This window comes from Nostoc sp. NMS2 (assembly GCF_017115105.1).
In the GTDB taxonomy this organism is placed as follows: Bacteria; Cyanobacteriota; Cyanobacteriia; order Cyanobacteriales; family Nostocaceae; genus Nostoc.
In genome coordinates this window covers 57,672-115,342 of record NZ_JABXKH010000049.1, presented here as the reverse complement: position 1 = coordinate 115,342, position 57,671 = coordinate 57,672, and the positions used below count along the sequence as shown (strand labels likewise).

Sequence of the window (57,671 nt, the reverse complement as noted above, 5' to 3'; positions counted from 1 at the left end):
GTGCAAAAGATATTGCATCATTTTGGCAGAATTTACGAGATGGTGTAGAATCTATCTCCTGGCTAACGGATGAAGAATTACTAAATTCTGGCGTTTCTCTAGATTTACTGAATAATCCTAATTATGTAAAAGCTAGCGGTGTTCTATCAGACATTGAATTGTTTGATGCAAATTTCTTTGCTTATAGTGCCAAAGAAGCTGAGTTAATAGATCCACAACAACGTCTATTTTTAGAATTGGCTTGGGAAGCTGTAGAAAAAGCTGGTTATGACCCACAAAGTTACAATGGTTTAATAGGGGTTTATGGTGGTGTAGGAATGAGTAGGTATTTGCTCAACAACCTCTACCCTAATCATCAGTTATTGGCAACGATTGACCCTGTTCAATTAGGAATTTCCAACGATAAAGATTTTTTACCGACAAGAGTTGCATATAAACTCAACTTGACTGGCCCCGCAGTAAATGTGCAAACAGCCTGTTCTACTTCTTTGGTTGCTGTTCATGTAGCTTGTCAAAGTCTCTTAAATGGTGAGTGCGACATGGCTTTAGCGGGTGGTGTTACTCTCAACATTCCTCAAAAAATAGGTTATTTGCATCAAGAGGGCATGATTCTTTCTCCTGATGGACACTGCCGTGCTTTTGATGCCAAAGCACAAGGAACAATTACTGGTAGCGGTGCAGGGATTGTGGTATTGAAAAGATTAAAGGATGCGATAAGCGATCGCGACCACATCCATGCAATCATTAAAGGCTCGGCCATCAATAACGATGGTGCAATGAAAGTGGGCTACACTGCTCCTAGCGTTAGCGGTCAAGCAGCAGTAATTGGTGAAGCTCAAGCAATAGCTGGTGTAGATGCTGAGACAATTTCCTATATTGAAGCTCATGGTACAGCTACGCCTTTAGGAGATCCAATCGAAATTGCAGCTTTAACTCAAGCTTTTAATCAAACTACCGATAAAAAAGGTTTCTGCGCTATTGGTTCGTTAAAAACCAACTTTGGACATTTGGATACAGCAGCAGGTGTTGCAGGTTTGATTAAAACTGTATTAGCACTGCAAAATAAAATGTTGCCTCCTAGTTTGCACTTCGAGACACCTAGTCCCAAAATTGATTTTGCCAACAGTCCTTTTTACGTCAATACAACCCTGACTGAATGGAAAACAGATAACACCCCTCGCCGTGCTGGAGTTAGTTCTTTTGGTATGGGGGGTACTAATGCTCATGTCATTTTAGAAGAAGCACCAACTCAATTCAAAATTCAAAATTCAAAATTCAAAAGTGAATATTTTTTGTTGTGTCTGTCGGCTAAAACGGCAAGTGCGCTTGAAAAAACTACAAATAATTTAATCACGCATTTAAAAGAGCATCCAGAAGTTAACTTAGGCGATGTAGCTTATACCCTCAATAGTGGTCGCCGGGGTTTTAATTATCGACGGATGTTAATTTGTCACGACTTAGAAGATGCTGTAGAGCCAAAACAAGTTTTTACTAACTATACAGAGATTACAGAACGGTCTGTTGTCTTTATGTTTCCCGGTCAAGGTTCCCAGTATGTCAATATGGCGCGGGAAATTTACGAAACCGAAACAGTATTTAAAGAACAAGTTGATTATTGCTCAGAAGTTCTTAAACCTCTATTAGGGCTAGATTTACGTCATATTCTTTACCCCAGCGAAGAAAATATTGATGAGGTATCAAAGCAACTTCAACAGACAGAAATTGCCCAACCTGCTATTTTTGTCATTGAATACGCCCTAGCTAAATTATGGCAGTCTTATGGAGTGCAGCCACAAGCTGCGATCGGTCATAGTATTGGCGAGTATGTTGCAGCAACTTTAGCAGAAGTTTTTTCTCTAGAAGATGCCTTATCTCTGGTAGCAGCACGCGGAAAAATGATGCAGCAACTGCCCACTGGAGCAATGCTTTCAATTCCCCTGCCCGCAGACAAAATAAAATCCTTATTAGGGCAAGAACTCTCTCTTGCCGCAATTAATCAACCCTTGCAGTGTGTGGTTTCCGGTTGCATAGTAGCAGTAGATGCACTACAAAATCAGCTTGCTGCTCAAGGGATTGAATGCCAACCTTTGCATACTTCCCATGCCTTCCATTCGCAAATGATGGAACCAATCTTAGAAGCATTTGCAGAACGAGTCAAAAAAGTTACTCTAAATCCCCCAAAACTTCCTTATATCTCCAACCTGACTGGTACTTGGATTACAGTTACACAAGCCACAAATCCTGACTACTACACTCAACATCTGCGTTCTCCAGTGCTGTTTGCCCAAGGTGTAGAGAAATTATTAGCAACACCTGAGCAAGTTTTATTAGAAGTAGGGCCAGGACATACACTAACTAAATTAGTCAAAAGACATCCAGGCAAAGCAGCCGCACAAATAGTCTTGACTTCAGTCCGTCATCCCCAAGAAAAGCAATCAGATTTGGGTATTTTATTCACCACATTTGGTCAACTCTGGTTAGCTGGGGTGAAGGTAGATTGGTTTGGATTCTATAGCCAGGAGGAATATTACCGCCTTCCCTTACCGACTTATCCTTTTGAGCGCGAACGTTATTGGATTGACCCCCCACAAAAAGCAGCTTGGGGGCAGTTGCAAACCTTACCCACAACATCACAATTGTGGACATCGCTCATACAAGCAGGTCAAAAACAAGCAAGTGTAAGAAATGCAGAACTCAACGAGTTAACATATCAAGAAGACAGACAATGGTTGGATCGTTTATGTACAGCCTACATAAACTCGGTATTCCAGCAATTAGGGGCTTTTAGCAATGCCAAAGAAAAGTATTCTTTAGAGAATTTGTTAGCCCAATGCCATATTTCTTCTCGTTATCAGCAATTGTTGTCTAGATGGTTGCAAATATTAGTAGAACAAGGACAATTACAGCAAAACGAGGAACTATTCACCGGGCTAGTGCCATCTTCACAAGATTATATTAATGAACATTTAGAAGAAGTAAGAGCCAGGTTCGCTGCTTCATCTTTAGTAGATTTAGATTTAGTGCAACGCTGTGGTGAAAATTTAGCTACTATTGTTGTCGGGGAACAAGAACCTTTAGAGATTTTCAATGAACTGGTTTACCAAAAAGAAAACAAAGGTTCATATTCTGAATCTCCCTTAATTAATCACTACAACTCTATCTTGCGCTCAAGCTTGGAACAGGTGGTCAAATCATTGCCATCATCCATTAACCTGAGAATTTTAGAAATCGGCGCAGGTACTGGTGTGTCTACGCAAGCATTATTACCTGTGCTGCCGCCCAAACAAACCAACTACACTTTTACTGATATTGGTAGCGGCTTCCTGACTCAAGCCCAACAGAAGTTTAGTGACTATCCATTTGTTGAATATCGATTACTAGACATAGATAAGTCGCCAACTGAGCAAGGGTTTGAGAAGTATAGCTTTGATGTAATCATAGCCTCTAATGTGTTGCACGCAACTCAGAACATAGATCAAACACTCCACCATGTGCGCTCTTTATTAGCTCCTGGCGGCTTCCTCTTAGTATGGGAAATAACTCAGCCAAAAATAGACTTTGATATTAGTTGGGGTCTGTTGTTGAAACCTTTAGATGATAAAAGGCGCAACCCAGGTCAGCCTTTTATTATCAAAGACCAGTGGTTTGAAGCCCTACGCGCTCAAGATTTTGTTCAAGTTGCTGCATTTCCTGAAACTGAAGCATTTGAGCATCAGATTATTATGGCTCAAGCTTCTGCATCAACTGCATTTAGCAGAAAATCTGGGCAAAAAGAAACTGACCAAAAATCAGAGATTTCATTACAAAGAAAGCCGGATATTTTTCAGCCAGAAAAATTATCTGCACTCCATTCAAGACCTAATTTACCCAATTCTTATGTAGCCCCTCGTGATGAAAGTGAGCAAAAAATTGCCAATATCTGGCAAGAATTATTAGGAATTAAACAGGTAGGAATTGATGATAACTTTTTTGATTTAGGAGGAGATTCTTTAATCGCTGTTCAAGTTCTATCCCGACTCCGAAATACTTTTTATATCCGATTAACTGTAGCAAGTTTGTTTGAGTCTCCCACAATAGCTGAAATAGTATCAAAGCTAGAAATCCAAGTAGAATCAGATACAAGCTTAGATGCAATTGAGAGAGAAGAAATTGCAATTTGAGTAACAAATATTTTCAATTCCGTAGGTGAAAGCCTTGCCGCAGGCTATTACGAATTAGGTGAAGATTTAAAGGTAATAATTATATGAATATCGAACAATTGGTAGTTGATCTTACTAAACAGGGTGTAAAGTTGTGGGTTGAAGGTGAGCAGTTGCGGGCTAATGCTCCAAAGGGAGTATTGACGCTAGAAACTCGTGACTTATTAGCTAAAAATAAAGCAGAACTTATCTTATTGCTGCACGATAAAAATGCGGACACCGATACAGATTTACCCCTGATCAAAGCCGAGCGTCCTCAGAACTTACCTCTATCTTTTGCCCAAGAACGACTCTGGTTATTAAACCAGTTGGAACCAGATAACCCCTTCTACAATGAACAAACAGGTCTAAAACTTCACGGTAAGTTGAACGTCGTGGCGCTAGAGCAAAGCCTCAACAAAATTATCTCTCGCCACGAAGCTTTACGTACCAACTTCCGCACCATCAACGAGCAGCCAGTCCAGGTAATTGCTGACAGGTTAACCTTAAGTGTGCCAATTGTAGACCTAACAGAACTACCTGAAACTGAAAGAGCGATCGCTTGCCAACAATTAGCTGCGACAGAAGCGACTCGGCCCTTTGACCTTGCTAGTTCACCTTTAATCCGAGCTTCTGTGGTTAAATTCACAGAGGTAGAACACGCTTTGGTACTAACAATACACCACATCGTCTTTGATGGTTGGTCAATGGGCGTGTTGATGCGCGAGTTAGCAACCATTTACTCAGCCCTCTGCAATAACTTATCGCCAAAGCTACCTGAGCTACCAATTCAGTATGCCGACTTTGCTATTTGGCAACGGCAATGGTTGCAAGCAGAAGTACTCCAAAGGCAGCTTGATTACTGGAAGCAACTACTCAAAAACGCTCCTACCTTACTAGAACTACCCACAGACAGACCAAGACCAGCCATTCAAACTTTCCGGGGCGCAATTCAATATAGAGAATTTTCAAATGAACTGAGTGAAGCACTTGCCAATTTCAGTCGGCAAGAGGGAGCTACTCTATTCATGACGCTGTTCTCTGCTTATGTTACCTTGCTTTATCGCTATACTGGCTCCGATGACATTGTAGTGGGTACGCCCCTTGCTAACCGCGATCGCTTGGAACTTGAAGGATTAATTGGCTTTTTTGTCAACACTTTAGTGCTACGTACCGATTTGTCAGGCAACCCCAGTTTTCAGCAGTTGCTAAGTCGAGTCCGGCAACTGACGCTCTTAGCTTACACTCATCCAGACCTCCCCTTTGAGGAGTTGGTAAAAGCATTACAGCCACAACGAGACCTCAGCCATACACCACTGTTTCAGGTAATGTTTGTCCTCGAAAATGCATCCATATCTGAGCTAGAACTGCCTGGGCTAACTGTCAGTCCATTAGCGACAGAAAAAACAACTGCCAAGTTTGATTTGACTTTATTCATTAAAAACACTCCCTCCGGGCTGGTAGCTATATGGCAATACAACACAGACTTGTTTGACCCTAGCACCATAGAGCGGATGGCGGGTCATTTTGTGACCTTGCTAGAAGGTATTATTGCCAACCCACAGCAGCAAATTTCCCAATTCCCCCTGCTGAGACAAGTTGAGCAAAGACAGTTACTAGTTGATTGGAACAATACTCAGGTAGATTATCCCCGTGATAAATCTATCCATCAGTTGTTTGAAGAGCAGGTTGGGCGTACACCCGATGCAGTGGCGGTGGAGTTTGGCAATAAACAACTGACTTACCACCAATTAAACTGCCGCGCTAACCAGTTGGCACACTACCTCAAGTCTTTGGGTGTAAAAGCCGATGTGTTAGTTGGGTTATGTGTTGAGCGTTCCTTAGAAATGGTCGTGGGACTATTAGGGATTCTTAAGGCAGGTGGGGCATACCTGCCACTTGATCCAAACTATCCTCAAGAGCGTTTGGCTTTCATGTTAGAAGATGCTCAAGTTTCAGTATTGTTGACCCAGCAGTCACTTATTGACAGACTACCTGAGCATCAAGCAAAACTTGTCTACTTAGATAACGCGATGTGCAACTTATTCTTAGAACCCCTCTCCAAACCTCTCCCCCACAGGGAGAGAGGCTTTGATTCTTGCTCCCCTTCCCTACAAGGGAAGGGGTTGGGGGTTAGGTTTGAGAGAAAGTTGCACACGGCGTTAGATACTGACGCTCAAATGATTTCCCAGTCGGGTCAGGAAAATCTTATCTCTGGCGTGCAAGCCAATAACTTAGCTTATATAATTTATACCTCCGGTTCTACAGGTAAACCTAAAGGTGTACCCATGAATCAGCTTGCCCTTTGCAATCTGATTTTATGGAACTTGGAAAATATGAAAATTTCTCGTGGAGCAAAAACGCTGCAATTTGCTCCCATCAGCTTTGATGTCTCCTTCCAAGAAATATTCACTACCTGGTGTTCTGGAGGTACATTGCTCTTAATTACAGAGGAATTGCGTCGTGATGCAGTGGCTTTATTAGGTTTTCTTGAAGAAAAAGCTGTTGAAAGACTGTTTGTTCCCTTTGTTGCCTTGCAGCAACTAGCTGAAGTCGCTGTTGATAGTGAATTAGTTACTAGTCATCTACGGGAAATCATCACTGCTGGCGAACAGTTGCAGATTACTTCCGCTATTTCCCAATGGTTCAGCAAACTCACTGATTGTACCTTGCACAACCATTATGGGCCATCAGAAAGCCATTTAGCCGCCAGTTTTACCCTGACTAATTCAGTGGAGACATGGCCGCTACTGCCTCCCATTGGGCAACCAATTGCCAATACACAGATATATATCTTAGATAAATATTTACAGCCAGTACCTATCGGTGTGCCTGGAGAATTACACATTGGTGGCGTTGGATTAACAAAAAGCTACTTCAACCGTCCCGAATTGACACAAGAAAAATTTATCTCTAATCCGTTTAACAATTCAAAATTATATAAGACGGGAGATTTAGCACGTTATTTACCGGATGGCAATATTGAGTACTTGGGACGTATTGACAATCAAGTCAAAATCCGGGGTTTCCGCATTGAATTGGGCGAGGTTGAAGCAGTCTTAAGCCAACATAGTGATGTGCAGGCATCTTGTGTTATCGCCCGCGAAGATACCCCTGGTGATAAACGTCTAGTCGCTTATGTGGTAGCACATCAGGACTCTACACCCACAATCAGGGAACTCCGGCAATTCTTTAAAGCAAAGCTGCCAGAGTATATGATACCCAATACTTTTGTGATGTTGGAGTCATTGCCACTAACTCCTAGCGGTAAAGTAGACCGTCGGGCTTTACCCGCGCCAGATTTACACAGCGAAATCACAGATAAATATGTAGCCCCACGGACTCCGATTGAAGAACTGTTAGCACAAATGTGGGCGCAAGTGCTGAAAGTAGAACCAGTGGGGATTTATGATAACTTCTTTGAACTAGGAGGACACTCGCTACTAGCAACGCAACTGGTTTCACGCATCCGCAACATTTTCAAAGTGGAACTACCATTGCGTGAGTTGTTTGCTAAAGCAACACTAGCCGAATTAGCACTCTTGATTGAGCAGTTACAGAAACAAGTACTTCGACTCCCTTCGACTGCGCTCAGGGCAAGTCGCTCAGTACAAGACTTAGAACTGTCTGCACCACTCATTCTACCAAGAGCTAAGAATACAAACTTACCACTATCTTATGCTCAACAGCGTTTGTGGTTTTTAGACCAGTTTGAGCCGAACAGCCCCTCATACAACATTCCTGTGGCTTTACGTCTAGTAGGAACTCTTAATGTTGCAGCCTTAGAGCAAAGTTTACAAGACATTATTCATCGCCACGAAGCGTTACGTACCAATTTCGTCACCGTTAATGAACAACCAACACAAATCATTCAAACACAAACGAATTGGACAGTTTCAGTTGTTGATTTGACGCATTTATCCAAACTTGTACTGAGTGAAGTCGAAGTAACCGAACAAGAAAGTGCTTTACAGCAATTAGCACAACAACTAGCTATTCAACCGTTTGACCTGGTAGATGAAGCATTAATCAGAGCGACATTATTAGTACTTTCGGAGACAGAACACGCTTTATTAGTGTGTATGCACCACATTGTCTCTGACGGCTGGTCAATGGGTGTGTTTGTTCAAGAACTAGTAGCACTGTACAATGCTTATTCTCAAGGTCAGCAGTCACCGTTAGCCCCACTGCCGATTCAGTATGCAGATTTTGCAATTTGGCAAAGAGACTGGTTGCAAGGAGAAGTACTGCAAAGCCAATTGAATTACTGGCAACAACAACTAAAAGATGCACCAGCTTTATTGTCCCTGCCCATAGATAGACCAAGACCTGCTGTGCAGACTTTCGCTGGGGCGTATCAACAGTTTGCACTCTCAGTTGAGTTAACCCAGAGATTGGCAAAATTGAGCCAGGAGCAAGGAGTCACGTTGTTCATGACGCTGTTGGCAGCTTATGATACGCTACTTTACCGCTACACAGGACAAGAAGATATCTTGGTGGGTTCGCCAATTGCAAACCGCGATCGCTTGGAAATCGAAGGGTTAATTGGCTTTTTTGTCAATAATTTAGTCATGCGTACCAACTTGGCAGGCAATCCGAGCTTTAGTGAATTACTCACTCGCGTTCGAGAAGTAGCTTTAGGAGCTTACGCTCATCAGGAATTGCCTTTTGAAATGCTCGTAGAAGCATTGCAGCCAGAACGTGACCTCAGCCATACACCACTGTTCCAGGTAATGTTTGTTTTGCAAAATACGCCCATGTCTGCATTAAAACTGACTGGGTTAACTGTTACCCCATTGATCACAGAAGGCGCAACGACAAAATTTGATCTTACCTTGGCAATGCAGAACACGGCCACTGGACTGGTGGGTTTTTGGGAGTATAACACCGACTTGTTTGATGCCAGCACGATCGCACGGATGACTAGTCATTTTGTGACATTGCTGGAAGGTATTATTACTAACCCGCAGCAGCAAATCTCACAATTGCCCCTGCTGACAGCAGTTGAACAAAGACAGTTACTTATTGATTGGAACAACACTCAAGTAGACTATTCTTCTGATAAGTGTATCCATCAGTTGTTTGATGAGCAAGTTCAGCGCACCCCGGATGCTGTAGCAGTTGTGTTTGAAGATCAACAACTGACTTACCAACAGTTGAATTGTCGCGCTAACCAGTTGGCACATTACTTGCAGTCTTTGGGTGTAAAACCAGATGTGCTGGTGGGGTTGTGTGTAGAGCGATCGCTCTCAATGGTGGTGGGACTACTGGGTATTCTCAAGGCGGGTGGGGCTTATGTACCACTTGATCCAGATTATCCTCAAGAACGCTTGAGCTTTATGCTTGAAGATGCTCAAGTGAGAGTGCTGCTGACACAACAACAAATCCTGGAAAAGTTACCTCAACATCAAGCGCAGATTGTATGTTTAGATACTGACTGGCAATTTATTTCTAAGTCTTGTCAGGATAATGCGTTAGCGCAGTTTACTGTAGGTATCGCCGATGTGCAAGCAACTAACTTGGCTTATGTGATTTATACCTCTGGTTCTACAGGTAGACCCAAAGGGGTGATGATCCCACATGGCGCGATCGCTAACCACTGCTGTATTATTCAACAAGTTTATGGACTTGGAAAGAGCGATCGCGTACTCCAGTTTGCCTCAATCAACTTTGATGCCTCATTAGAACAGATATTTCCTACACTAATAGTTGGCGCTACCTTGGTACTCCGAGGCTCAGATGTCTGGACTCCGACAAACTTCCAAAAAATAATTTCAGATTTTGGGCTTACTGTCGTTAATCTCCCAACAGCTTATTGGCAACAATTGGCTCAAGAGTGGGCCAAAACACAAGTGCTAAATACCAATAGCCAACTGAGACTTGTGCTTGTTGGTGGAGATGTAATGTTACCCGAATATGTTGCGATTTGGCAACGAAGCCCAATGTCTTCTGTTCGTCTGGTCAACGCTTATGGCCCCACAGAGACGACCATCACCGCAAGCCTGTTTGAAATTCTTCCCCAGTTGAGTGAAGACATCAATCTGAAAAAAATTCCTATTGGTCGTCCTCTGCCTAACAGAACTGTATATATTCTAGACAGGTATTTACAACCTGTTCCCATTGGTGTCCCAGGAGAATTGTACATTGGTGGTGTGTGCTTGGCAAAAGGCTACCTCAACCGCCCAGAACTCACCCAAGAAAAATTTATCCCAAATCCCTTTTCTGATGCCAAATCCGAACGCCTTTACAAAACAGGAGACTTGGCACGTTATCTGAGTGATGGTAATATCCAATACCTTGGCCGCATCGATAACCAAGTGAAAATTCGTGGTTTCCGCATCGAACTCGGAGAAATCGAAGCAGCCCTCAATACCCACCCCCAAATCCAACAAGCCGTAGCTATTGTAACAGAGGATATTCCAGGTAACACTTGTACTGAGCGGCTTGCCCTGAGCGCAGTCGAAAGGAGTCGAAGTAAACGCTTAGTTGCTTATGTAGTCAAGAGTGATGAATCGCTCACCACCAACCAACTGCGTCAATTCCTCAAGCAACAGCTACCAGAATACATGATTCCCAGTGGCTTTGTCACCTTAGACAACCTACCTTTAACACCCAACGGCAAACTAGACCGCAAAGCACTACCAACACCTGATGGGGAAATTAGCCGGGAACATGAGTACGTAGCACCACGTACAGCCATAGAACAAATCTTAACCAACATCTGGCAACAACTGCTGCTCAAAGAAAAAGTCAGCATCCACGACAACTTCTTTGAAATTGGTGGCGACTCCATCCTGAGTATTCAAATAGTTTCTCGTGCCAAAAACTCAGGATTACAAATTACTCCCAAACAAATATTCCAAAACCAAACCATCGCCGAACTTGCCAGGGTTGCCAATACAACAGTGAGTGTTGAATGTAAACAAGGTATAGTGACTGGAGTAGCACCCCTCATACCAATTCAACACTGGTTCTTTGAGCAAAAAAAGCAAGAGTCACACCACTATAACCAATCAGTTTTATTGCAGATTCCAAACCATCTGCAAAGTGAATTAATTGAAATAGCCTTGAAAAAATTACTAGAGCATCACGATGCTTTGCGTTTAAAATTCACATCCGTTGCGGCTGAACACAAACAAATAAACCAAGGGTTAGATGATAGCGTACCATTTGCCGTAGTTGATTTATCATCTACGCCCAGGCATGAACAACCACTAGCTCTAGAAAAAATTGCCGCAGAGTATCAAGCAAGTTTAAACTTGTCAACAGGGCCGATAATACAAGTGGTGATGTTTAACTTGGGTAATGAAAATGATGCCAGGTTACTAATTATTATTCATCACTTAGCAGTAGATGGTGTAAGTTGGCGAATTTTATTATCAGACCTACAAAAAATTTATCAACAACTAATTACTCAGAAACCTCCAAAGCTAAGTGCAAAAACAACAGCATTTATTGATTGGGCGGAGAAATTAAACAATTATGCCCAATCAGAAATTATCAAACTTGAATTAGACTATTGGCTGAACCAATCTTGGTCTAAAAGCACACCACTACCATTAGATTATGCTGACATTCAACAAGAAAATACAGTAGGTAGTGCTGCTTCTATATCAGTTAAATTAAGTCAAGAAGAAACCCAGACTCTCCTGTTGTCAGTAAACGAAGCTTACAACACCCAAATTAACGATATATTGCTAAGTGCATTAGTAGTTTCAATAGCAGAATGGACAGGAAATTCAACCGTACTAATTGACTTAGAGGGACATGGCAGAGAAGAACTATTTGCAGATGTAGACTTATCACGGACGGTAGGTTGGTTTACCAGTTTGTTTCCCGTATTATTGCAACTATCTTCATTAAACCAACCAGGAGAAATAATCAAATCAATCAAAGAACAATTACGAGCGATTCCTAATCGTGGGATTGGCTACGGTATATTGCGTTACTTGTGTAAAAATCCGATTATTAATGAACAAATAAAAACAATTCCGGCTTCAGAAATTAGTTTTAACTACCTGGGACAATTTGACCAAGTACAATCAGAAACTGGTTGGAAATTTGCGCCTGAATCTGCTGGAGCTAGCCAAAGTTTAAAGCAAAGTCGTGACCATCTATTGGATATTAATGCTCTAGTAGTGGAAGGTGAATTACAAATTGATTGGACTTACAATAGTCATGTTCATACTTGTGCCACAGTGGAGAAATTAGCACAGAGCTATATTCAAGCAATTAGGTCAATAATAAAACATTGTCAGTTAGCAGAGAATAGAGGATATACACCAAGTGATTTTCCAGATGCACAATTAAATCAATTACAACTGGATGAGTTATTAACTCGGTTCCAAACTAAAAATATTGAGTCAATTTATCCACTTTCTCCTTCACAACAGGGAATGCTTTTCGAGACTCTATCTGCTTTTGAGTCAGGAATATATATTGAGCAGTGCGTTTTCAACTTCCAAGAAGGACTAAACGTCTTAGCCTTTGAAAGAGCTTGGCAGCGTGTCGTCGATCGCCACTCAATCCTCAGAACAGCCTTTATTTGGGAAGATCAAGATGAGCCACTTCAAGTTGTAGTGAAGGAAGTGGAAATTTTTCTGAAGCAGCAAGATTGGCGGGGACGTTCTCTGTCTCAGCAACAAGAAAAATTAGAAACCTATCTCAGTGCAGATCGACTCCGTGGTTTCAACATGACTGAACCACCCCTAATGCGTTTGGCGATTTTCCAAGTAGGCTCGAATGCCTATCAATTCGTCTGGACTTCCCATCACATTCTTACAGATGGCTGGTGTGTGCCTCTCATACTCAAGGAGGTTTTCGCATTCTATGAGGCATTCAGCAGAGGTGAAGATTTATCACTGGAACCCAGTTATCTCTACAGAAATTATATCGTCTGGCTAAAACAGCAGGATTTGTTACAGGCAGAGGTATTCTGGCGGAGCAAACTTCAAGGTTTCAAAAGTCCAACCCCATTAGGAATAGAAGCTGAACCTGTTAATCTTTCTACCCAGGAAGAGCGCTATGGTGAACAAAAAACCCGCTTGCCAGCTTCGGCAACAGCAGCTTTACAGTCTTTGGTGCGGCAACATCACTTGACCTTAAATATTCTAGTTCAAGGCGTTTGGGCTTTGCTCTTGAGTCGCTATAGCGGTCTGGAAGATGTGGTATTCGGTGCGACTGTCTCTGGTCGTCCCTCAGAATTGGTCGGGGCTGAATCTATGTTAGGTCTATTCATTAATACCTTACCGATGCGGCTTTTGGTTTCTCCCCAAGCATCACTTTGGTCTTGGCTTAAAGATATCCACGATCAAAGCTTCACGCAACGAGATTATGAATACTGCTCTGAAGGACAAATTCATGAATGGAGTGAAGTACCAGGTTCATTACCCCTTTACGAGAGTCTTCTGGTTTTCCAAAACTATCCAGTCGATTCATCAGTAAAACAGTCTGCGAACCATGACGTGAATCAACTTCAGACTCGTTCTATAGGGGCGCAAACGAAATACGCCCTCACGATTCTAGTTAGCCCAAGTTCAGAGCTTGAGTTTCGCATCATCTACAACCGTTACCGTTATGACAATTCGGCGATAACGCTGATTTTGGAACATTTTCAGGCTTTATTGAACAGCATTGTTGACCTTCCAGAGCAGCACCTGGGAACACTAATTGAAAGAATTGCGGCAGATCAAATTCCCCAAGTTAGACTACCTCAGCAACTTGTTCAAAAGAAACTGCAACAGGACTTTGAAGCACCTCGAAATGTCTGTGAATTTAAACTTGTACAAATTTGGGAAGACATTCTGGACATTCATCCTATCAGCATCAGAGATAACTTCTTTGAAGTTGGGGGCCATTCCCTTATAGCTCTCCGTCTCGTGTTCCAGATTCAAAAACATTTCCAGATAAATTTGTCTTTAGCTATTTTGTTCCAATATCCCACTATCGAGCAACTAGCACATTTTCTGGATTCTTCAACAGATTCTTTACCTTGGTCTGCCCTAGTTCCTATCAAAATTAATGGCAATCAATCACCTCTGTTCTGTGTTCATCCTGGTGGGGGAAATGTCCTTTGCTATCACCATCTTGCCTATTATTTGAGTTCAGAACGACCATTATATGGACTACAATGTATTGGTTTAAATCCCGAAAATCAACCTCATACTAGTATTGAAGAAATGGCAACTCACTATATTCAAGAGTTGCAAACTGTTCAACCTTATGGCCCTTATTTTCTCTCTGGCTGGTCTTTTGGTGGCTTGGTAGCTTTTGAGATGGCTCAACAGCTTTCTCGTCAAGGTGAACAAATAGCTCTATTAGCTCTAATAGATACTACTCCTCCTTGTCTAAGTTATAAAGAATCAGTAGACTATGCTTTTCTATTAGTAGAGTTATTCAAAGATCGTTTAAAACTCTGTTTAGAGGAACTGCGGCAATTAGAACCAGAGGAGCAGATAATTTATGTCGGGGAACAAGCTAAACAGAAAAACATAGTTATAAGAGGTTTTGACTTCGATTTAGCTCCTCATCTTCTGAAAATTTTCCAGATCAACGCTCAAGCAATACAACATTACAAACCTCAGTATTACTCAGGCTCAATTGTTCTATTTAAAGCCAGTGAGACTGATGCCAACTTTGAATATCACTGGAATGAACTAGTGGAAGATATAGAAACTTTTGTAGTTCCTGGTAATCATCACAACATAGTGACACCACCTCATGTCCAGACCCTAGTTCAAAAACTCCAAAAATTTCTTGAATAAGTAGAAACCAATCAATAGACCAATACGGTTCAGTTAAGGCTTTATTCTTTGTCAAATGATTTTTTTTTAACGAACCACGTACTCCTACGGAGAAGCAAGCTACGCGCAGCGTCTCGCAGAGAAGGACGCGAAGAACGCGAAGAAAAGAAAGAAAGAAATGCTTAACTGAACTGTGTTGATTTATAGACAATTGGTAAAAAACTTGTAGAGGGGCTAAATTTTCATCTCTACGTTGTTAGGAAACACCCTGAATTGGGATAAAACTTCCATTTGAATATAAGGAACTGTACTATGACTGCTACTTCTAACCAGATTAAATCTAAGGTATGGGAAAACAAACAAGAGTATCCCTTAACTATAGAATCTTTAAGAATGCTCTTGGAAAACCGAATTCCTTTAATTCGGCTGAAAGAATTTGCTACACCCCAAGAGTGTGAGATGTTAATTGCTCAAGCTCAATTGTTCAATTTTGACTCCTATCAAGATGTGCATCCCAAGATTGAGCGAATTGGCATCACTGTGTTTGAATATAACCGCATTAGTAAAGCAGCTTATTTTCAAGCAGTAGAACGCGCAACTAAATTAAGAGACTCCATTATGAGAGCTTCTTTCAATCCATTAGAACGCTTAATGGTGAAAATCCAAGAGTGTACTGGCGCAACTGTGCGAATTGCTTCGGAACCATTCTATGGTAGTTATTATGCAGGACTGATTAGAAAAATAGAGCAGGGGACTCAACTTCATATTGATTATGCCCCGCTAGAACAATCTGGATGGGAAGTTGGTACAGTTATTTATCAACTTTCCTGGAATTTGTACTTGAAGTTTTCTCTCAGTAATCATGGCAAAACAAGTATTTACGATCGCCAGTGGCAACCAGGAAATGACCAATATAAACTCGATTCCTACGGATATAGTGATACTGTAATTGCAGATGCAGACATGATGACTTTCCAACCTTATGTGGGGGATGTATTCATTTTCAATACACGCAACTATCACACTGTTGAGCCGATGGATGGACAACGTATGACTTTCACTTCCGCAATTGGATTACTGCCTAACGGTGAAATTATTTTGTGGTCTTGAAGCTGAGAAGTAGAAAGCAATCTGGTAAATATAGTGAGGAAGTAATTTATGCCCTTGGCCGCTGTGATGACTGCACCTAACTACCCGGTTGAAGTGCAACAATTACCAGACCCGATTTTAGAAAAGGGTGGAATCATTCTTGAAACCTTATATTCTGAGGTTTGCGGAACTGATGTACATTTACTACATGGGCGTTTAGACGGAGTACCGTATCCAATTATCCCTGGACATTTCTCAGTCGGTCGTGTGGTGGAAACAGGTGGACAAGTTAGTGATGTCAATGGTAAATTAATTCAGCCTGGAGCGATCGCTACCTTTCTCGATGTCCACGAAACCTGTTACAACTGCTGGTATTGTCTAGTAGCGAAAGCATCCACTCGCTGTCCACAACGCAAGGTTTATGGTGTCACCTACTCAGCTAAAGATGGATTGCTGGGTGGTTGGTCTGAACTGATTTACCTTAAACCAGGGGTTAAAGTCCTAACCTTACCCGAAGAAGTCTCACCAAAGCAATTCATTGCTGGGGGGTGTGCTTTACCAACTGCACTACACGCTATCGACCGAGCGCAGATTCAAATTGGTGATGTTGTCGTGGTGCAGGGTTGTGGGCCTGTGGGTTTGAGTGTGGCAATTCTAGCTTTGCTCTCAGGTGCAGGCAAAGTAATCGTCATCGATAAATTTGAGAGCCGATTACTAGTTGCCAAATCCTTTGGTGTAGATGAAACCCTTGTAATTAATGATGATCCACGACAACATATTGAGCGGGTTTTGGAATTGACAAACGGACATGGTGCTGATGTCACTATTGAAGCCACTGGTATTCCCATTGCTGTTAAAGAAGGTTTGAATATGACAAGAAATGGAGGTCGTTATGTTATCGTCGGGCATTATACCAATACGGGCGAGATTCTCATCAATCCCCACTTGGAAATTAATCTAAAACATATTGATATTCGCGGAACTTGGGGAATCGATTTCAGCCATTTTTACAGAATGATTAAATTACTAAAACGCCATAGCGATTCCAGTAAAAATATTGCGTGGGAAAGCTTAATTAGTCGTTCATACACATTACAAGAAATTAATCAAGCCCTAGCAGATGTAGAAAAAGGCTCTGTATTAAAAGCTGTAATTCAACCTAATCTATAGTACTACTAAATCATTCGTGAAAATTTCTGTTGATTCTGATCTCTGTGGTTCGATTAAAAAATAATTTTCACAACTTAGATAAGATTTCTATATAGCGGTTCCCAGTTGAGTGAGGTACAAAAACCCAACCCCCTCCCCGCTCTTCGATAGGGGGCTATGAAGTACCTCATTTGATTAGGAAAATCTATATTTTGATGCCAATATATCAGACTTAGATAATAGGAAAAAAATATGCTCGGAGATTTAAAAATTGCCTTTATCGGCGGTGGGACAATGGGCGAAATGATAATTACTAGATTGTTATCAACGAAAATTGTTCCAGAACCCGATCTGATTATAGTTAGCGATCCAGTTGCTGCACGATGCCTTCATTTAGAAAAGGAATATGGAGTACGTACTACAACCTGCAATCTAGAAGCTGTAGAAGGTGCATCCATCGTTATATTAGCCGTGAAGCCGCAGGTTTTGACCTCTGTGATGGCTATGCTCAAGGATAAAATTTCACCTGATGTTTTAGTAATGAGTATTGTCAGTGGAGTGAGTATTTCATCTCTGTGTCAAGGGTTGAATCATCCTGCTGTTGTCCGTACAATGCCGAATATTGCAGTACAAGTTGGTCATGGGACTACGGTGTGGAGCGCATCATCAGGTGTGACAGAGATACAGCGATCGCATATCCAAATCATTTTACAAGCATTAGGTAAGGAATTTGCTACCCAAAACGAACACTACCTTGATATGGCAACGGCGTTGAGTAGTGCGGGGACTGGATTTGTGTTTCTATATATCGAAGCGATGATTGATGCTGGGGTTCAGATGGGTTTAACTCGCACACAAGCTCAAGAACTAACATTGCATGCGATCGCTGGTAGTGTAGAACTTATGTTTCAAACTCATGAACATCCAGCAGTCTTACGCAACAAGGTAACAAGTCCTGGAGGAGTGACGGCCGCTGGTCTTTACGAGTTAGAAAAAGGTGGTATGCGAACTGTCATTTCTAATGCAGTGCTTGCTGCATTGAACCACACTCAACAGTTAGGTAATTTCAGTTGAAAAATTAGTGGTGAGTGGAATTCTTTATTCGGTAATTATTACTGATAATCCAACACTAAAAAATATTAAATCTAATTCTCAAAAATTTTAATTTATCTCTAAAATATGGCAACCCAAGTTGTTCAAGCTAAACCCTCAACAAATGCTTTTTCAGACTTTATTAAATTTTGGCAAGATATAAGAGCGATCGCCGGCCCTTACTGGTATCCAACCTCGCCAGGAGAAAGAGCCTTTTCAGACGTTATTCGCGCCTGGGGAATGCTTATTCTCCTAATATTGCTAATATTCGCCCTTGTCGCTGCAACTACTTATAATAGTTTCATTCATCGCTATTTAATCGATGTCATCATTCAAGAAAAAGATTATTCAAAATTTACTTATACTATATCAATTTATGCTGTTGGACTTGTCTTAATAACGCTTTTAGTAGGATTTACCAAATTTATTAGAAAACAAATTTCTATTGATTGGTATCAATGGCTCGATAATCATACTTTAAATAAATATTTGCACAATCGTGCTTATTATAAAATCAATTTTAAAGCTGATATTGATAACCCAGATCAACGTTTATCTCAAGAAATTGAACCGATAACCAGTAGTGCCCTCAGTTTTTCAGCTACTTTACTAGAAAAAGCACTAGAAATGGTAACTTTTTTAATAGTTGTCTGGTCAATTTCCCAACAGATAGCTCTTGCTCTGCTCATCTATACAATTATAGGTAACTTTATTGCTGTTTACTTAAATCAAGAATTAATTAAGATTAATCAAGCAGAACTCGAGTCTAAAGCTGATTATAGTTATTGTCTAACTCATGTCCGCAATCACGCTGAGTCAATAGCTTTTTTTCAAGGAGAAAAACAAGAACTGAATATAATTCAACGCAGATTTAGTATCCTGATAAAAAATATTAAAGAAAAGATTAATTGGGAGAAAAATCAGGCAATTTTTAACAGAGGATATCGGGCTACTATCGAATTTCTCACGCTCTTAGTACTCGCACCTTTATTTATTAGAGGTGATATTGATTTCGGAGAAATTGGACAAGCCACTACAGCTTGCTATTTCTTTGCTGGTGCTTTGGAAGAATTAATAGCTGAATTTGGCGTTTCTGGGCGATTTTCTAGTTACGTTCAGCGTTTATCTGATTTTTCAGATGCTTTAGAAGCAGTGGCAAAAGAACCTGAAAACGTCGGTACTATTAAAACCATAGAAGAGAATTATTTTGCTTTTGAAAACGTCACTTTACAAACGCCAAACTATGAACAGGTAATCGTCGAAAACTTGTCACTAGCTGTTCAGCCAGGAGAAGGTTTATTGATTGTTGGGCCAAGTGGTAGGGGTAAAAGTTCTATGTTGAGAGCCATCGCTGGTTTGTGGAATGCCGGAACTGGTCGTTTGGTGCGTCCTCCCCTAAAAGAAGTCTTATTCTTACCCCAACGTCCTTATATAATTCTGGGAACTTTGCGCGAACAGTTGCTTTATCCTAAAACTAATCGTCAATTGACCGACGCAGAACTCAAAGAAGTTTTGCAACAAGTTAACCTGCAAAACTTGCTAAGTCGAGTTGAAAGTTTTGATACTGAAGTTCCTTGGGAAAATATATTGTCCTTGGGAGAACAACAACGCCTAGCTTTCGCACGCCTGTTAGTGACTAATCCCAGGTTCACTATATTAGATGAAGCAACAAGTGCCTTAGATTTGAAGAATGAAGGAAATTTATATCAACAGTTACAAGAGACGAAAACAACGTTTATTAGTGTTGGACATCGAGAAAGCCTATTTAATTATCATCAATGGGTTCTAGAACTTTCACAAGATTCTAGTTGGCAACTTTTGACTGTGCAGGAATATCGAAATCAACAAATAATAAATTTTCAAAGCACCCCTAATAATGAGTCGCAAAATCAATCACAAATATTGACGAAAACAATCACAAGTGAAGGGCTTTCTCATAAGGAAATAAGTGAATTAACAAACTATTCCACTAGCACTATCAGAGGTAAGGCAAGCAAAGGAGATTCTATCACTACTAGGGACGGCTTGATGTACCGCTATGACAAGAACCCAAGTGTGTTGAAATGGCTGAGGGTTTAGCGGTTAAACAATCTGTTTAGTCTGCTGAATTATCGTCTGTGAAAGAATAGTTTTATATTTTGATTTGTAAAAATCCCGCTCGCTCAGATCCCCGACTTTTTAAAAAGTCGGGGATCTTGTTGTTCACGAATGAATGACTTATAGCCGTTCTCGTTTACGTGAGGTACACCTGTAGGGGGTAGGGCATACCCATTAGTAAGGTGCGTTACGCGAAACGCTAACGCACCCTACGTATCTTTTCAAAAATCAAATAGTAGTCCTATATGTATGAAATAAGTTAACAGCAAGGAAAACAGGCAAGAGTAGGAGCAGGTTTAAAAATATTTATTATTAATTACTAATGATGATCTCGGTGAACCCACCCCTACTTGTTCAATAATCAAATAGAATTGCTATAGTTTGATATTGATTACTTACCATTGATAATTATTAAATATTTTTTTCTTAACTGCCCGCTTAACTTTCTTAACTTTCTTAACTTTCTTAAACGCCTGAGAATAATTACTTCTTAACTGTCTTAACTGACCTTGAAAATATATTTAATTAGTGATATATATTTAGTTGAAAAAACAATTTTCTTTAAGGAAAACTCTATGCCTACAAACACAGTCAAAACAGTGGATGTCAAAGCAATACCATTTTTTGCGCGTTTCTTGGAAGAGCAAGCTATTGAAGGAACAGATGTTCCTTGGACTTACAAGTTTCCTTCAGATTTGGAAGACAAATAATTTAGTCTTCTACATCTGAAAGTACCTTTGGGATCGGGAAGATACCTTGTAATTGGCTTCATCATAATTAAGTGAGTAGTAATTATCAAACAACTGAAAACTACTCTTAACAACGCGATCGCTTTCATATTACCTTATCCATAACATGGAGGTGATTGCTTTTTCTATCTCACTAAATTCATCAAAACTTTGGGGTTATAGAAAGCAATTTGTTTGCTATTCCTTAATAGCTACCTCCTAAAATTATCAAAGAAAATATATTTTATGCACCTGTCTCGTGATGTTGTTTTATTAATCACCCACAGTGGTGATTTCTTCACAATAGATAGAGTGGCAGAAGCCTTATCAAAAAAAGGGGTGCAACCATTTCGTCTAGATACTGATAAATTTCCTCTAGAAGTGCAATTAACAGCACATTTTGATAAGTCTAAAAGCTACCACACTATAGAATGTAACAACCACTCTATCAGCACAGAGCAGGTGCAAGCTGTATGGATGCGCCGTATTTGGGAACCACAACTAAGTCAAGAATTAGCGCCCAAGTTCCGAGAAGCTTGTGTTAGAGAATCACAAGCAACTTTAGATGGTTTTTGGGACAGCCTCAAGGGAGCTACGTGGGTAGATAATTTAGAGCGGATAGATTATGCAAGTAACAAGCTGCGTCAACTACGGATTGCGTCTGAAGTAGGTTTTGTTATTCCGCAGACTCTTATCACCAACAAAGCAGAAGCAGCACGAGAGTTTTTCTGGCAAGTCAAGGGCAAAATGGTGAGCAAGCTTTTAACTCCTCTCTCCCGCAGTATGGAAGCTAACTCCTCGTTTTTTCTGTACACCAGCATCGTCAAAGAAGAAGACTTACAAGATGCCGAGTTACTGCGCTATTGCCCAATGGTTTTTCAAGAGCAAATTCCGAAGCAACAAGAATTACGGGTGGTGTATGTGAATGGTAATGTATTTGTGGGGGCGCTAAATGCAGATGTGTATGCAGCAGCCAAAGTTGATTGGCGTAAACCAGGTGTTGAGGTTGGCGCATGGCAACACCACCAGCTTCCTGATGAAGTAGCTTGCCGTCTCAAAGCCTTTATGGGGAAATTTGGATTGTTGTTTGGAGCCTTAGATTTCATCGTCACACCATCAGGCGAATACGTCTTTTTGGAAATCAACCCTGTGGGGGAGTGGGGAATGCTGGAAAAGGATTTAGACTTACCAATTGCAAATGCGATCGCAGATGCTCTTGTACCAATTCGTAATTCGTAATTCGTAATTCGTAATTAAGAAAGTCAATTACTGTAGGGTATCTTAGGCGCAACTAAATTATGACCGTATTAATAGTCACGTTTAGTAAAGACAACGAAAGCATTCCTCTAGTCATCAGAGAAATTGAGGCTAGAGGAGAAAAAGCATTTCGGTTTGACACAGACAGATATCCCACCGAAGTCAAGCTAGATATTTACTCTGGCGTTACTGAACGGGTAATTATTACTGATGGCGAACAAAAGCTAGATTTGAGTGAGGTTTCCTCAGTTTGGTATCGGCGAATGCGCTACGGACAAAAAATCCCCGACTCAATGGACAAGCAATATAGAGATGCGTCAATTAACGAGTGTCGCGCCACAGTCAGAGGTATGATTGCCAGCCTTCAGGGATTCCACTTTGATAAAATGTCCAATGTGGATCGGGCTAATAATAAGCAACTACAATTGCAAGTTGCACGAGAAGTTGGTCTTGTAACTCCACGCACTCTGACTTCAAACAATCCAGAAGCAGTCAAGCAATTTGCTCAAGAGTGTAAGCAAGGTATAGTTACCAAGATGCTTTCTTCCTTTGCTATTTATGATGATCGGGGGCGAGAAAACGTTGTGTTTACCACTCCAGTTACAAATGATGATCTGGAGAATATGGAAGGACTGGGTTTTTGTCCGATGACCTTTCAAGAAAATGTGCCCAAAGTAGTGGAGTTGCGGACAACTATTGTCGGACACCGCGTATTTACTGCCGCAGTAGATTCCCAAAGCTTGTCAGGATCTACTTACGACTGGCGCAAAGAGGGGAGAGCCTTAGTTAAAAATTGGCAACCCTACGACTTGCCAGAAGATATTGAGAAAAAACTGCTCAAACTGATGGCTTATTTTGGCTTAAACTATGGAGCAATTGATATTATTGTTACCCCCGATGGTCACCATGTATTCCTCGAAGTTAACCCAGTCGGGGAATTTTTTTGGATGGAGATATATGCACCACACTACCCGATTTCGCAGGCGATCGCAGAAGTATTACTGACTAATAAAAATTAGGAGATTGAGCCTTGTGTATTTTTATTGTCTTCTATCCTATAGGTACTCAATTGAAAAACACGTTTATATAGTGCTTCTGGGTTGAGTGCAATACAAACCTAACCCCCAGCCCCTTCCCTTGTAGGGAAGGGGAGTAAGATTCAAAGTCTCTCTCCTTTTAGGAGAGAGGAATGGAAGTGAGGTCAGACTGTATTGTTTCCATTCGAGAACCGCTATAGTAGCGTCCTGTAAAGAAAAGTAGCCGATGCTGCGTCTATCCTCTACCACTTTGAAAGTTGTTATAGCGGTTCTCAGTTGAGTGCAATACAGACCTAACCCCCAGCCCCTTCCCTTGTAGGGAAGGGGAGTAAGATTCAAAGCCTCTCTCCTCTTAGGAGAGAGGTTTGGAGAGAGGTCAAACTGTATTGCATCCAAACGAGAACCGCTATAGTGAGATTTTTCTATTAACTTTATTGATATTAAAATTCTTATTTAAAATTACGAATTAAATGATATTTGGAGATTAAATCCTTGTGATAAACCTAGTAAATACACAAATAGTTTTAACATTTGATGGGGTAAATGATTATATAGATTTTGGCAGAAACGATATTGGCGGCGTTTTTGCTCAAGGGAGTTCAGCTTTTACGGTTTCAGGATGGGTAAATCCACATGAACTAACAAATAAAGCCACTAGTTACGGGACGCGCAATGTATTTTTTGCCCGTTCTTCAGAGAGATATAGCGATAATTTTGAATTCGGCATCAGTGAAACAGGAAGCCTAGATGTCTACATTGATGAAAGTGTTAGCAAAAATATCAAAACCTTCGGGCAAGGAGAATTAACTATAGGACAATGGCACTTTTTTGCTATTGTTTTTAATAGTGGTCAACTAACCGTATATCTTGACGATCGTGAATACAACGATTCTCTTAGAGGTTCATCTTTAAACAAAGCCACAAGTTCTATAACTCTGGGAGCAACGTTACATAAACAGGTCTATTTCAAAGGACAATTAGCAAACATTACCCTTTGGAATTATCCCTGTACTCCAGCACAAATCCAGACTCATCGTTGTGGGCTAATAGTCGGGAATGAAGCAGGATTAGTGGCTTACTGGAAATTAGACGATGGGCAAGGTACAACTGTCAAAAACCAAACTGGAAAGTCCTATCAAGGAAATTTTCGTGGTAATCCTATTTGGACTTTAGCAGAAATCCCATTTGCAACACAATCATCAAATTCAGTTCCATTTGCAGAAGAATCATCCAATCAAGAAGATATTCAAGAAGAGATCCAAATTGAGACAGCAGTTATTCCCGAAGAAAATATCTCACCACTAACCACAAGTTTATTAGCAGCAACGGTATCGTTAGTAAGCGACGACGAAGACCAAGCAAAGGAAATTCAACAGACAGAAACAAAGAGCGAAGAATCCGAGATTATTCCAACTGCGATCGCTCTCCAGCCATATAGCGAAGAAACCAAAACAGATCAAACTGAAGATCCTGTCAATATCCAACAAGCACAAATATTAATTCAGGAGGAATCGCCAGAAACCATGAATACAAAAGCCCGTCCCAAATATAAAATACTTTCCATTGATGGAGGCGGTATTCGGGGCATTATTCCTGCATTACTCCTAGCAGAAATTGAAAGGCGGACACAAAAGCCCATATTCAGTTTGTTTGATTTAATTACTGGCACTTCTAGCGGCGGAATTTTAGCACTTGGACTAACTAAACCACGATTAAGTTCCGATGTATCCGATAACTCACCACTAGCTGAATACACTGCTGAGGATCTCCTACAGCTATTTATTGAGTATGGGGTAGAAATATTTTATGAGCCGTTGTTTGAAAGACTACTTGGCCCATTAGAGGATATATTTCTCCAGCCAAAATATCCTTCCGAAAGTAAAGAAGAAATTTTAAGGCAATATTTTGGTAACGCTCCTTTAGAAAATAATCTCAAAGAAGTTTTTGTTACGAGTTACGATATAGAGCAGCGAATTCCGATATTTTTTACAAACAAACTAGAAAAACAGCAAATAGAATCTAAGAATTTTCAGAAGTTATGTGGTGGTTTTTCGCTCCTAGATGCAGCATTGGCAACTAGTGCCACTCCGACTTATTTTGCTCCTCATCGGATTGTAAACCCCCACAATAGCGGCATCGCCTATACTTTAATCGATGGTGGAGTATTTGCTAATAATCCAGCCCATTTAGCTATTTTAGAAGCACAAATTAGTAGTAAACGAAAAGCACAAAAAGTCCTCAATACAGAAGATATTTTAGTAGTTTCTTTAGGTACTGGTTCGCTGACGAGTGTCTACCCTTATAAAGAAGTCAAAAATTGGGGACTCTTGCAATGGGGAAGACCACTTTTAAATATTGTGTTTGACGGTGGTAGTGAAGTGGTAGCTGGAGAATTAGAACAGTTGTTTGAACCTAGCGATAAAGAAGCTAAAAGTTTTTATTATCGCTTTCAAACATTGTTAGATAGTGAACTAGAAGAAATAGATAATACCAAACTTCAAAATACTCGTCAGCTACAAGCTATAGCCCATCGATTAATATCTCAAAAAAGTCAACAAATCGATGAGCTGTGTAGTCTTTTGTTGGGCTAAATCAGATTTCTTGTATCTTGCACCAGCTAACTGGTGCAAGATGTAAGATTTTTAATTTCTTCACAAAAGAAATTAGTAATGACTCTCTTAGTCATGTTTTCACCTTATAAGGATTGTAGGTAAGTACAATGGATGAACTCGTCAAAAAAATTTCTGGTTTAGGACTTCCTGGCATACTTTTCGTGATTGCAACGGCTGCATCAGGGGGTAGTGTCGCCGCCGTTGTCGCTATGCTTTCATCGTTGGGCGGGCCTTTAGGCCTCTTAGGAGGTTTAGGACTACTTGGACTGGTAGGTGTTCTAGGGGAATATATAGCGGGATTTGGAATTGAAAACGTTCTCAAGCTCATTTATACAGAACGTAGCAAAACTGAATCTATCAGATTTCTTCTCAAAGAAATTCAAGAATTGCCCATTACAGATGAGTTAAAACTCAAACTGAAACATTATATTAGCCCAGTAGTCGTTACTGAGCCTGACCAAGGCCCTTTTCCGAGAACAGTCGAAATTGTTGATGAGGAACCGGAACCATTGATTTAGTGCATTTGATTTGATCCCCCCTAGCCTGCGCCAGTCGCTACCCTGCGAGAACGCTTACAGCGTAGCTTGCTTCCCCGTAGGGAAGTCGGGAAACCCACTCACAGCGCTGGCTCCTCTTAAAAAGGCTACGGTGTACACACAAGTCGAAAAAAGCTTGATTTCCCATTGTTCTCTCGTTCCCATGCTCCGCATGGGAATGGCCTCTGAGTCTCTGACTTTTCACGGCATCTGGAAAACCTCACTTCTATTTCAATACGGTTCAGTTAAGGGTAAAAACTAAAAGTTGTGTAGGTTGGGTTGAGGAACGAAACCCAACATTATTAACCATTTGTTGGGTTTCGCTATTGCTCAACCCAACCTACTATTTTTCTTAACTTCTATTTCTCTCTCCTAAAAGGAGAGAGACTTTGAATTTTCCCCCTTCCCGCCACGGGTTGGGGGTTAGGGGGTTAGGTTTTCGGTGGACTTTTCCACATAACGTGAAAAGTCAGCTGAGTCTAACTTAATTCTCAAAGGCCATTTCAAAATTCCTAGTGTAATTAGTAACGGCTACATTTTTAGAATATGCAAACTCCATCTGTGCGTGAGCAAAATACAACAAATCCTTTTTCAGCCTTGATTCAATTTTGGGAGGATGTGAAACTAGTTGCCGGGCCTTATTGGTATCCAACAAAAGCAGAAGGAAGAGCATTTTCAGATGTGATTCGTTCATGGGGAATGCTCATTCTCTTAGTATTATTAATAGTCGGGATTGTCGGTGCAAATGCTGCAAATAGCTACTGGAATCGCTATGTAATTGATATCGTTATTGAAGAGAGAAATCTTGATAAATATAATAGTACTTTATGGCTGTCCAGTCTTATTATTGTCGGGTTAGTCTTGTTAGTAACTCTTTTGAGATATGTCAGAAAAAAAATAATTCTTGACTGGTACAAATGGCTAAATTTTCATGTTTTAGAAAAATATTTAAGCAATCAAGCTTATTATAAAATCAATTTTAACTCTGATATAGATAATCCAGATCAGCGCTTATCCCAAGAAATAGAACCCATTACTAGTATTGGTTTGAGATTCTCATCTTCTTTGCTAGAAAAATCTTTAGAAATGGGAAGTGCTTTGATAATTCTCTGGACAGTTTCTTCACAAATCGCAATTTATTTAGTTATTTATACAATTATAGGTAATTTCATAGCTATTTACTTAAATCAAGTAATAAATAAAGTTAACCAAGAAGAACTTGCATTTAAAGCAGATTTTGCTTATTGCTTAACTCATGTTCGTAATCACGCTGAATCCATCGCTTTTTTTCAGGGAGAAGATGAAGAATTAAATATAATTCAGCGCCGATTTAATAATGTTTTAAAAACTGCTGAACGCAGGCTGAGTTTAGAGAGAGGACAAGACGCTTTTGGCAGAGCATATCAGTCTGCCATTGGCGTATTTTCGATGTTCATTCTTACACCTTTATTTCTTCAGGATCAAATTGATTATGGAGAAATTAACCAAGTTAGTTTTGCTTGCTTTATGTTTTCTAATGCTCTGGGAGAACTAATAGCTGAGTTTGGGATTTCAGGGCGATTTTCTGGCTATGTCAAGCGTTTAGCAGAGTTTTCAGATGCGCTACAGGCTGCTAGTAAACAACCAGAGAATGTCAGTACTATTCAAATTGTAGAAGAAGAACGTTTAGCTTTTGAGAATGTCACTTTACAAACGCCAAATTATGAACAGGTGATTGTTGAAAATTTGTCAGTTGCTGTTCAGGCTGGCGAAGGGTTATTGATTGTTGGCCCTAGTGGTAGGGGTAAAAGTTCTTTGTTGAGAGCGATCGCTGGTTTGTGGAATGCGGGAACCGGTCGTTTGGTGCGTCCTCCCCTAAAAGAAGTATTATTCTTACCCCAACGGCCTTATATCATTTTAGGGACTTTGCGCGAACAGTTGCTTTATCCTCAAACAGACAGGAAAATGAGCGATCGCGAACTTGAACACATTTTGCAACAAGTTAACCTGCAACACTTACTTACTCGCGTAGATGGCTTTGATACAGAAGTTCCTTGGGAAAATATATTATCGTTGGGAGAACAACAACGCCTCGCTTTTGCACGGCTATTAATTACACATCCCAGTTTCACTATCTTAGATGAAGCAACGAGTGCTTTAGATTTAAATAACGAAGGTAATTTATATAAACAATTACAATCAACGAAAACAACTTTTATCAGCGTTGGTCATAGAGAAAGCTTATTTAATTATCATCAATGGGTGTTAGAACTTTCACAAGAATCTAGTTGGCAACTTGTTTCTATCCAAGATTATCAATTGCAAAAAGGAATTGCTGTTAACCCATCACAAAAGGAGCAAATTACGATAGATATTTACCCTAAAAATGAACTCAAAATAAAACTAGAGTCAGCAGCGATGTCTAACGACAAGCCCTTCGGGTTCGAGAGTGACGCTCCTAACGTCGCTAACGCTACGCTATCGCAATCGACGGGAACCGCCAAGACTGCAACTTCCTCACCGCAAAGCGTCTACGCCACAATTATAGGACTTTCTCATAAAGAGCTTCAGAAATTAACAGACTATACTCTTGCTACTATTAGAAGCAAGGCTAGTCAAGAAAAGTCTGTGACTACTAAGGATGGTGTAACCTACCGCTATAACAAAAACCCGGAGGTCTTGAAATGGGTAATAGATTAAGGCTATATAGTGATGCTAACTAAAAAGCAAAAACAATTAGTTACTTATGAATCTATTACAATTTATGAAAAAAATTATAAATTTCCTACTTTAAAAAATCCCAAGCTAAAAAAAGTTCAAAGAAAAATTAGAAAATGCCAAAGCTTAATTAAAGAAGGTACTAAATATCATTCTTATTTTTGGGGAATAATCAAACGTAAAAAAGAAATTAGTCAAAGAGAAATTTTAGCAGAAGTTAAATTATTAATTAGAGATTATACTCAACTTCTTGATTTTTTAGAAAACTATAAAGATAGTTATCAAGATTTTTTACTAAAATTTATAGATGACTGGAAAAATCTGTTTAACCAAAAATATTATGAAATTAGAAAAGTAAATGAGGAAAGAAATAAGCTAGAGATAAAGAATTATAATAATTCTCAAATAATTGACAAGTTAAAATTGGAAGAAGAAGAAAATTTAAAATCTATTTTGCTGTTAAGTAATACTAACCTTTTGATTTTAGAAAAAGTCAAAATACTCAGTGAAGGAATTAAAAATTTAGCGGAAGATACCAAAAATCAAAAGCAAGCTATTCAGCAAATACTTAAAGATATAGAGGTGTATCAAGAAATTTATGAATACCAAGTCAGAGCTACAAAAATTCGTCAAGAAATAGCAAAAATAGCTGAAACAGCAATTAATCTAGAAAACTCTCTACAAGATTACTTTAGTCCGTTTCAATCTTTAATAGATGATGTAGTAAAAGTAGATGCAGATTTTTACGCAGTTGTAGGAGAAATTCAAAATTTAGCAAGTAACAATCTAAATTCTCAAGTAAATTTATTAACCATACAGGATACTAATACGATGTCTCATGACATCCTCAATTTATTAGTGGCAAGTTATGATAAAAAAGATAGACTGCAAGATGCTTTTTTTCAGTCACAATTATTAGATTTGGAGGCTCATGACTTTGATTTAAGTAAAGATGAGATAACTTTAAATCAAGCGATTTACCTAATATCTAATTATATGTCTACTCAACTGGTTGATCAAAAGAAAGTGCTAGGGATAGTAGAAACAGATATTGTTTCTTCAATTTTTATCGAAAAAACAGAATTGGCGGAACAATCTAATAATGATATTGAGTTTGCCACAGAATTTAAAAGTAATTGGAGTATTGATTACGGTAAATTGCAAAACCTCCTTACACAGTACAAGTGGGAAGAAGCTGATATTGAAACAGCTAAATTAATGCTACAAGTCATGGGTAAGAATGACTGGAATGAAGTTTATAAAGAAGATATTCTTAACTTTTCATGTCAAGCTTTTCATAAAATTGATCGACTTTGGCAACAATACAGTCATGGTTACTTTGGCTTTAGTGTTCAGCAAAGTATTTGGAACGAAATAGGCGGTCAAATAGATTATGAAACAGAAAAAAGACTTGGCGATCGCCTGGGTTGGCGAAAAGAGGGAAACTGGTTAAATTACGACCAACTAACTTTTAAATTATCCCCGAAGACACCAATGGGGCATCTACCAGTTAAATGGTTACATTATGACCAAAATGACATACCCCCACATTCATCTACAACCCCCCTGTCAATGGCAGCTTGGCGAGTTGGATCTTGGCTAGTATGGCAGATGCATTTATTTTTTACTCGTGCCAAAACTTGTCATGAAACTTTACCATGAGTGAATTGGCACATTGGCACATTATTTAATAATAGGAGACAAAGCCTATGAATAATATAAAAACTGCCTCGCTTACGGAATTGAGATTTCTGAGTCAGATTGGGAAAAAACTCCACCCAGGGTCAAACAACTGGTGGAGAAAATGGGGCAGCACATAAAAGAATCAGAAAAAAGACTTGCAGAGCTTGGTTTTCGCTATATGCTGATTTTAACAGAATATGGAGCGCCTAACTAATGACTTCCAGTCACCAGTAGCGTAGGGCAGAAATCAACAGGTTACGATGAATTAAGAAGTAATAATTTTTTATGGCACTGCCAGGAGTCTTTTTATGTTCATTAATGAATTGTCACCTATATTCAGAGAATTTATCCAGCATCCGGCCTCATTTGTGGGTGGGTTATTCTCTGGTGTGCTTCGGCTCAATCTTGCAGACGATCCTGTTAAAAGCTGGCTTGATCGACAGAGCGGCTCAAATAGCTATACCAGCACAACACAAGCACATAATGGCAAAGCAAGTGGGCCTCAACAGATTTCCATTGACTAAATTTTTGAGTAATCGCAAATTCGGTTGATTATTATTGGGAATAGGGAATTGGGAATTGGGAACAGGGGATAGTGATAGAAACTTTAGTTATGGGTCAAAATCCCATTTGAAAAAAAATGTTTTTCGAGACGCGCAGCGCTCTTAAATTCGATGTTTTTGTTACAATCCCACGCTTGAAACCCGTGGGTTTCCCCAATTCTCAATTCCCAATTCCCCATTCCCAATTCCCAGTACATAGCCAAGGAAATATGGAATCCCTAACCTCTCGTATGCAGGGTGTACAGTCGCCGATTATTCCTGTGGTTGGGGAACTGATTAAAAACTCTCCAGGAACAATCTCTCTAGGACAGGGTGTTGTTCATTACAACCCACCACCGGAAGCTATCGAATTTTTACCCAAATTTTTAGCCGAACCCGCTAACAATTTATACAAAGCGGTTGAGGGAATTTCCGCGTTTCTGACAGCACTTGCTGGAAAATTGCAAGCTTTCAATGGTATTGAAATCAATGAGGAAAACTGCATCGTCGTGACAGCAGGAAGCAATATGGGATTTATGAATGCCATTCTTGCTATTACTAACCCAGGTGATGAAATTATTCTGAATACGCCTTACTATTTCAACCATGAAATGGCGATCGCAATGGCTGGTTGTCGTGCAGTGTTAGTGGCGACAGATGAAAATTACCAACTGCGACAAGAAGCGATCGCTCAAGCAATTACTCCCAAAACACGCGCTGTGGTGACAATTTCGCCAAATAATCCCACTGGAGTTGTCTATTCAGAAGCAGCATTGCGCCAAGTAAATCAAATTTGTGACACTCACTGCATTTACCACATCAGCGATGAAGCTTATGAATACTTTACCTATAACGGCGTAAAACACGTTTCTCCTGGTGCATTTGGGAGTAGCAAGTACACTATTTCTCTATTTAGCCTTTCCAAAGCATACGGCTTTGCTAGTTGGCGCATTGGCTATATGGTGATTCCCAAACACTTATTTGTCGCCATCAAAAAAGTCCAGGATACAATTTTGATTTGTCCGCCAGTAATTTCCCAATATGCAGCTTTAGGGGCATTGCAGGCAAAAGAGGAGTATTTACAGAGTAATATAGGTGCAATTGCTCAAGTGCGGCAAGTAGTACTCGACTCGCTTAACCGCCTACAAGGTTTATGTAGCATTACACCCGCTAATGGCGCTTTCTATTTTTTCCTCAAAGTTAATACTCAGATGGATGCTTTTGAGTTAGTTAAAAGACTGATTCAGGAACATAAAGTGGCAGTCATTCCAGGTACAACCTTTGGCATGGATGACGGATGCTACTTGCGCGTTGCTTACGGTGCGCTGCAAAATGATACAGCCAAAGAAGGTATAGAAAGATTAGTACAAGGCTTGGAAACTATAGTTAGGAGTTAAAAGTCATTTAATTTTGGATTTTAGATTTTAGATTTTAGATTTTTCCTCCAATCGCAAATCAAAAATCTCAAATTGTCACTCCTATGCAATCATAAATATAAAATTGAACAGATGCCGATTATTAATAAGCTAATTGAAATTGCAACTGAGCCAAAAATTAATATTCATAATATAACACCACAAATTCAAGACTTTCTTGCTTCAACATCGATTAACAATGGACAAATTTTAGTATTTTCTCGGCACACGACAACAGCTTTAGCTATCAACGAGAATGAAGTCAGATTGTTAGAAGATATAAAAGCATTCTTGCAAAAATTAGCACCAGAATCGGACAGTTACTTGCATAATGACTTGCATTTAAGAGATGTCCCGGAAGATGAGCCGATTAATGCTCACTCTCACTTAATGGCAATGATGCTGACCACTAGTGAGATAATTCCCATTGTGGATGGTAAATTAGCTTTGGGAACCTGGCAATCTGTGTTGTTTTTTGAGTTGGATGGGCCGCGCAAAAGAACGGTATTTGTCCAAATTTCTGGCGAATAATGCAACTTCACATCTACAATCCTCTCAGAACAACCCAAATCTGAGAGAATTACGAACACGATCAACAAGTGCATCAGTTGAATTTACTTACAGTAATTAAAAATCTGAAAGAATGTTTCTAAACATAACCTTCCTTTCCACAAACCAGAACTTTTGTTGTGTCAAAGGCAGAGGCAATTAGTGATGAAAAATAACGATAACTTTGTATTACGTAATACTTGGTACTATGCTCTGCCTAGTAATCAAATCAAACCAGGTATGATGATCAGCCGCATTTTCTTGGGTGAACCGGTGCTGTTAGTCCGAGACCAGAATGGTAAAATATCGGCGATGAGAGATATTTGTCCTCATCGGGCCGTGCCTTTGAGTTGTGGTAGATTCGATGGGCAGGAAGTGGAATGCTGCTATCACGGTTGGCGCTTTAACCCGGCTGGACGTTGCACTGCAATTCCATCTCTTGTTGAAGAGCAGCAGATGGATTTAAGCCGCTTTGACGTACAATCCTACGAAGTTCGGGAAGCCCAAGGGAACATTTGGATATATATGGCTGATCCCGATAAATCTCAGCCTGCTGCTTCTGAGATGGAGATTCCGGTGATTCCAGGGTTTGATGAGCGATTGCCCCAATTTGTAGAGGTGATGAGATTTCCCTGTTTTGTGGATCATGCAGTAGTGGGTCTGATGGACCCTGCCCATTCACCCTACGTTCATCGTGCTTGGTGGTGGCGAAGTGAGAAACTGCACGAGGAAGTCAAACAATTTGACGCTTCGCCCTACGGCTTCACGATGCGACGACACCGATTGCCAGCAAATGGAGGCCGATTATACTTGCTGATTGGCGGTGGTGTGCCGGAAACGGAGATTTCTTTTCGTTTACCTAGTGTCAGAATAGAAGAAACCACAATAGGCAACCATCGAGTTGTTAATTTAACGGCAGTTACCCCCATTTCAGACACAGAAACTGAGGTAACTTTTGTTCTTTACTCGACACTTCCCTGGGTGGGATTTTTCAAGCCACTGCTGCATGTACTGGCACAAACCTTCCTGGGTCAAGACCGAACGGTTGTGGAAAAGCAGCAGATTGGACTCAAATATAATCCTGTGCTGCGACTGATTAAGGATTCAGATATGCAGGCGCAGTGGTATTACCAGTTAAAGCGGGAGTATGCTCGGTCTGTCGCTGAAGGAAGAGAATTTGTGAACCCTGTTAAGGATCAAGTACTTCGCTGGCGTGCTTAAATTACTCCAAACTAAATTCTGCAAATTCTAGGCACTTTAGCAGATGATACCCTGACATAACTAAGAGCAACAATTACAGCAAAATCCGACTTCCGACTTACTTATACCAATTCACAAAAAAACTGATACATATAGATTTCTCGTAGGGGCATGGCATTGCCCATTGGTGTCAACTTAACGTAGAAGCTAGCATTGACAAGCATTCTTTGGTTGCCCTCACCTCCAACCCCTCTCCCAAAATTGGGAGAGGGGAGCAAATTCTCTAGTTCCCCTTCTCCCAAATTGGGAGAAGGGGTTAGGGGATGAGGGCAAAACCTTGAAACAAAGCAGATTTTCCCTTAAGTTGACACCAATGGGCAAAGACAAGCCCCTACCAGTGTATTTGTATCATTATTAAAGCGAAATGGTATTAACCAGTTGCTTTAAACGAAAGTATGCCTCTTCTGGTGTCAGCGCTGTTGATTGACTTTCATTAGGTATATAAAATACCCAAGTATCTGGAAAGTAATGCACCACAAAGCTGGGAATCAGACCCAAACTTACTGCTTGCTTTCCAAGTTTCTCAGCTTGTTCCTCTAAACTCAGTTGGTCATGAAATGGGTGTTCAGCCATACTTTTGCATCTCCCTGTACTTTATTTGACCTGGAAGAACGTTCAATACCTGGATTGCACGAATCACTTTTAAGTAATTCACTATTTTCCAGAATGAGCTTGAAAATATTTAGGTCTACTACCAAAATAATTTCAAATATGCTTTTCTAGAAAATCATAAAGCTATTTTGGTCATTCAGGGTAACGTGATAAATTCTTAACTCCGTTGCCAAATTTTAATTGTCTTATCTAAACTCCCGCTAACCAACATCTCGCCAGAAGCGGTGAAAGCTAATGCTGTGACTATATTTCCATGACCTGTAAACGTACCCAGTAATTCACCGGTTTGTAGATGCCATAATTTGATGGTTTTATCTGCACTACCACTAGCGATAATTTGTCCATCGGGACTTAAGGCGATCGCATATACTCTATCTCTATGTCCTTTAAGAGTATGAAGTAATTCTCCAGTCTCTAATTGCCAAATTTTAATTGTTTGATCCCAGCTACCACTCACGAGCAGTTTAGCATCTGCGCTGATTGCTAAGGAACGAACGATGTGAGAATGACCCATGAGGGTATGCAGAGGTTGTGCGTCCTTTAAACTTTTGATCCCCGTTTGGGGTAAGGTGCGCCAGACTTTGATTTTACGGTAGCTACCTGTAACCAGAGTTTCGCCGTCTCGACTCAAAACTAGGGAATGAGCAGCTGTATCATCTAAAGAAAGTGCGATCGCAACCTGACGATGCATCAAATCCCAAAACAGAATTTTTCTGTCATCTCCGCCTGTAGCTAACATTCTGCCATCGGGAGTAAAGGCAGCACACCGCACTACGCCATTATGTTTATGCAAAATATCTATCAAGTCTAAAGCACCTACGTGCCAAAGTTTAATTGTGGAATCTGCACCACAACTCACTAAAGTCTGTCCATCTGAACTAAAAGCCAGGGAATTCACTTCATCCACTAGCCCAGGTATCACCCAAGGATACTCTGATAATGTATCTATTAATTCACCCTTGCTCAAATCCCAGAGTTTCGTTTCTCCCCGACTACCACTTGCTAATATGGGTAAGGCTTTACCATTCTTACACCCGGAACTGAAAGCTAGGCAATTAATCCCTCTGTTGTGCCCTTGTAAAGTTTGCCAGCATTCCCAGTCACCAACTATCCCCTTAAGGCAATGCTCTGATGGTAGAGTCTCTATTGTATCTGCGATCGCTTTCTCATTAATTACTGGCGACGTGTCTTTTTTGCCAAGAAGTGATTCTAAATACCAACTCAGTCCACCGGCATACAACAAGTTACTTGGACTTATATACAGTTTTGGTTCAGTAAGTTCAATTTGATTTGCAGGTAAAAAGCCTGTAATTATACTCTGTCTTTCGTATCCTAACTGACTTGTTGATGGATAAAACAAACACAGAAAAATTAATACTTGGTGATTTTTTAAATCTTCTTGAGTAACCGACCACCTAATTTTGTCTTTCTTAATACCATTAAAACTTTCTCCATCAGCAACATAAACTTGAACACTTAGCTGAGGATTATCTTTTAGTACATAAGAAAATTTGCTTTCACCACACAAATTTCCCTCATCATCTAAAATCATGTTTTGCAAAGTATCTTGTGATACCTTTTTTACCAACTTCCCCAAACGTTCAGCTATCACCAAGTCAACGATTTTTTCCCGCAAAAGATAATCTTCCGCTTGGCGCTGGAAGTATTTGGGAAAAGGTATCGTCCAGTCGGGAGGCTCAGGATATTCGGGTGGCGTAGGCGGCGGATTTTTGGCCAGAACTTCTGCTTGTTGGCGAGAAAGTTCTTGGAGTCTGGCCAATGGTTCGCCCCAAAATGCCATCATTTCAGTGTGACAACCCTTGACTTGACTTTCCAATAAAGATAAGTCATAAGTTTTAGGTTTCTTCACACGTTGAAGGAAGTCAGTTTGTTGAGCTTTAAGTAAGCTAATCCAATCCATCTGCATTCCTGCGGCAAACTATTGCATACCTACGGTAAGCTATACCAATGCAATTACCCAAGTTTATAACCTTAGTTAATTAAAAATTCAGTAATGTTAGCAGTCTAATAAAACACAGCCATTGGTAGATATTTCCGGGAAAAATAGAGATGGATAGCACTTAGACATTTCATAAACTGATGCAGTTGAAGTATATAGAATTAAATGATGTCAGTCAATTCTAACGGAGATGGAGAATAAGATACTGTTTCTAGGGAAACACTTCTAGCTGCAAAGGAAAGTTTAATGTGAGAGGTATTTTAAAGGTTGCGGCAACGTTAAGTCAACAAATACCCCCACTAGAATGACTTAGTAACGATGATTTACAGGTATATCATCTGAAATTGGCATAAATGGTGAAGATTAGCTAATTTTAACCTTTGCGTTTTGGTTGTCTGGGTATAGTACTTGTATCAGAGGAGTCACCAAAAGTATCTCTTGCCTCAATCTGTTTAATTTTCATTTGCAAGTTCAAGTCATCACTGCTAACAATCGTTTCTAAATTCGCTAATCTCCGCTCTAACAGTTCTATTTGCTGCTGTTGCAAATAGTTAGTTTTGGATTTTTGCTCATCAGAACGCCAAATAGCAACTGTACCAACTGCTGCACCACCAATAGCAACTAAAGGAAGAATAGCACCACTTCTAGTAACGGCTGAGAGGGGGACGCAAACTCCGAGAATGGCAACTGTAATGACCCAAATTCTTGTGGTGGCAGATAATCTGACATCTTGGTATTGTTCTACATTTGTTTGGGATTTTTTAGCCATAAGTCCATCTAAAGAAAAGTTATTTGCTAGATTGGCACAATTGCTCACCAAAATACTTCCTACAATTGGGTTAAGTTATGTCAACTCCGTAGGATTATTGTGCAGCTATTTGATGCATTGAGTAGTCTGCAATCTCTTTCGGGCCGATAGATTGCAGTAATGCGGACATTAATTTCTCTGGGGATACTGTTTGCGTCATGTGTCATATTCTATGACGCAAGGTGTAGTGACATACTCCTACACTGCATACAGTGTAAACTTCTCAGCGACTCCCGGTATCCCGTCGGACATTAACTGAGCTTTGTTTAGACTGCACGAGATGCCCCTCCGCACAGTTGAACAATACAAAATGAAAATGTTCAAACACCTTTTGTTTTAGCTAATCTTCCTTCTTCTTTTTTCTCCTTACCCCAACTTACGGAGTGGATACAATATAAAGTCTATGAAAAGCCACAAACTCAAACTATGACTCAGCAACCAAGCGATCTAGATAATAAGTCTGTATTTGGGCAGTTATGGGACATTACAAAGGAACTCCGTCAGAAAATAGACGCTCGTTTTGAGTTACATCCAGATCCTTCTACCGAGGACTTAAAAAGCTATTCTGCTACGACAGGAGGCGCTCACGGATCGCTCAACACGTTCTCTGGCTCAGAAATTGATTGGCTAGTGCATTCATGGTTGCGTGAACCTAAATCCGGCTTTTGCAATATGCACTTAACTATTTGGCTCAAGTCACAGTTCCGTGTTCCACATTTAGCCTTTGCTTTTGCCACGGTTCCACACTTGTTTTTCTACATGGATTACATTCCTCGGAGCGACCTCTCTGTTGACCTGGAATATTTGGATCGCTACTATGAACCGATGAACCAGACATATCTGGCGTTGCTAGAAGATTCTCGTTTCAAGCAGTATATCAGCAAAACTCTTTACATCCGCCAAGCTCAATCCCATACTAGTCTGTGTTATACCAGCCCTGTTACAGAAGAGACACTAGCTCGTCTTCGCACGGTGGCTCATGAGATGATCGATCGCTGGTTGAAGTGGGTAGATGAAGCGGAATCCGTACCAGATAATGAGCGTGCTGCTTTATCTAACCGTGATTTAATTGTACGCCAGGCGATCGCAGAACGCGACCCAGACAACCAAATCGCTATACGGCTATTTGGAGCAGAAATGACTGATAAATTAGTCCGATCTCTCTGGGGTGGCGATCGAATTAGTCATTAGTCATTAGTCATTAGTCATTAGTCATTAGTCATTAGCAAAAGACCAATGCCCCATGCCCTTTAGGAGTTCCGAGTTCCGTTAGCGGGGTGTTTAGCCCGTGCTGAGTGGAGAATAACTCCTAACTCCTAACTACTAACTCAGCACTCAGCACTGTTTTGCCCCATGCCCTATGAGTAATCAAGAATCATACCGCGCCTTAGCACTGCAAGTTACCTGTCATGCAGTGAACCAAACCAGCGATTGCCACGAAGCGCGATCGCTCATGCTAAACTCCATCAATCGCCTAGCTCAACAAATTGCTGCCAGTATCGCTTTCATTGGCTTTGATTGTCGTTTAATTGTACTGCCAGAATATTTCCTCACGGGTTTTCCAATGGGAGATAGTCTTGCAGGGTGGGCAGAAAAAGCTTGTATAGAAATGGCTGGTGCTGAGTATGAAGCACTTGGTAAAATTGCTCAAAAGCACAAAATCTTCTTAGCTGGGAACGCCTATGAAGTCGATCCTAACTTTCCCGGATTGTACTTCCAAACCTGCTTTATTCTTGACCCCTCTGGCTCAATCGTCTTGCGATATCGGCGGCTAAATTCCTTATTTGCTCCCACTCCCCATGATGTTTGGGATAAATATCTTGACTGCTATGGTTTAGAGGGAGTTTTCCCCGTAGCCAAAACTGCGATCGGTAATTTAGCAGCTTTAGCATCAGAAGAAATTTTATATCCAGAAGTGGCGCGATGTCTGGCAATGCGAGGAGCAGAGATTTTTGTCCATTCCACCTCGGAAGTATACAACAAAAACCTCACTCCCAAAGACGCGGCAAAAATTACTCGCGCCGTCGAAAACATGGCTTACGTAGTTTCAGCCAATACCGCAGGCATCGCCAATATTGCTATCCCCATAGCTTCGGCTGATGGTGGCTCTAAAATCATCGACCATCGCGGAATCGTTTTAGCCGAAACAGGTGCAGGCGAGAGCATGGCAGCATTTGCCGAGATTGATTTAGCAGCATTACGCCGCGATCGCCGCCGTCCGGGGTTACATAATTTACTTGCCCGCCAACGCTTTGAACTATACGCCGAAAGTTATCACCAATCACACTTTTACCCGGCTAATACTATGCTGGAGGGAGAAATAGACCGCAAACACTTTTTGCAAACCCAGCAAGCCACAATTAATCGGTTAGCCCAACTGGGGATAATTTGAATTTGGGAATTGGGAATTGGGAATTGGGCATTGGCAGTAATAACAAATGACAAATGACAAATGACAAATGACAAATGACAAAACCAATAGAAGTCCGCAATCCCCGAACTGGCAAATTTGACTACGTAATTATCCCGCCGCCCCCAAGGTTGCTGGCACAGCAATGTAAGCGATCGCGCCGGGCACAAGTTAGCTGGCAAAAACTGGGTTTGGAGGGGAGAATTGAAGCTTTACAGCAGTGGAGGAAAGCGATAGTATCTGAGCGCGATCGCTTAACGGAAGCTCTGGTAAATGATACGGGAAGATTATCAACCTCAGTATTAGAAATAGACTCCTTCCTCTCTAGCATCGATCGGTGGTGTAGGTTAGCACCAGAATTGCTGCAAGACTCTGCAAAAAACACAGCAATTCCATTTATCGCCTTGCAACAAATATCCGTCCCTTACCCACTAGTTGGGATCATTAGCCCGTGGAATTTTCCACTGTTGTTGTCAACCATTGATACCATTCCGGCATTGTTGGCAGGTTGTGCCGTCATTGTCAAACCCAGTGAAATCGCTCCCCGCTTCGTCGCACCACTGACAACAGCACTCAACGCCGTACCCAAATTGCGCGATGTCTTAACTTTTATTGAAGGAGCAGGCGTAACCGGATCTATTTTGATTGACAATGTAGACTTAGTGTGCTTCACGGGTAGTGTAGCGACAGGGCGAAAAGTGGCAGAAGCGGCTGCTAAACGGTTTATTCCAGCTTTTTTGGAATTAGGGGGAAAAGATCCTGCGATCGTTTTAGAATCAGCCAATTTAGAATTAGCAACCTCAGCAATCTTGTGGGGTTCCGTCGTCAACACTGGACAGTCGTGCTTATCAATTGAGCGGATTTACGTTGCTGACTCCATATTTGACAAGTTTTACCATCAATTAGTAGCCAAAGCACATCGCCTTGGGCTAGCCTACCCCACTGTTGAAAGTGGAGAAATTGGCCCCATCATCGCCGAAAGACAAGCCGCAATTATTAGCGATCATCTCCTAGATGCCGTAGAAAAGGGAGCAGTAATTCACTGCGGCGGTGTAATTGAAGACTTGGGTGGGGGTTGGTGGTGTCGTCCGACAGTTCTCACCCAAGTTAATCATTCCATGAAAGTGATGACGGAAGAGACTTTTGGCCCCATTATGCCAATAATGCCTTTTTCTACAGTTGAGGAAGCAGTGTCTTTAGCAAACGATTCAATTTATGGATTGAGTGCTGCTGTTTTTGCCTCGGAAGCTAAAGCCTTAGAAATTGCCCAGCAGATAGATGCAGGTGCTATTAGTATCAACGATGCTGGACTCACCGCCATCATGCACGAGGGAGAGAAAAACGCCTTTAAATTCTCCGGGATGGGAGGATCGCGCATGGGTGCAGCAGCGCTGAAACGGTTCATGCGAAAAAAAGCTATTTTAATTAAAACTAATGCGACTAATGACCCTTGGTGGTTTGAGAATGAATCATAAATACGAACCGCTATATGTATTTTTATGTAACGCTTAGTATACCTTTTGACGAAGAAGCTGCTAGAGCGATCGCTAGTGGTAAAATTCGATGTTCCTGAATTTGAATTCTAGCGTGGAGTGTTTCTGCGGTATCATCCGGCAGTACTGGGACTGCGGCTTGCATCAATATGGGGCCACTATCCATTTCTAAACAAGCGATATGCGCTGTACAACCAGTGATTTTTACCCCAGATGCCAAGGCTTGTTCTACAGCATGGATTCCCTTGAAACTAGGTAACAAACTAGGATGGATATTGATAATCTTCTCAGGAAAAGCATCAATAAAAACTGACGTTAATAGTCGCATCCACCCTGCCAAAATCACCCATTCTACATCGTAGTGCTGCAATGTCTGCACAATTTTTTCGTCAAATTCTTCTCGGTTTTGATAGTTGCGGTGATTTAATAAGACGGTTTCTACACCTCTATTAGCGGCTCTGACGGCTGCTTTCGCTGAGGAGTTATTGTAAATTAAAACTTTAATTTGGGCATTTAGCTGTCCATCTTGGATAGCTTGAGCAACTACATCAAAATTGCTGCCATTCCCAGAAGCCATAATTCCCAGTTTTAAAGGGGCGACTTGTTGGCAAATATCGCTAATGCTAGGAGAAACCAAGCTAAAGGTAGAATCAGGGCGGAGGGTCATAACAGCTAAAAGGAAAAATTATAGATGCCAAAAATATATAGTAGATCGTGGTTGGGTAATGATACAGTAGCCGCCTAGATTTTTCTCACTTCATAACTAGTCCAATTGATATAAGTGATATTCTAAAACTTAGTATGAAAGAAACAACATAGAGATTAAAGCCGCACAGGTGAGTTAAATGGTGAAGGTAGCGTTGCTGGTTGGAATCAGTGAGTATGAGCCAGGGCTGAACCCATTGCCTAGTGCAGTTAAGGATGTAGAAGCGTTGCGAGAGGTGCTTTTGCATCCAGATATGGGTGGATTTGCTGCGTCAGATATTACCCTGCTAAAAAATCCTGAGCGACAAGATGTAGAAGAAGCGATCGAGCGTCTATTTACCTATCAGCCAAAGGATGACTTGGTGTTGTTTTACTTTTCAGGGCATGGCATCAAGGATGATCTAGGACAGCTTTACTTGGCAACGCGCAAAACACGCAAAAATAGCAAAGGTGAATTAGTTCGTTCTACTGCTGTTGCAGCACGCTTTATCCAACAGTGTATGAGTCTTAGCCGCTCCCGTCGGCAGGTGGTAATCCTGGATAGCTGCTTTAGTGGTGCCTTTGCTGAGGGGATGTCTGCCAAAGATGACGGCATGATTGACATTCGGGAACAATTAGGCGGTGAAGGACGAGCCGTATTGACTTCTTCTACTTCAACTCAATATTCCTTTGAGGAGGAAGGGCAAGATTTATCGATTTACACTCGTTTTTTGGTTGAAGGTATCAAGTCGGGAGAAGCCGATCGCGATCGCGATGAGTTTATCTCCATCGATGAACTCCATGAATACGCCAGTCAGAAGGTGCGAGAACTTCAACCTGCGATGAAGCCGGAAATCTATGCAATTCGAGAAGGCTTTAAAATTCGGCTGACAAAGGTGGCTCCGGGCGATCCTAGACAGCGATACCGTAAAGAGGTAGCGCGATTTATTCATCGAGGCGAAATTTCCTTTGTTGGTCGTCGTACATTGGATGTACTGAGGACTCGCTTGGAATTGGAGACAACTGAGGCAAAGGCGATCGAAGATGAGGTGTTGGAACCTTATCGCAACGAGTTTGGCGAAAAACTCCAGCAGTATCAGCAGGTGTTTACTGAACTACTGGAGCGAGATGAGACAATTACCGATAGCGATCGCCACGATCTGCAAAATCTCCAGCAAATTTTGGGGCTGCGGAATGAGGACACGATGCCGATTGAGGCACTGGTGACTGCACGGTTTAAGACGCATCAGCAAAACCTGCAAACATATCAGCAAGCGTTTACAACGGCACTACGACAGGAGTTTCCTCTGAGTGCAGCAAGCCGCGATCGCTTACGGCAAACGCAGCAGCAATTAGAACTTGCGGATGGAGATATTGCCGCAATTGAATCTCAGATTACGACTGAGGTAGAGGCATATCACCAAAAACTCCAGGACTACCAAAAGTTGTTTTTTACAGCCACGCAGCAGGAATATCCCCTTAGTGCGGCAACCCGCAATGATTTACGTCAACAGCAGCAGCGCTTGGGACTGACGGATGTAGATGTTGCACCAATTGAAGCGCAAATCACAACACAGATTGAAAGCTATCATCAAAAACTCCAGCAGTACGAGCAGGCGTTTGTGAAGGCGACGCAGCGCCAGCATTATCCAGATGAGGTGACGCAAAAGCAGTTGCAGCAAACGTGGCAGACGTTGGGGTTGAGTGAAGGGGATGTGGGGGCGATCGAGAGGCGGATTAATGCGGAGATTGAAAGACATCAAGCAAACTTGCGGCAATATGAGCAAGAGTTTACAGAAGCGATTCAGCAAGAATATCCGCTCAGTGCTTTTAACCGCTCTCAACTAACGCAACGTCATCAAGCGTTGAATCTGACTGCTGAGGATGTGACTGCAATTGAAAATCCAATTGTGGCTGCGATCGAGGAACATCGGCAAAAGCTGCAACAGTATGAAGAGGTGTTTAGAGAGTCGATGCAGTTTGAATATCCTCTCAGTGACGTTACTCGTGAAGAACTTCAACGTTTTCAACGAATTTTAGAACTAAATGATGGGGAAATAGCTGCGATCGAAGCAATTATTATTCAATCATCTTCAAAAGCAGAATACCGGAAACAGCAAGACAGAATCAGACAGCAGCAGACAGAAAAACAACAAGAAGAAGCTGTACGACTAAACAAGCAGGAGGTAGAAAGACAACGGCAGCAGGAGGAAGCAGAATATCGCCAAAAATTACAGCAGATGGACATCACTGGAATTGAAACCAGAGTTGTAGCAAGCCAAGAATTAATTAAACCTCCGATTCAGCAGCAGTCAAGCTCTGTTCAACCCACTCAACCGGCTCAAGAGCGAATAACCCGACAAAAGTTTTTCAAATGGGCTGGCTTCGGAAGTGTAGGTTTGGTGACAGCAGTAGTAGGTCGTGAAATTTTTAAGGGTCAATCACCGACACCTCAATCTACTATTATTGAACCTGCTAATCAACCTACTAATCAACCTACTAATAAATCAACAACTATCTCTGTACCTGAACCTAAATATATTCCCTTTAAGTTTGAAACGGTAACGGTAAATAAAAAGGGACAGGTAATTAAACGAGAGCCTAACAAGCAAGCTAAGTTCTTTAAGGAGGACTTAGGCAATGGCATAACTTTAGATATGGTTCAGATTGTTGAAGGCTCTTTTAATATGGGTTCACCACCCGGTGAAAATGGTCGAGCCAAAAATGAAGAACCACAGCACGTTGTGAATGTCCCTGCTTTTTTTATCGGCAAGTTTGAAGTGACTCAGGAACAGTACCAGCAAATAATGGTTAGCACTCCGTCCAAATTTAAGGGAGCAAAACGTCCTGTAGAGCAAGTGTCCTGGAATGATGCAGTGGAATTTTGCAAAAAGCTGAGTCAAAAGGCTGGGCGTAATTATTGCCTACCTAGTGAAGCAGAGTGGGAATACGCCTGTCGTGCAGGAACAACCACAGCATTTCACTTCGGCGAAACGATTACAACTGAGTTAGCTAACTATGAGGGAGATTCCACTTATGCTTCTGCACCAAAAGGAAAAAATCTTCAAGAAACAACAGAAGTAGAAAGTTTTCCACCCAACGCCTTTGGATTATACGATATGCATGGGAATGTCTGGGAGTGGTGTCAAGATACTTGGCATGACAGCTATAAAGGAGCGCCTAGTGATGGAAGTGCATGGATAGATAATGATAATAAAATTCGGATGCTGCGAGGCGGTTCCTGGCACGATCTTCCTGGAGAATGCCGTTCCGCGTCCCGTAATCTCAACTTTAGGGTGGGGCGCGACCTCATCCACAGCAATCTTGGTTTTCGGGTTGTCGTTTCTGCCGTTGGGAGGACTCCTTAGCCCTTTACACTCTAGCTCTTTTGTCCTCTACCCTTCTTTCCTTTACTCTTTTTGACTGTAGCGAAGCGGAACGATCTAAATTTTTTTTCAAAAAACAGAGTGGATCAAATTAGGATTAGGTTTAGGGACTTCCAACTAAAAAAACATCCAAAATTGTCTTGTGGGATGGGTGTCCCCACCCGTCCCAGATTCAGGGCGGGCAAGATGCCCACCCCACAAGATGGATAATTATTCACAAACTACAGTCGTGCAAGCAATTGAACGGCTTTCTGGTTTAGGCTTAATTGTAATTTCTACATCATTACCTAAAATATTTATAAATCTGATCAATCTATCTATTGAAAAATCTTTTAGTTTCCCTCTAGTTAAAGCAGATATTTTTGGTTGATCTATTCCAAGAACTTCGGCTGCTTGGACTTGATTTAATTGGCGATTAGCAATAATTTCACTAATTTTGCGTGCAAGTTCTGCTTTAATTAAGCGTTCTTCAGGATTAGACAATCCTAGATCAGCAAAGACATTTCCGTTACTAATATAAACATCATTTTCGTTGCTCATTTTTTACTCCACTGTTTTTGCTATTTCTTGTAAATAATCTTCCTGAGCAACCTTGAGTCTCTTTTTAACTAAATCTATATCTTGTTTTGGTGTAGCAATACCGTGTTTTGATTTCTTTTGAAATGAATGTAATAGGTAAACAAATCCTGCAAATTTAACAGTGTAAATTGCCCTGTATGTATCTCCTTCAAAATCATCTACAATTTCTAAAACCCCAGTGCCTGTAAATCCATACAAAGGTTTTGCGTCAGGATGCTTTTCACCATGTTGTGCTAAATCCAGAGCATAACCCATTACATCTTGCACATCTTCAGGGAAATCTTTTAAATCATCAAGAGCGCTTGCAATCCATTTGAGGGGTTTTTCTTGTTTTTTACTCATGTAATGCTAATTATGCTAATAATAGCATATTAAAGTATAAGCGATGCCTACGGCTGTAAGCTACGCACCTGCTGGGCTTTGATGCAAAACTTAGTTTAAAGACTCCAAGTAGAGATAATTATGAACCAAGAGCTTACTCAAGCGATCGCTTTAGAAGTTCAGCTATTCCACAGCATCGAGCAGAAAGAAAATTTTCTCTTTTTACTTGGTGCTTTACTTGCTAAAATAATCAGCCTTCAAAAAGCCGCAGAAGTTATGCAACTAGAGCCAGCACAATTGCTCAAAATTCTAGAACTTATGGGAATTGAATTTTCTTACCTTTTTGAAGAAGATGTTGCTTTGGAAAAAAACTGGTAAATGAATTCTGCTGAACTTTGAGATTAAGCTATAGGGGTTCTCGCTTGGATGCAATACAGTTTGACCTCACTTCCATTCCTCTCTCCTAAAAGGAGAGAGGCTTTGAATCTTACTCCCCAACGCTACAAGGGTTGGGGCTGGGGGTTAGGTCTGTATTGCACTCAACTGAGAACCGCTATAGTATATTAGTAGGAATTATTATTGCTACTAATTGGTAGGAAGATGAATGTAGAAAAACTCTCTATTTCCTTGCCACCGTCTTTAGTGGAGTTTGTCGAAAACTACAAACGCAATAAAGGATGTAAATCTCGTTCTCAAGTAATTGAAGAAGCATTAGAATTGCTCCGAAACCGAGAATTAGAGGCAGCTTACCGAGAAGCCTCTGCTGAAGTTGATAACTATTGGGATGTGACGGTGGCAGATGGTTTAACAGATGAAACGTGGTGATATTTATTACGCAAATCTTAGTCCGGTGATGGGTTCAGAAATGGGTAAACGTCGTCCAGTGCTAATTGTCAGTAATGATATAAGTAATAGTGCTGCTACCACTGTGACAATTTTACCGCTTACTTCTAATGTGAGCCGTGTTTATCCCTTTGAAGTTCTGCTTAATCCAGAGATTAGTGGTTTAACAAAACCTTCTAAAGTACAGGCGCAGCAAGTGCGAACAATTTCTAAGCAACGAATTACTGGTGAAGTATTAGGTAGTTTAAACGAAGAGTTGATAGTACTAATTGATGCAGCGTTGAAATTGCATTTGGGATTGGTTTGAGTTTGCAGAAAAATAGCGATGTTTAAGTAAAGATTTCAACTAGAGATAATTATGAACCAAGAGTTTACCCCAATACAGTTCAGATAAGCCCAAAACACTTGTAGAGACGGCGATTTATCGCGTCTCCAAAACCCAAAATTGTTGTCAGTAGCCCTTAACCCAAGCGATCGCTAATACTAGGAGAAACCAAGCTAAGGGTAGAATCAGGGCCGAGGGTCATAACAGCTAAGAGGAAAAATTATAGATGCCAAAAAAATATACTAAGTCATGGTTGGATAATGATACAGTAGCTGCCTGGACTTTTCTCACACCAGCACTAATTTTACTGGGTGCTTTTATCATTTGGCCGATCGCTTATTTGTTTTACCTCAGCTTTACTGCTGGTAGTTTCACCTTAAAAGGCACTTATTGGATAGGCTTAAAAAACTATTGGCGCTTGCTACTCAACCCTGACTTTTGGCAAGTTCTGGGTAACACCATTTATTTTACTGTTGCCACCATTATTCCCAGTTTAGTTATTTCCTTGGGATTGGCAGTGCTATTAAACCGCTCCATTCCCTTGCGGGGCATCCTGCGGAGTGCTTATTTTCTACCTTCAATTATCTCACTTGTGGCAGCCGGCTTGGGATTTCGCTGGCTGTTTCAAACATCAGGGCCAGCTAACGGACTTTTAGATTTTTTTGGGATTCCAGCCATCCCCTGGCTAGGAGATACATTTTGGGCAATGCCGATAATTATTTTAATGAGTATTTGGAAACAACTGGGTTTCAATATGGTAGTTTTTTTAGCAGGCTTGCAAGCAATTCCTCCCAGTCGTTATGAAGCAGCAGATTTGGATGGAGCAAATGCTTGGCAACAATTTTGGTATATTACTCTACCTGGATTGCGCCCTACTGTGATATTTACAATCATCACTACCGCGATTTTTACATTGCGGAGTTTTGAGCAAGTTTATGTGATGACTGGCGGTGGCCCACTGAATTCGACTAATTTGCTGGTTTATTACATTTATCAAGAGGCTTTTGGTCAATTTGATTTTGGTTATGCAGCAGCAGCAGCGACGTTATTACTAGCAGTGACGATGATACTAGTTTATTTGCAACTACAAACCTGGGGAGAAGAGTAAGGGGACTTTATGCGTAGAGTATTCACCAATTCTGAATTCTGACCGGAGGCGGAGCGTCTCCGGCTCCGCTCCTGTTAGCGGATAGCTAGGGTTTAGCCCATTCTGACTCCTGTTTTACTTTTTATATAAGCTGCGATATTCCCAAGGATTAACAAATTTAGTGTCACTCCAAATCCCAATACGTTGTTCCTTGGCTTCAGCTTCGGCTTGTTGAACTAAGTCTTTACTAGGACACTTGTTTAAATAAGGACGATATACTTTTGCCAATCCTTCTTTTAACAATACTTGCTGCACAAAAGTGCCATTTTGTAAACGAACTTCGGCAATTTTGCGTTTATAGCGATCGCTATCTGTGATATTCAAAGTCACGCGATTGCCTCCTTGTTGCACCAATTGTTGCACCCGTTCTTGAGCTTTCACACCCCAAGTAAATTGATTGCGATCGCTAGTGCGTTTACTCTGCTTTTCTTTATTAGAGTGGGCTATTTCTGGCGCATCTACACAAGCAAAGCGCACGGTAACATTTTTGCCATCTGTATCTTTAACTACTAAAGTATCGCCATCACTCACACGCTCAACTGGTTCTCCAGAAGTATTGACAAAGCGATCGCAGCCCATCAAACCCAAAAAGATGATAGTTGTTGCACACAGCAAAAATCGTACTGGTTTAGTTAATTTCTCCATCCAAACTTACCAAATTACCTCTGTGCGATGATACTAGCAAAATGCAAAGATATACAGCAGTTTTCTTTTGCATGAAGTACAAAGAGCTACGGGTTTTGAGACAGGAGGCAGGAGGTAGGAACATCTATCTAATGCGTGAGTCCTGCATTTGTACCTCACTTACTTGCAAGGTGCTGTATTTGTTAACCATTGACATCATTGCCACAAGCAATTCAAAATCCAAAATGGGGCATTGCATATTTGCGAGATGATTTAACAACTTCCAAAATTCCCCCCTGCCCTCTGCCGACACCCGAATAGAAAATGCACATTAGTATAAGAATTGTAACCTCCCAATTATCAGTGGCAATTTCTGATGAACTTCTTAACTCACATTCTGCATTTAGCTGGTTCAGGTGCTTTTGCCTATTACTCTGCTGCTCAAATTCGTGATTCTAAAACCCGCCCCAACATCCTTGCAGGGTTTTATTTCGCCGAATCTGGTTCTGTGCCGTTTTTATCTGCACTTAGCGATCGCGCCTCTGCCGAAGGCGATACATGGCTAGCCGAAAAACTAGCAAAACACGCATCAGATGAGACTAGGCATGGTAAAGTTTTTGCCCACGCCTTACAACAGATGAATAAACAAGTTATAGATTTTAAGCGTCAACCCCAAACTACAACCACAAACAAATCACAACAGCAGCGTAGCCCATTTTTTGCAGCATTCTTTGAAGGTTATACCCAAGAACAACTTAAACCTGCTGTCATTGACTGGGATGTGTTTATGGCAAGCACATACATTCTTGAGTTAGATGCTAGTAAAGACTTTGCGCGAATGGCGAAAGTATTACCTGATAAAGAGCCAACCGGTCGTAACTTGAAGTTAGGAATGCTAAGTATTGCCCAAGATGAAACTGGACATGCTGCTTATCTCTACGAAGCGATGATGCGACGGATGTCTGCTGCCAAAGTGGAAAAACTTGTAGATATGTGGCGATCGCGCAAAGTAAACGCCTTGTTAGCAATGGTTGGTGGTATCCTCCATAACGGTGAAACGCGATCGCTAGTCCAAGATAGTGCGCCGTCGGAAATCGATTCTGAGTTGATAGCTACGTAACTATAGGACTCGTATTTGATTTTTGAAAAAACCCAGTACACATCTATTCCCTTCTTTCCTATTCCCTGTTCCCTATTCCCTGTTCCCTATTCCCTGTTCCCTCCCTACCCAAGTAAGTATGGCTACGCCACGCTGCGCGAACAGTAATCAAATCGGATTCCTATATAGTTATCGTTGAGTATCTAATTTTAAAAAAATTGAGAACATTCAACATCGGGAGCATCCACTTTTGGCAGATTGCCCTCAGACTAGAAGTCTGGGGCTATACAAACTAAACCCGCCTGCGCGGGTTTCAGAGAGTCCGCGTAGGCGGACTTCGTTTGTGTAGCCGCGATTTCCAATCGCCCAGTGTTTCTTCCAAAAGTGGATGCTCCCTTCAACATCTAGCTTGAAAGGTAAAAACTTTGCCTTTTGCCTTCTTCAAATTAATTCCACATTGCTTTATTTGAAGCGCTATCCCCAAGTAGATTATGGAAGACTTAAAACAAGCAATAATCAGCTACTCCAGTAAAGACCTCGAACAGCGAAAAAATTGGTATTCTCCAGCAGCAGAGGCTTACAACAAGGCACGACCCCGCTATCCAGAGGATTTAATTCACCAAGTTGTGGAAATTGCTCAACTCTCCACTAACTCAAAAATTCTAGAAGTAGGATGTGGCCCTGCAACTGCAACGATAGCATTCGCTCAATTGGGTTGCTCAATGGTTTGCTTAGAACCCAACCCAGATTTTTTTCGGTTAGCTCAACAGAATTGTCAACCGTATCCCAATGTAGAGATTGAGAATACATCTTTTGAAGAGTGGGCGCTACAGACTTCTAAATTTGATGCCGTCTTAGCAGCGAGTTCTTTTCATTGGATATCACAAGAAGTAGGATATCCAAAAGCAGCAAGTACTCTACAACAAGGTGGCTACCTGATTTTACTATGGAACAAGGAACTTCAACCTTGCTATCAAGTATATCAACGGTTATCCCAAATCTATCAACTATATGCTCCATCTCTTGATCGATATGAAGACATAGAAACCCAAGAAGAGATATTGAGAGGATTAGGCAATATGGCCATCGATTCGGGTCAATTTAAAGATTTGATATCCGGGCGATTTGCATCGGAAGTGACATATAATGTTGATGAATATTTAATGCTTTTAAACACTTACTCGCCGTACCTAAAGTTAGCTCCACACACCAAAGAAGCATTATTTGCAGGATTGAGACACAGTATAGAAGATGACTTTGGAGGCAGTCTTCATCTCTCATATATCTCCGCTTTTCACGTTGCCAAAAAAGTTTAGTCCATCAAAGAGAGCAGTTAAATTTTGTGGAGTGTTATAGATGTACCCATACTTTTAACTAGCGGTACTACCCAGCAAACCTAAGTAAGGTACTTCCTAAAAACTGACTATGAAAGCTGAAGCAGAAAACAATATCAGGCTGACTTGTGAAGTAGAAACTACCCTAAAGGTGATTGGTGGACGCTGGAAAGTTTTGATTATTAGAGAATTAATGACTGGCGTAAAAAGATTTGGTGAGTTACAACGGGCTTTACCTGGAGTTACGCAAAAGATGTTGACTCAGCAACTTAGAGAAATGGAGCAAGACGGCATTATCCATCGAGAAGTTTATCCCCAAATTCCACCAAAGGTAGAATATTCTCTAACGCATTTAGGAGAAACTTTGCAACCAATTCTCTATGCTATGCATGAATGGGCTGTTCAACACTCAAATCGAACAAATCACCATCAATATTAATTTACAAACATGGAGAGGCTCAGATCCCCGACTTCTTGAAGAAGTCGGGGATCTTTTTGTTTGTAACTCCTACACCAATTGCTACAGGTAATAAACAATAATTGCTAACTTATAATTTTAGCTAGATAAGCAGAAGCCTCACTGGCTTATTTCCCTATTCCCTGTTCCCTTTCATTCATTGCTTCTTAAATATTCAATTGCTGCCTCTAATTTTGAGGGGTAACTTTCAGCAAACCTTTCAAACCAAAGTCCTTCAGACGAAAGTGGATCTACTTTGGCTAACCATTCTTTTGCTTGCACTTTCAAAGCCTCTAATTGTTTGGCTTTTAGTTGTTCTTGGCGAATTCTTTCCTGTTCTAGTGCTTGTTGTTTTTTTAACTCAATAGCAGCATCCTCTTCTGCAAAATCAGCCTTAACCTCTGCCAAAAGGTTATCCATAAAAGATGCCGACTTTGGCGATGATGGAATAAAGGATTTGGCTGTGGCTGATTTTGACTGTTGCTGTTGTGGTTGGACTTCTTTATATTCAGTTTGCAGTTCAGCTAACAGCTTATCAATGGAATCCATTTTTGCAATTCCTCTAAATGGTATAGCTAGTCATTAATGGCATTGAGCAGTACTTCTGATAGACTCATATCTTCCATATCTTCCATAGTAACGGTGTCACAGATATCAAACTTGGCACCAGCACTTTGTAGTTCATCATCTAAGACTTTCAGAAAGCGAGTAGCTTGTGGATCTGTGCCGACTTGAATGAAGGAAATGGCTAATTCTTCATCTCGATCGATGCGGCGAGAAGCTTCAATAATTACCTTCATCACTGCTTTGCGATCGTCCGGTTCACCATCAGTAACCACTAAAATTGTTTCACCATTTGGCTTCGTTTGACCGGCTGCTTTGCGTTGTAAGTAATCATCAGTTGCGTGTTTCAACACACCTGCCAAGTCAGTTGTACCAGAGGGATCATTTTCTCGAAAGATTTGCGATACTATGCTCGATGTCACATTTTCGTATCGCTTGAATTTACCAGAAAATACATAAATAGTGATCCCATCTGGGTCAAATTGCTCACACTTGCTAGCTAAAGCTAAAGTAGATTCCTGTGCTGCAAACCATCTACTTCTGCCACCCTTTTGATCTTGGGTTGCCATGCTGCCGCTTTTGTCAATAATTAATGTGTAATCACGATTTTCTAGCATTTATATTTCCCAAAGTGTTTAATAAAAAATTCTAACCTATTCAGTCAGTTATTGCCTTAATTAAGACATCAGTAAGACTCATTTCTTCTAATTCTTCTAAAGTGATGGTGTCACAAATATCAAATTTAGCGCCAACACTTTGTAAGCCAACATCTAAAGCATTAAGAAACTTTGTTGCTTTTGTATCAGCACCTACTTGAATGAGAGAAATTCTTAATTCTTGAGGATTTTCCAAACGCTGAGTAGCATTGATAATTATCTCATAGACGGCTTGGCGATCGCCTTGTGTACCATCGGTAACAACTAAAATTACTTCTCCTGCTGGCTTGGTTTGACTATTAGCTTTACGTTGAAAGTAGTTATTAATTGCGTCTTGCAGTACGCCTGCTAAATTAGTTGTATCTCCAGGTATATTTTCTGTGAAAATCTGCTTGACTTTAGCTGAAGTTACATGGTCATAACGTTGAAATTCTTTAGCGAACAGATAAATCGTGATTCCATCTGGATCAAACTCTTCACATTTAGTAGCTAATGCAAATGTCGATTCTTGTAATGCTAACCATCTGCTTTTGCCATTCTTTTTATCTGGGGTTGACATGCTGGCGCTTTTGTCAATAATCAAGGTGTAATCACGATTTTCTAGCATTTAATAACTTCTCTAAACATTTAGTCCAAACTGCTAAATTAAATTATCAATCAGTCAGTTATGGCGTTGCTCAATACATCTGCAAGACTCATTTCTTCTAAGTCGTCTAAAGTGACCGTATCGCAAATATCAAATTTAGCACCCACACTTTGCAACTGGTCATCTAAAGCTTTGAGAAACTTAGTTGCTTGGGCATCTGAACCTACTTGAATGATCGAAATTGCTAATTCTTCATCACGCTCCATCTGGCGAGTAGCATGAATAATGACTTCAAATACAGCTTTGCGATCGTCTGGTTCACCATCGGTGATGACTAAAATTGTCTCTCCGTTTGACTTGGTTTTACCAGCTGCTTTACGTTGAAAATAATTATTGAGTGCGTCTTGAAGCACACCAGCTAAGTTTGTTGTCCCAGCAGGGTCATTTTCGAGAAATATCTGTGCGACTTTGGCCGAAGTGACATCATCGTAGCGTTTAAATCTACCAGAAAATAAGTAAACGGTGATGCCATCGGGGTCAAACTGTTCAGCCTTTCTTGCCAAAGCGAGTGTAGACTCTTGGGCGATCTCCCATCTACTTCTACCACCCACTTGGTCGGGTGTGGACATACTGCCGCTTTTGTCAATGATTAATGTATAGTCGCGATCGCTCATCATAATTTTCCTCTGATTGTTACCCTGCAATTCTAGTCTAACTCCGTTTTTTTACCAGTAAGCAAAGCCTTTAAGCTTTTGTATTAATTCCTACGTGAAGTAGCCACACTGACTTGGATTACAAAGTCCAGTGTAGGTTTCCTACTTCACCAAGAAATGGCGTATCTCGTATCAGATATAGGTGAAGCGAGTTTATGGTCTGCGATCGCTTTATATCATCTCCTCCTAATCACACTTCATCAAAAAATAACCTGTCAAAAATGCCCGAAATATATTCTGGGTATAGATTGTGACGAGCGCGATCGCGGGACTTATGAGAAATGCAAGCTAGGCTGTGGTGATTGGTTTATCATTCTCAGCTTAATTTAGTTCTAATCATGCTCAAAAACACTACTTTAGATCCTTTAGTAACCGATGTTCGGTGTGAAGAAATTTGTCAGATTTTGGGAGAGACTTATAATCAAGAACGCTGGAACGATTGGCGCTGGCAAATGCGGCATCGCTTGACTAAGCTAGAGCATTTTCAGAAGTTATTAAGGCTGAGTGCTACCGAAGAACAGGGACTTTTAATCGCCCCAGAGAAGTTTGCTGTAGCCGTAACCCCATACTTTGCATCACTACTCGATCCAGAAGATCCCCTTTGCCCACTGCGGTTACAAGTGATTCCACGGGAAGAAGAACTAATAGTTAGTGCAGCAGACATGGTAGATCCATGCGGTGAAGATAGCGACACTCCAGTACCAGGACTCGTACACCGCTACCCCGATCGCGTGTTGCTCCTTGCCCTAGATACTTGCGCTGCTTATTGTCGTTACTGCACCCGCTCTCGTTTAGTGAGCCAAGGTGAGATGCACCCAGTAACGCGGCGCTTGGATGCGATCGCTGCTTACCTGGAGGAACACACCGAGATCCGTGATGTGCTAATTTCCGGTGGCGATCCTCTGTTGATGGCTGATGAACCTTTAGATAACTTGCTTAGACGGCTGCGTGCCATTAAGCATATTGAATTTATCCGAATTGGTTCTCGCGTGCCGAGTTTTTTACCGCAGCGAATTACACCGCAACTAGTTGCATTGCTGCGTAAACATCGGGTGTGGCTGTCTTTGCACTTTTGTCATCTGCGGGAACTTACCCCAGAAGTGGCACAAGCTTGCGATCGCCTAGCCGATGGCGGCATTCCTCTAGGCAGTCAAACCGTGCTATTAAAAAATGTAAATGATTCGGAAAAAGCCCTGAAGAATCTGTTTCACGGTCTTCTCAAGCTGCGGGTGCGTCCCTATTATCTTTACCAATGCGACCCAGTTGTTGGTACCGCACATCTACGAACGAGTGTTCAAACTGGCCTTAATTTAATTTCTCAATTGCGTGGTCATACCACTGGCTACGCTGTACCAACTTATGTGATTGATGCTCCTGGCGGTGGTGGTAAAGTCCCAATTCAAGCTGAGACTCTACTTGCTTATGAGAAGGGCACAGCTACAGTGCAAAATTGGGCAGGTAAGACATACACTTATGTAGATCCTGTGGAGCAGGACTAACACTATATAGATAGTTGATCGCCATTATCTAAAAGAGCCAGTTGGAATGATTCTTTTAGATGATGGCAAACCAAAAAACTAAGTAATTGTAGGAGATTAGTTGGAATGTTGATTGTTGGTAATACAAACCTAAAGGGTCGAGGTGTCTTCGCACAGAAGCGCTTTTTAAAAGGAGAGATCGTTGATAGAGCAGCAGTTGTTGTTATACCTGCAGAACAGGTTGAATTGCTCGATCAAACAATTTTGAGCAACTATTACTACGATTGGGAAGATAAAGCTGCGGCGATCGCACTTGGTTTAGTGTCCCTGTTCAACCATTCTTACCGTCCTAATACTTACTATGTGAAAAAATTCGCCGAACGGGAGGTGGAGTATATTGCCTACCGAGATATAGAAGTGGGAGAAGAAATTACTGCCAACTTTAACGGTTCACCTAACGATCAATCTCCTATCTGGTTCGATGTTGTTGATGAATAGCTCCGACTTGATTGAGGACTTAGTAATCAAAATTTCTGCAATTAATCTGAGTTGTATATTAAAGCTGACAGAGAAAGCTTTCTCACTGGGAATTATCGGGCTATGGGGTTATTCATTGGTCTATGTTATGACCTGAAGGCAGACTACCTTCAGGCTGGTTTCAGTGCCTCTGAGGTGATGGAGTTCGACGACGAAGAAACTATCATCGGGCTGGAAAATGCACTATTTCAGTTAGGTCATCAGGTTGAACGTGTGGGCAATGGTAGAGAACTTGCTCTGCGCTTGGCCAAAGGCGATCGCTGGGATCTGGTTTTCAATATTGCTGAGGGTTTGAAGGGTCGCTCTCGTGAAGCCCAAGTCCCGGCAGTTTGTGAATTATTCGCTCAACCTTACACCTTTTCCGATCCGCTCACCTGCGCTCTAACGCTAGA

General features: G+C 41.0%; 43 protein-coding genes (2 of these 43 cut by a window edge). 32 read left to right on the top strand and 11 right to left on the bottom strand.

Annotated features, from left to right (window positions below; all coding sequences use genetic code 11):
* From HWQ36_RS09425 to HWQ36_RS09345, 17 genes are all read left to right on the top strand, one after another.
* Positions 1 to 4,160, top strand: the 3' portion of a protein-coding gene (locus HWQ36_RS09425; protein ID WP_292701072.1) for a beta-ketoacyl synthase N-terminal-like domain-containing protein. The gene continues 79 nt to the left of window position 1, outside the view; only the last 4,160 of its 4,239 coding nucleotides appear in the window; its start codon lies off the left edge, out of view; it ends in the stop codon at positions 4,158 to 4,160.
* Between the two features lie 83 nt (positions 4,161 to 4,243).
* Positions 4,244 to 14,941, top strand: a complete 10,698-nt coding sequence (locus tag HWQ36_RS09420; protein WP_292701069.1) for a non-ribosomal peptide synthetase — start codon at positions 4,244 to 4,246, stop codon at positions 14,939 to 14,941.
* Positions 14,942 to 15,232: 291 nt separating this feature from the next.
* Positions 15,233 to 16,030 carry a hypothetical protein gene (locus HWQ36_RS09415; RefSeq protein ID WP_292701066.1) on the top strand — a complete coding sequence of 266 codons (798 nt, stop codon included), beginning with the start codon at positions 15,233 to 15,235 and terminating at the stop codon, positions 16,028 to 16,030.
* A 48-nt stretch (positions 16,031 to 16,078) separates the two neighbouring features.
* A complete protein-coding gene (locus tag HWQ36_RS09410) occupies positions 16,079 to 17,179 on the top strand; it encodes a zinc-binding dehydrogenase (RefSeq protein ID WP_292701063.1) in 1,101 nt (366 codons plus the stop codon).
* Between the two features lie 231 nt (positions 17,180 to 17,410).
* Positions 17,411 to 18,232, top strand: coding sequence for a pyrroline-5-carboxylate reductase (gene proC / locus HWQ36_RS09405; protein WP_292701060.1), 822 nt, complete (start codon positions 17,411 to 17,413; stop codon positions 18,230 to 18,232).
* A gap of 105 nt (positions 18,233 to 18,337) precedes the next feature.
* On the top strand, positions 18,338 to 20,329 hold the full coding sequence (locus tag HWQ36_RS09400; protein WP_292701057.1) for an ATP-binding cassette domain-containing protein: 1,992 nt from the start codon (positions 18,338 to 18,340) through the stop codon (positions 20,327 to 20,329).
* A gap of 593 nt (positions 20,330 to 20,922) precedes the next feature.
* Positions 20,923 to 21,057 carry a microviridin/marinostatin family tricyclic proteinase inhibitor gene (locus HWQ36_RS09395; RefSeq protein ID WP_292701054.1) on the top strand — a complete coding sequence of 45 codons (135 nt, stop codon included), beginning with the start codon at positions 20,923 to 20,925 and terminating at the stop codon, positions 21,055 to 21,057.
* A 264-nt stretch (positions 21,058 to 21,321) separates the two neighbouring features.
* The gene (locus HWQ36_RS09390) at positions 21,322 to 22,314 is read left to right on the top strand and encodes an MvdC family ATP-grasp ribosomal peptide maturase (RefSeq protein WP_292701051.1); all 993 of its coding nucleotides are present in this window, start codon (positions 21,322 to 21,324) and stop codon (positions 22,312 to 22,314) included.
* Positions 22,315 to 22,373: 59 nt separating this feature from the next.
* Entirely contained in the window at positions 22,374 to 23,351 is a 978-nt protein-coding gene (locus tag HWQ36_RS09385; RefSeq protein ID WP_292701049.1) for an MvdD family ATP-grasp ribosomal peptide maturase, read from the top strand.
* Positions 23,352 to 23,863: 512 nt separating this feature from the next.
* Positions 23,864 to 25,960, top strand: a complete 2,097-nt coding sequence (locus tag HWQ36_RS09380) for a patatin-like phospholipase family protein (protein ID WP_292701046.1) — start codon at positions 23,864 to 23,866, stop codon at positions 25,958 to 25,960.
* Between the two features lie 128 nt (positions 25,961 to 26,088).
* Positions 26,089 to 26,499, top strand: coding sequence for a hypothetical protein (locus HWQ36_RS09375; protein WP_292701043.1), 411 nt, complete (start codon positions 26,089 to 26,091; stop codon positions 26,497 to 26,499).
* A gap of 564 nt (positions 26,500 to 27,063) precedes the next feature.
* Positions 27,064 to 29,196 carry an ATP-binding cassette domain-containing protein gene (locus HWQ36_RS09370; protein WP_292701040.1) on the top strand — a complete coding sequence of 711 codons (2,133 nt, stop codon included), beginning with the start codon at positions 27,064 to 27,066 and terminating at the stop codon, positions 29,194 to 29,196.
* Positions 29,197 to 29,208: 12 nt separating this feature from the next.
* Positions 29,209 to 30,876, top strand: a complete 1,668-nt coding sequence (locus HWQ36_RS09365) for a GUN4 domain-containing protein (RefSeq protein ID WP_292701090.1) — start codon at positions 29,209 to 29,211, stop codon at positions 30,874 to 30,876.
* Between the two features lie 329 nt (positions 30,877 to 31,205).
* Entirely contained in the window at positions 31,206 to 31,421 is a 216-nt protein-coding gene (locus tag HWQ36_RS09360; RefSeq protein ID WP_292701037.1) for a hypothetical protein, read from the top strand.
* Between the two features lie 248 nt (positions 31,422 to 31,669).
* A complete protein-coding gene (locus tag HWQ36_RS09355) occupies positions 31,670 to 32,836 on the top strand; it encodes a pyridoxal phosphate-dependent aminotransferase (RefSeq protein ID WP_292701034.1) in 1,167 nt (388 codons plus the stop codon).
* A gap of 111 nt (positions 32,837 to 32,947) precedes the next feature.
* Positions 32,948 to 33,385, top strand: coding sequence for a secondary thiamine-phosphate synthase enzyme YjbQ (locus tag HWQ36_RS09350; protein ID WP_292701032.1), 438 nt, complete (start codon positions 32,948 to 32,950; stop codon positions 33,383 to 33,385).
* Between the two features lie 183 nt (positions 33,386 to 33,568).
* A complete protein-coding gene (locus tag HWQ36_RS09345; RefSeq protein ID WP_292701029.1) occupies positions 33,569 to 34,624 on the top strand; it encodes an aromatic ring-hydroxylating dioxygenase subunit alpha in 1,056 nt (351 codons plus the stop codon).
* A gap of 393 nt (positions 34,625 to 35,017) precedes the next feature.
* Here HWQ36_RS09345 and HWQ36_RS09340 read toward each other — a convergent pair whose 3' ends face one another.
* The 3 genes from HWQ36_RS09340 to HWQ36_RS09330 all read right to left on the bottom strand — a co-directional run bounded on the left by HWQ36_RS09340 (position 35,018) and on the right by HWQ36_RS09330 (position 38,004).
* Positions 35,018 to 35,236, bottom strand: a complete 219-nt coding sequence (locus HWQ36_RS09340; protein WP_292701026.1) for a hypothetical protein — start codon at positions 35,234 to 35,236, stop codon at positions 35,018 to 35,020.
* Between the two features lie 196 nt (positions 35,237 to 35,432).
* Positions 35,433 to 37,202: a WD40 repeat domain-containing protein gene (locus HWQ36_RS09335; RefSeq protein ID WP_292701023.1), complete on the bottom strand. Its 1,770-nt coding sequence runs from the start codon at positions 37,200 to 37,202 to the stop codon at positions 35,433 to 35,435.
* Positions 37,203 to 37,608: 406 nt separating this feature from the next.
* Positions 37,609 to 38,004, bottom strand: coding sequence for a hypothetical protein (locus tag HWQ36_RS09330; protein WP_292701021.1), 396 nt, complete (start codon positions 38,002 to 38,004; stop codon positions 37,609 to 37,611).
* A gap of 465 nt (positions 38,005 to 38,469) precedes the next feature.
* Between HWQ36_RS09330 and HWQ36_RS09325 the strand changes: the two genes are divergently transcribed.
* The 3 genes from HWQ36_RS09325 (at position 38,470) to HWQ36_RS09315 (ending at position 41,928) form a co-directional block, all read left to right on the top strand.
* Complete coding sequence (locus HWQ36_RS09325) at positions 38,470 to 39,234, top strand: red chlorophyll catabolite reductase (protein ID WP_292701019.1); 765 nt, start codon at positions 38,470 to 38,472, stop codon at positions 39,232 to 39,234.
* Positions 39,235 to 39,403: 169 nt separating this feature from the next.
* Positions 39,404 to 40,435 (top strand): nitrilase-related carbon-nitrogen hydrolase, encoded by a 1,032-nt coding sequence (locus HWQ36_RS09320; protein WP_292701016.1) that lies wholly within the window; start codon positions 39,404 to 39,406, stop codon positions 40,433 to 40,435.
* 74 nt (positions 40,436 to 40,509) lie between these two features.
* Positions 40,510 to 41,928, top strand: a complete 1,419-nt coding sequence (locus HWQ36_RS09315) for an aldehyde dehydrogenase family protein (RefSeq protein WP_292701013.1) — start codon at positions 40,510 to 40,512, stop codon at positions 41,926 to 41,928.
* A gap of 22 nt (positions 41,929 to 41,950) precedes the next feature.
* Here the strand turns inward: HWQ36_RS09315 and purN are convergent, their stop codons facing one another.
* A complete protein-coding gene (purN, locus tag HWQ36_RS09310; RefSeq protein ID WP_292701011.1) occupies positions 41,951 to 42,613 on the bottom strand; it encodes a phosphoribosylglycinamide formyltransferase in 663 nt (220 codons plus the stop codon).
* Between the two features lie 178 nt (positions 42,614 to 42,791).
* Here purN and HWQ36_RS34340 point away from each other — a divergent pair, with 178 nt between their 5' ends.
* A complete protein-coding gene (locus HWQ36_RS34340; protein WP_366828693.1) occupies positions 42,792 to 45,998 on the top strand; it encodes an SUMF1/EgtB/PvdO family nonheme iron enzyme in 3,207 nt (1,068 codons plus the stop codon).
* A gap of 228 nt (positions 45,999 to 46,226) precedes the next feature.
* Here HWQ36_RS34340 and HWQ36_RS09295 read toward each other — a convergent pair whose 3' ends face one another.
* Together HWQ36_RS09295 and HWQ36_RS09290 are read right to left on the bottom strand one after the other, a co-directional pair.
* A complete protein-coding gene (locus HWQ36_RS09295; RefSeq protein WP_229496735.1) occupies positions 46,227 to 46,556 on the bottom strand; it encodes a helix-turn-helix transcriptional regulator in 330 nt (109 codons plus the stop codon).
* Positions 46,557 to 46,559: 3 nt separating this feature from the next.
* Positions 46,560 to 46,937 carry a type II toxin-antitoxin system RelE/ParE family toxin gene (locus tag HWQ36_RS09290; protein ID WP_292701003.1) on the bottom strand — a complete coding sequence of 126 codons (378 nt, stop codon included), beginning with the start codon at positions 46,935 to 46,937 and terminating at the stop codon, positions 46,560 to 46,562.
* Between the two features lie 120 nt (positions 46,938 to 47,057).
* On the opposite strand from HWQ36_RS09290, the gene HWQ36_RS09285 reads away from it, so the two are divergent.
* The 4 genes from HWQ36_RS09285 to HWQ36_RS09270 all read left to right on the top strand — a co-directional run bounded on the left by HWQ36_RS09285 (position 47,058) and on the right by HWQ36_RS09270 (position 49,192).
* Positions 47,058 to 47,294, top strand: coding sequence for a hypothetical protein (locus HWQ36_RS09285; RefSeq protein ID WP_366828690.1), 237 nt, complete (start codon positions 47,058 to 47,060; stop codon positions 47,292 to 47,294).
* 222 nt (positions 47,295 to 47,516) lie between these two features.
* Entirely contained in the window at positions 47,517 to 47,741 is a 225-nt protein-coding gene (locus tag HWQ36_RS09280) for a ribbon-helix-helix domain-containing protein (protein ID WP_292701001.1), read from the top strand.
* A complete protein-coding gene (locus HWQ36_RS09275; protein WP_292700998.1) occupies positions 47,728 to 48,066 on the top strand; it encodes a type II toxin-antitoxin system PemK/MazF family toxin in 339 nt (112 codons plus the stop codon). Before HWQ36_RS09280 ends, HWQ36_RS09275 begins: the two co-directional genes overlap by 14 nt.
* Positions 48,067 to 48,310: 244 nt before the next feature.
* Positions 48,311 to 49,192 (top strand): sugar ABC transporter permease, encoded by an 882-nt coding sequence (locus HWQ36_RS09270; RefSeq protein WP_292700995.1) that lies wholly within the window; start codon positions 48,311 to 48,313, stop codon positions 49,190 to 49,192.
* Positions 49,193 to 49,306: 114 nt separating this feature from the next.
* Here the strand turns inward: HWQ36_RS09270 and HWQ36_RS09265 are convergent, their stop codons facing one another.
* Positions 49,307 to 49,876, bottom strand: coding sequence for a thermonuclease family protein (locus HWQ36_RS09265; protein WP_292700993.1), 570 nt, complete (start codon positions 49,874 to 49,876; stop codon positions 49,307 to 49,309).
* A gap of 355 nt (positions 49,877 to 50,231) precedes the next feature.
* Between HWQ36_RS09265 and HWQ36_RS09260 the strand changes: the two genes are divergently transcribed.
* The 3 genes from HWQ36_RS09260 (at position 50,232) to HWQ36_RS09250 (ending at position 52,727) form a co-directional block, all read left to right on the top strand.
* Complete coding sequence (locus HWQ36_RS09260; protein WP_292700990.1) at positions 50,232 to 50,975, top strand: ferritin-like domain-containing protein; 744 nt, start codon at positions 50,232 to 50,234, stop codon at positions 50,973 to 50,975.
* Positions 50,976 to 51,445: 470 nt separating this feature from the next.
* The gene (locus HWQ36_RS09255; protein ID WP_292700987.1) at positions 51,446 to 52,270 is read left to right on the top strand and encodes a class I SAM-dependent methyltransferase; all 825 of its coding nucleotides are present in this window, start codon (positions 51,446 to 51,448) and stop codon (positions 52,268 to 52,270) included.
* A gap of 109 nt (positions 52,271 to 52,379) precedes the next feature.
* Entirely contained in the window at positions 52,380 to 52,727 is a 348-nt protein-coding gene (locus HWQ36_RS09250; protein WP_292700984.1) for a helix-turn-helix domain-containing protein, read from the top strand.
* A 171-nt stretch (positions 52,728 to 52,898) separates the two neighbouring features.
* On the opposite strand, the gene HWQ36_RS09245 is transcribed toward HWQ36_RS09250, so the two are convergent.
* The 4 genes from HWQ36_RS09245 to HWQ36_RS09230 are packed head-to-tail and all read right to left on the bottom strand — an operon-like array spanning position 52,899 to position 55,228.
* Positions 52,899 to 53,294, bottom strand: a complete 396-nt coding sequence (locus tag HWQ36_RS09245; protein WP_292700981.1) for a hypothetical protein — start codon at positions 53,292 to 53,294, stop codon at positions 52,899 to 52,901.
* A gap of 26 nt (positions 53,295 to 53,320) precedes the next feature.
* Positions 53,321 to 53,926 carry a VWA domain-containing protein gene (locus HWQ36_RS09240; protein WP_292700978.1) on the bottom strand — a complete coding sequence of 202 codons (606 nt, stop codon included), beginning with the start codon at positions 53,924 to 53,926 and terminating at the stop codon, positions 53,321 to 53,323.
* 40 nt (positions 53,927 to 53,966) lie between these two features.
* Positions 53,967 to 54,572: a VWA domain-containing protein gene (locus tag HWQ36_RS09235; RefSeq protein WP_292700976.1), complete on the bottom strand. Its 606-nt coding sequence runs from the start codon at positions 54,570 to 54,572 to the stop codon at positions 53,967 to 53,969.
* Between the two features lie 50 nt (positions 54,573 to 54,622).
* A complete protein-coding gene (locus HWQ36_RS09230) occupies positions 54,623 to 55,228 on the bottom strand; it encodes a VWA domain-containing protein (protein ID WP_292700972.1) in 606 nt (201 codons plus the stop codon).
* A 153-nt stretch (positions 55,229 to 55,381) separates the two neighbouring features.
* On the opposite strand from HWQ36_RS09230, the gene HWQ36_RS09225 reads away from it, so the two are divergent.
* From HWQ36_RS09225 to HWQ36_RS09210, 4 genes are all read left to right on the top strand, one after another.
* On the top strand, positions 55,382 to 55,594 hold the full coding sequence (locus HWQ36_RS09225) for a hypothetical protein (protein ID WP_292700969.1): 213 nt from the start codon (positions 55,382 to 55,384) through the stop codon (positions 55,592 to 55,594).
* 8 nt (positions 55,595 to 55,602) lie between these two features.
* Positions 55,603 to 56,763: a KamA family radical SAM protein gene (locus tag HWQ36_RS09220; protein WP_292700966.1), complete on the top strand. Its 1,161-nt coding sequence runs from the start codon at positions 55,603 to 55,605 to the stop codon at positions 56,761 to 56,763.
* A gap of 105 nt (positions 56,764 to 56,868) precedes the next feature.
* The gene (locus HWQ36_RS09215; protein ID WP_292700964.1) at positions 56,869 to 57,240 is read left to right on the top strand and encodes an SET domain-containing protein; all 372 of its coding nucleotides are present in this window, start codon (positions 56,869 to 56,871) and stop codon (positions 57,238 to 57,240) included.
* A 102-nt stretch (positions 57,241 to 57,342) separates the two neighbouring features.
* Positions 57,343 to 57,671, top strand: partial view of a D-alanine--D-alanine ligase gene (locus tag HWQ36_RS09210; RefSeq protein ID WP_292700961.1) — the start only. 661 nt of this gene lie beyond the right edge of the window; the window shows 329 of its 990 coding nt (coding positions 1-329); its start codon is at positions 57,343 to 57,345; its stop codon lies beyond the right edge, outside the window.

Coding starts and splice junctions, on each gene's coding strand:
- HWQ36_RS09235 (WP_292700976.1), bottom strand. CDS start 54,572: ATGCTAGAAAATCGTGATTACACCTTGATTATTGACAAAAGCGCCAGC.
- HWQ36_RS09315 (WP_292701013.1), top strand. CDS start 40,510: ATGACAAAACCAATAGAAGTCCGCAATCCCCGAACTGGCAAATTTGAC.
- HWQ36_RS09295 (WP_229496735.1), bottom strand. CDS start 46,556: ATGAGCAACGAAAATGATGTTTATATTAGTAACGGAAATGTCTTTGCT.
- HWQ36_RS09285 (WP_366828690.1), top strand. CDS start 47,058: ATGAACCAAGAGCTTACTCAAGCGATCGCTTTAGAAGTTCAGCTATTC.
- HWQ36_RS09395 (WP_292701054.1), top strand. CDS start 20,923: ATGCCTACAAACACAGTCAAAACAGTGGATGTCAAAGCAATACCATTT.
- HWQ36_RS09275 (WP_292700998.1), top strand. CDS start 47,728: ATGAAACGTGGTGATATTTATTACGCAAATCTTAGTCCGGTGATGGGT.
- HWQ36_RS09220 (WP_292700966.1), top strand. CDS start 55,603: ATGCTCAAAAACACTACTTTAGATCCTTTAGTAACCGATGTTCGGTGT.
- HWQ36_RS09320 (WP_292701016.1), top strand. CDS start 39,404: ATGAGTAATCAAGAATCATACCGCGCCTTAGCACTGCAAGTTACCTGT.
- HWQ36_RS09355 (WP_292701034.1), top strand. CDS start 31,670: ATGGAATCCCTAACCTCTCGTATGCAGGGTGTACAGTCGCCGATTATT.
- HWQ36_RS09360 (WP_292701037.1), top strand. CDS start 31,206: ATGTTCATTAATGAATTGTCACCTATATTCAGAGAATTTATCCAGCAT.
- HWQ36_RS34340 (WP_366828693.1), top strand. CDS start 42,792: ATGGTGAAGGTAGCGTTGCTGGTTGGAATCAGTGAGTATGAGCCAGGG.
- HWQ36_RS09270 (WP_292700995.1), top strand. CDS start 48,311: ATGCCAAAAAAATATACTAAGTCATGGTTGGATAATGATACAGTAGCT.
- HWQ36_RS09265 (WP_292700993.1), bottom strand. CDS start 49,876: ATGGAGAAATTAACTAAACCAGTACGATTTTTGCTGTGTGCAACAACT.
- HWQ36_RS09410 (WP_292701063.1), top strand. CDS start 16,079: ATGCCCTTGGCCGCTGTGATGACTGCACCTAACTACCCGGTTGAAGTG.
- HWQ36_RS09245 (WP_292700981.1), bottom strand. CDS start 53,294: ATGGATTCCATTGATAAGCTGTTAGCTGAACTGCAAACTGAATATAAA.
- HWQ36_RS09250 (WP_292700984.1), top strand. CDS start 52,380: ATGAAAGCTGAAGCAGAAAACAATATCAGGCTGACTTGTGAAGTAGAA.
- HWQ36_RS09420 (WP_292701069.1), top strand. CDS start 4,244: ATGAATATCGAACAATTGGTAGTTGATCTTACTAAACAGGGTGTAAAG.
- HWQ36_RS09240 (WP_292700978.1), bottom strand. CDS start 53,926: ATGCTAGAAAATCGTGATTACACATTAATTATTGACAAAAGCGGCAGC.
- HWQ36_RS09350 (WP_292701032.1), top strand. CDS start 32,948: ATGCCGATTATTAATAAGCTAATTGAAATTGCAACTGAGCCAAAAATT.
- HWQ36_RS09365 (WP_292701090.1), top strand. CDS start 29,209: ATGCTAACTAAAAAGCAAAAACAATTAGTTACTTATGAATCTATTACA.
- HWQ36_RS09385 (WP_292701049.1), top strand. CDS start 22,374: ATGACCGTATTAATAGTCACGTTTAGTAAAGACAACGAAAGCATTCCT.
- HWQ36_RS09255 (WP_292700987.1), top strand. CDS start 51,446: ATGGAAGACTTAAAACAAGCAATAATCAGCTACTCCAGTAAAGACCTC.
- HWQ36_RS09280 (WP_292701001.1), top strand. CDS start 47,517: ATGAATGTAGAAAAACTCTCTATTTCCTTGCCACCGTCTTTAGTGGAG.
- HWQ36_RS09260 (WP_292700990.1), top strand. CDS start 50,232: ATGAACTTCTTAACTCACATTCTGCATTTAGCTGGTTCAGGTGCTTTT.
- HWQ36_RS09215 (WP_292700964.1), top strand. CDS start 56,869: ATGTTGATTGTTGGTAATACAAACCTAAAGGGTCGAGGTGTCTTCGCA.
- HWQ36_RS09340 (WP_292701026.1), bottom strand. CDS start 35,236: ATGGCTGAACACCCATTTCATGACCAACTGAGTTTAGAGGAACAAGCT.
- HWQ36_RS09370 (WP_292701040.1), top strand. CDS start 27,064: ATGCAAACTCCATCTGTGCGTGAGCAAAATACAACAAATCCTTTTTCA.
- HWQ36_RS09325 (WP_292701019.1), top strand. CDS start 38,470: ATGACTCAGCAACCAAGCGATCTAGATAATAAGTCTGTATTTGGGCAG.
- purN (WP_292701011.1), bottom strand. CDS start 42,613: ATGACCCTCCGCCCTGATTCTACCTTTAGCTTGGTTTCTCCTAGCATT.
- HWQ36_RS09225 (WP_292700969.1), top strand. CDS start 55,382: ATGGCGTATCTCGTATCAGATATAGGTGAAGCGAGTTTATGGTCTGCG.
- HWQ36_RS09335 (WP_292701023.1), bottom strand. CDS start 37,202: ATGCAGATGGATTGGATTAGCTTACTTAAAGCTCAACAAACTGACTTC.
- HWQ36_RS09290 (WP_292701003.1), bottom strand. CDS start 46,937: ATGAGTAAAAAACAAGAAAAACCCCTCAAATGGATTGCAAGCGCTCTT.
- HWQ36_RS09230 (WP_292700972.1), bottom strand. CDS start 55,228: ATGATGAGCGATCGCGACTATACATTAATCATTGACAAAAGCGGCAGT.
- HWQ36_RS09415 (WP_292701066.1), top strand. CDS start 15,233: ATGACTGCTACTTCTAACCAGATTAAATCTAAGGTATGGGAAAACAAA.
- HWQ36_RS09390 (WP_292701051.1), top strand. CDS start 21,322: ATGCACCTGTCTCGTGATGTTGTTTTATTAATCACCCACAGTGGTGAT.
- HWQ36_RS09375 (WP_292701043.1), top strand. CDS start 26,089: ATGGATGAACTCGTCAAAAAAATTTCTGGTTTAGGACTTCCTGGCATA.
- proC (WP_292701060.1), top strand. CDS start 17,411: ATGCTCGGAGATTTAAAAATTGCCTTTATCGGCGGTGGGACAATGGGC.
- HWQ36_RS09400 (WP_292701057.1), top strand. CDS start 18,338: ATGGCAACCCAAGTTGTTCAAGCTAAACCCTCAACAAATGCTTTTTCA.
- HWQ36_RS09345 (WP_292701029.1), top strand. CDS start 33,569: ATGAAAAATAACGATAACTTTGTATTACGTAATACTTGGTACTATGCT.
- HWQ36_RS09330 (WP_292701021.1), bottom strand. CDS start 38,004: ATGGCTAAAAAATCCCAAACAAATGTAGAACAATACCAAGATGTCAGA.